At 31.8% G+C, this 53,969-nt stretch carries 49 protein-coding genes and 3 tRNA genes (1 of these 52 cut by a window edge); 28 read left to right on the top strand and 24 right to left on the bottom strand.

Going from position 1 to position 53,969, the window contains the following annotated elements; genetic code table 11:
• Window positions 1–169: 169 nt before the first annotated feature.
• Together P2G10_RS05240 and proS are read right to left on the bottom strand one after the other, a co-directional pair.
• Window positions 170–241: transfer RNA gene (locus P2G10_RS05240), tRNA-Glu, on the bottom strand.
• A gap of 342 nt (window positions 242–583) precedes the next feature.
• Window positions 584–2,062, bottom strand: a complete 1,479-nt coding sequence (gene proS, locus P2G10_RS05235; protein ID WP_275315511.1) for a proline--tRNA ligase — start codon at window positions 2,060–2,062, stop codon at window positions 584–586.
• 145 nt (window positions 2,063–2,207) lie between these two features.
• Here proS and P2G10_RS05230 point away from each other — a divergent pair, with 145 nt between their 5' ends.
• The 5 genes from P2G10_RS05230 (at window position 2,208) to porT (ending at window position 7,195) form a co-directional block, all read left to right on the top strand.
• Window positions 2,208–3,353, top strand: coding sequence for a hypothetical protein (locus P2G10_RS05230; RefSeq protein ID WP_218772212.1), 1,146 nt, complete (start codon window positions 2,208–2,210; stop codon window positions 3,351–3,353).
• Between the two features lie 48 nt (window positions 3,354–3,401).
• Window positions 3,402–4,754 (top strand): OmpP1/FadL family transporter, encoded by a 1,353-nt coding sequence (locus P2G10_RS05225; RefSeq protein WP_275315510.1) that lies wholly within the window; start codon window positions 3,402–3,404, stop codon window positions 4,752–4,754.
• 103 nt (window positions 4,755–4,857) lie between these two features.
• On the top strand, window positions 4,858–5,751 hold the full coding sequence (locus P2G10_RS05220; RefSeq protein ID WP_275315508.1) for a NifU family protein: 894 nt from the start codon (window positions 4,858–4,860) through the stop codon (window positions 5,749–5,751).
• A 12-nt stretch (window positions 5,752–5,763) separates the two neighbouring features.
• Window positions 5,764–6,492 carry a bifunctional demethylmenaquinone methyltransferase/2-methoxy-6-polyprenyl-1,4-benzoquinol methylase UbiE gene (gene ubiE / locus P2G10_RS05215; RefSeq protein WP_218772209.1) on the top strand — a complete coding sequence of 243 codons (729 nt, stop codon included), beginning with the start codon at window positions 5,764–5,766 and terminating at the stop codon, window positions 6,490–6,492.
• A 1-nt stretch (window position 6,493) separates the two neighbouring features.
• Entirely contained in the window at window positions 6,494–7,195 is a 702-nt protein-coding gene (porT, locus tag P2G10_RS05210) for a type IX secretion/gliding motility protein PorT/SprT (protein ID WP_275315507.1), read from the top strand.
• A gap of 307 nt (window positions 7,196–7,502) precedes the next feature.
• Here the strand turns inward: porT and P2G10_RS05205 are convergent, their stop codons facing one another.
• The 4 genes from P2G10_RS05205 to P2G10_RS05190 form a co-directional block, all read right to left on the bottom strand.
• A complete protein-coding gene (locus P2G10_RS05205; RefSeq protein ID WP_218772207.1) occupies window positions 7,503–8,321 on the bottom strand; it encodes a mechanosensitive ion channel family protein in 819 nt (272 codons plus the stop codon).
• A gap of 18 nt (window positions 8,322–8,339) precedes the next feature.
• Entirely contained in the window at window positions 8,340–8,534 is a 195-nt protein-coding gene (locus P2G10_RS05200; protein WP_218772206.1) for a hypothetical protein, read from the bottom strand.
• Between the two features lie 5 nt (window positions 8,535–8,539).
• On the bottom strand, window positions 8,540–9,109 hold the full coding sequence (locus tag P2G10_RS05195; RefSeq protein ID WP_218772205.1) for an RNA polymerase sigma factor: 570 nt from the start codon (window positions 9,107–9,109) through the stop codon (window positions 8,540–8,542).
• A 154-nt stretch (window positions 9,110–9,263) separates the two neighbouring features.
• Window positions 9,264–9,809, bottom strand: coding sequence for an RNA polymerase sigma factor (locus tag P2G10_RS05190; RefSeq protein ID WP_275315505.1), 546 nt, complete (start codon window positions 9,807–9,809; stop codon window positions 9,264–9,266).
• 241 nt (window positions 9,810–10,050) lie between these two features.
• On the opposite strand from P2G10_RS05190, the gene P2G10_RS05185 reads away from it, so the two are divergent.
• The 3 genes from P2G10_RS05185 to P2G10_RS05175 all read left to right on the top strand — a co-directional run bounded on the left by P2G10_RS05185 (window position 10,051) and on the right by P2G10_RS05175 (window position 12,791).
• Window positions 10,051–10,914, top strand: a complete 864-nt coding sequence (locus P2G10_RS05185) for a sigma-70 family RNA polymerase sigma factor (RefSeq protein ID WP_028890199.1) — start codon at window positions 10,051–10,053, stop codon at window positions 10,912–10,914.
• Between the two features lie 575 nt (window positions 10,915–11,489).
• The gene (gene rpe, locus P2G10_RS05180; RefSeq protein WP_275315503.1) at window positions 11,490–12,146 is read left to right on the top strand and encodes a ribulose-phosphate 3-epimerase; all 657 of its coding nucleotides are present in this window, start codon (window positions 11,490–11,492) and stop codon (window positions 12,144–12,146) included.
• A 12-nt stretch (window positions 12,147–12,158) separates the two neighbouring features.
• Window positions 12,159–12,791, top strand: coding sequence for a Crp/Fnr family transcriptional regulator (locus tag P2G10_RS05175; RefSeq protein WP_275315502.1), 633 nt, complete (start codon window positions 12,159–12,161; stop codon window positions 12,789–12,791).
• Between the two features lie 146 nt (window positions 12,792–12,937).
• Here the strand turns inward: P2G10_RS05175 and P2G10_RS05170 are convergent.
• From P2G10_RS05170 to mraZ, 15 genes are all read right to left on the bottom strand, one after another.
• Window positions 12,938–13,011, bottom strand: a tRNA-Arg gene (locus tag P2G10_RS05170).
• 7 nt (window positions 13,012–13,018) lie between these two features.
• Window positions 13,019–13,465: a GatB/YqeY domain-containing protein gene (locus tag P2G10_RS05165; RefSeq protein WP_275315501.1), complete on the bottom strand. Its 447-nt coding sequence runs from the start codon at window positions 13,463–13,465 to the stop codon at window positions 13,019–13,021.
• 68 nt (window positions 13,466–13,533) lie between these two features.
• Window positions 13,534–15,402 carry a cell division protein FtsZ gene (ftsZ, locus tag P2G10_RS05160; protein WP_275315500.1) on the bottom strand — a complete coding sequence of 623 codons (1,869 nt, stop codon included), beginning with the start codon at window positions 15,400–15,402 and terminating at the stop codon, window positions 13,534–13,536.
• A gap of 77 nt (window positions 15,403–15,479) precedes the next feature.
• Window positions 15,480–16,826, bottom strand: coding sequence for a cell division protein FtsA (gene ftsA / locus P2G10_RS05155; protein ID WP_275315499.1), 1,347 nt, complete (start codon window positions 16,824–16,826; stop codon window positions 15,480–15,482).
• Window positions 16,816–17,553, bottom strand: a complete 738-nt coding sequence (locus tag P2G10_RS05150; protein ID WP_275315497.1) for a cell division protein FtsQ/DivIB — start codon at window positions 17,551–17,553, stop codon at window positions 16,816–16,818. Before P2G10_RS05150 ends, ftsA begins: the two co-directional genes overlap by 11 nt.
• A gap of 2 nt (window positions 17,554–17,555) precedes the next feature.
• Window positions 17,556–18,902 (bottom strand): UDP-N-acetylmuramate--L-alanine ligase, encoded by a 1,347-nt coding sequence (gene murC / locus P2G10_RS05145; RefSeq protein WP_275315496.1) that lies wholly within the window; start codon window positions 18,900–18,902, stop codon window positions 17,556–17,558.
• Window positions 18,899–19,993 (bottom strand): undecaprenyldiphospho-muramoylpentapeptide beta-N-acetylglucosaminyltransferase, encoded by a 1,095-nt coding sequence (gene murG, locus P2G10_RS05140; RefSeq protein ID WP_275315494.1) that lies wholly within the window; start codon window positions 19,991–19,993, stop codon window positions 18,899–18,901. Before murG ends, murC begins: the two co-directional genes overlap by 4 nt.
• The gene (locus P2G10_RS05135; protein ID WP_275315493.1) at window positions 19,977–21,167 is read right to left on the bottom strand and encodes an FtsW/RodA/SpoVE family cell cycle protein; all 1,191 of its coding nucleotides are present in this window, start codon (window positions 21,165–21,167) and stop codon (window positions 19,977–19,979) included. Before P2G10_RS05135 ends, murG begins: the two co-directional genes overlap by 17 nt.
• A 14-nt stretch (window positions 21,168–21,181) precedes the next feature.
• Window positions 21,182–22,516: a UDP-N-acetylmuramoyl-L-alanine--D-glutamate ligase gene (gene murD, locus P2G10_RS05130; protein WP_275315492.1), complete on the bottom strand. Its 1,335-nt coding sequence runs from the start codon at window positions 22,514–22,516 to the stop codon at window positions 21,182–21,184.
• A 1-nt stretch (window position 22,517) separates the two neighbouring features.
• Window positions 22,518–23,744, bottom strand: coding sequence for a phospho-N-acetylmuramoyl-pentapeptide-transferase (gene mraY / locus P2G10_RS05125; RefSeq protein ID WP_218772193.1), 1,227 nt, complete (start codon window positions 23,742–23,744; stop codon window positions 22,518–22,520).
• A gap of 3 nt (window positions 23,745–23,747) precedes the next feature.
• Window positions 23,748–25,214, bottom strand: a complete 1,467-nt coding sequence (locus P2G10_RS05120; RefSeq protein ID WP_275315491.1) for a UDP-N-acetylmuramoyl-L-alanyl-D-glutamate--2,6-diaminopimelate ligase — start codon at window positions 25,212–25,214, stop codon at window positions 23,748–23,750.
• A complete protein-coding gene (locus P2G10_RS05115) occupies window positions 25,215–27,227 on the bottom strand; it encodes a penicillin-binding protein (RefSeq protein ID WP_275315490.1) in 2,013 nt (670 codons plus the stop codon).
• A 6-nt stretch (window positions 27,228–27,233) separates the two neighbouring features.
• Complete coding sequence (locus P2G10_RS05110) at window positions 27,234–27,563, bottom strand: FtsL-like putative cell division protein (RefSeq protein WP_218772191.1); 330 nt, start codon at window positions 27,561–27,563, stop codon at window positions 27,234–27,236.
• Window positions 27,563–28,459, bottom strand: coding sequence for a 16S rRNA (cytosine(1402)-N(4))-methyltransferase RsmH (rsmH, locus tag P2G10_RS05105; RefSeq protein ID WP_275315488.1), 897 nt, complete (start codon window positions 28,457–28,459; stop codon window positions 27,563–27,565). The genes P2G10_RS05110 and rsmH overlap by 1 nt, the downstream gene beginning before the upstream one ends.
• Entirely contained in the window at window positions 28,446–28,913 is a 468-nt protein-coding gene (gene mraZ, locus P2G10_RS05100) for a division/cell wall cluster transcriptional repressor MraZ (RefSeq protein ID WP_275315486.1), read from the bottom strand. Before mraZ ends, rsmH begins: the two co-directional genes overlap by 14 nt.
• A gap of 203 nt (window positions 28,914–29,116) precedes the next feature.
• Here mraZ and P2G10_RS05095 point away from each other — a divergent pair, with 203 nt between their 5' ends.
• From P2G10_RS05095 to P2G10_RS05065, 7 genes are read left to right on the top strand one after another with little or no spacing between them, the layout of a single operon-like run.
• Window positions 29,117–29,881, top strand: coding sequence for an alpha/beta fold hydrolase (locus P2G10_RS05095; protein WP_218772188.1), 765 nt, complete (start codon window positions 29,117–29,119; stop codon window positions 29,879–29,881).
• An 18-nt stretch (window positions 29,882–29,899) separates the two neighbouring features.
• Complete coding sequence (yihA, locus tag P2G10_RS05090; RefSeq protein ID WP_275315485.1) at window positions 29,900–30,511, top strand: ribosome biogenesis GTP-binding protein YihA/YsxC; 612 nt, start codon at window positions 29,900–29,902, stop codon at window positions 30,509–30,511.
• Window positions 30,512–30,544: 33 nt separating this feature from the next.
• Window positions 30,545–31,231, top strand: a complete 687-nt coding sequence (locus P2G10_RS05085) for an RluA family pseudouridine synthase (protein ID WP_275315484.1) — start codon at window positions 30,545–30,547, stop codon at window positions 31,229–31,231.
• 26 nt (window positions 31,232–31,257) lie between these two features.
• Complete coding sequence (locus tag P2G10_RS05080; RefSeq protein WP_275315483.1) at window positions 31,258–32,289, top strand: alkane 1-monooxygenase; 1,032 nt, start codon at window positions 31,258–31,260, stop codon at window positions 32,287–32,289.
• A 4-nt stretch (window positions 32,290–32,293) separates the two neighbouring features.
• Window positions 32,294–33,667, top strand: coding sequence for an aldehyde dehydrogenase (locus P2G10_RS05075; RefSeq protein WP_275315482.1), 1,374 nt, complete (start codon window positions 32,294–32,296; stop codon window positions 33,665–33,667).
• 35 nt (window positions 33,668–33,702) lie between these two features.
• On the top strand, window positions 33,703–34,437 hold the full coding sequence (locus P2G10_RS05070; protein WP_275315481.1) for a nitroreductase family protein: 735 nt from the start codon (window positions 33,703–33,705) through the stop codon (window positions 34,435–34,437).
• Between the two features lie 3 nt (window positions 34,438–34,440).
• Entirely contained in the window at window positions 34,441–34,734 is a 294-nt protein-coding gene (locus P2G10_RS05065; RefSeq protein WP_218775060.1) for a hypothetical protein, read from the top strand.
• Window positions 34,735–34,782: 48 nt separating this feature from the next.
• On the opposite strand, the gene P2G10_RS05060 is transcribed toward P2G10_RS05065, so the two are convergent.
• A complete protein-coding gene (locus P2G10_RS05060; protein ID WP_275315480.1) occupies window positions 34,783–37,164 on the bottom strand; it encodes a penicillin acylase family protein in 2,382 nt (793 codons plus the stop codon).
• Between the two features lie 70 nt (window positions 37,165–37,234).
• Here P2G10_RS05060 and P2G10_RS05055 point away from each other — a divergent pair, with 70 nt between their 5' ends.
• Both P2G10_RS05055 and P2G10_RS05050 read left to right on the top strand, forming a co-directional pair.
• On the top strand, window positions 37,235–38,386 hold the full coding sequence (locus tag P2G10_RS05055) for a DegT/DnrJ/EryC1/StrS family aminotransferase (RefSeq protein WP_275315479.1): 1,152 nt from the start codon (window positions 37,235–37,237) through the stop codon (window positions 38,384–38,386).
• 6 nt (window positions 38,387–38,392) lie between these two features.
• Complete coding sequence (locus P2G10_RS05050) at window positions 38,393–38,803, top strand: MFS transporter (RefSeq protein WP_218772179.1); 411 nt, start codon at window positions 38,393–38,395, stop codon at window positions 38,801–38,803.
• Window positions 38,804–38,863: 60 nt separating this feature from the next.
• On the opposite strand, the gene fabD is transcribed toward P2G10_RS05050, so the two are convergent.
• A complete protein-coding gene (gene fabD / locus P2G10_RS05045) occupies window positions 38,864–39,751 on the bottom strand; it encodes an ACP S-malonyltransferase (RefSeq protein ID WP_275315477.1) in 888 nt (295 codons plus the stop codon).
• Between the two features lie 130 nt (window positions 39,752–39,881).
• Between fabD and P2G10_RS05040 the strand changes: the two genes are divergently transcribed.
• The 5 genes from P2G10_RS05040 (at window position 39,882) to P2G10_RS05020 (ending at window position 44,361) form a co-directional block, all read left to right on the top strand.
• On the top strand, window positions 39,882–40,577 hold the full coding sequence (locus tag P2G10_RS05040) for a queuosine precursor transporter (protein ID WP_275315476.1): 696 nt from the start codon (window positions 39,882–39,884) through the stop codon (window positions 40,575–40,577).
• Between the two features lie 8 nt (window positions 40,578–40,585).
• Window positions 40,586–41,875, top strand: coding sequence for a mechanosensitive ion channel family protein (locus P2G10_RS05035; protein ID WP_275315475.1), 1,290 nt, complete (start codon window positions 40,586–40,588; stop codon window positions 41,873–41,875).
• The gene (locus P2G10_RS05030) at window positions 41,865–42,947 is read left to right on the top strand and encodes an ABC transporter permease (protein ID WP_275315473.1); all 1,083 of its coding nucleotides are present in this window, start codon (window positions 41,865–41,867) and stop codon (window positions 42,945–42,947) included. The genes P2G10_RS05035 and P2G10_RS05030 overlap by 11 nt, the downstream gene beginning before the upstream one ends.
• A gap of 170 nt (window positions 42,948–43,117) precedes the next feature.
• On the top strand, window positions 43,118–43,561 hold the full coding sequence (locus tag P2G10_RS05025; RefSeq protein ID WP_218772174.1) for an acyl-CoA thioesterase: 444 nt from the start codon (window positions 43,118–43,120) through the stop codon (window positions 43,559–43,561).
• Window positions 43,561–44,361, top strand: a complete 801-nt coding sequence (locus P2G10_RS05020) for a DNA/RNA non-specific endonuclease (RefSeq protein ID WP_218772173.1) — start codon at window positions 43,561–43,563, stop codon at window positions 44,359–44,361. The genes P2G10_RS05025 and P2G10_RS05020 overlap by 1 nt, the downstream gene beginning before the upstream one ends.
• Window positions 44,362–44,424: 63 nt before the next feature.
• Here the strand turns inward: P2G10_RS05020 and P2G10_RS05015 are convergent.
• Window positions 44,425–44,506, bottom strand: a tRNA-Leu gene (locus P2G10_RS05015).
• Between the two features lie 101 nt (window positions 44,507–44,607).
• On the opposite strand from P2G10_RS05015, the gene P2G10_RS05010 reads away from it, so the two are divergent.
• The 6 genes from P2G10_RS05010 to P2G10_RS04985 form a co-directional block, all read left to right on the top strand.
• A complete protein-coding gene (locus P2G10_RS05010; protein ID WP_275315470.1) occupies window positions 44,608–45,996 on the top strand; it encodes a dipeptidase in 1,389 nt (462 codons plus the stop codon).
• 461 nt (window positions 45,997–46,457) lie between these two features.
• Window positions 46,458–46,826, top strand: a complete 369-nt coding sequence (locus tag P2G10_RS05005) for a BlaI/MecI/CopY family transcriptional regulator (protein ID WP_218772171.1) — start codon at window positions 46,458–46,460, stop codon at window positions 46,824–46,826.
• Window positions 46,826–49,120, top strand: a complete 2,295-nt coding sequence (locus tag P2G10_RS05000; protein ID WP_275315468.1) for a M56 family metallopeptidase — start codon at window positions 46,826–46,828, stop codon at window positions 49,118–49,120. Before P2G10_RS05005 ends, P2G10_RS05000 begins: the two co-directional genes overlap by 1 nt.
• 85 nt (window positions 49,121–49,205) lie before the next feature.
• Window positions 49,206–50,306: a DUF4407 domain-containing protein gene (locus tag P2G10_RS04995; protein WP_275315467.1), complete on the top strand. Its 1,101-nt coding sequence runs from the start codon at window positions 49,206–49,208 to the stop codon at window positions 50,304–50,306.
• A gap of 47 nt (window positions 50,307–50,353) precedes the next feature.
• Window positions 50,354–52,267: a DUF3857 domain-containing protein gene (locus P2G10_RS04990; protein ID WP_275315465.1), complete on the top strand. Its 1,914-nt coding sequence runs from the start codon at window positions 50,354–50,356 to the stop codon at window positions 52,265–52,267.
• A 13-nt stretch (window positions 52,268–52,280) separates the two neighbouring features.
• Window positions 52,281–53,969, top strand: the 5' portion of a protein-coding gene (locus P2G10_RS04985; protein WP_218772167.1) for a DUF3857 domain-containing protein. 339 nt of this gene lie beyond the right edge of the window; 1,689 of the gene's 2,028 nt are visible here — the first part of the coding sequence; its start codon is at window positions 52,281–52,283; the stop codon falls past the right edge of the window.

Raw genomic sequence — 53,969 nt, 5'->3', positions numbered from 1 at the left:
TGTTACATGGATGAAAACCATGCGTCCTAACCCCTAGACGAACGGACCAAAACAATCATTCTGATTGCGGGTGCAAATATACAATACTTTTTGATATTTGCAATAATTTTATTTTTTTTAATTAACTAATAAAAGATTTAAACTCTTTTAAAAAACTAACTAAACTCTGTAGTCCGTACGGGAATCGAACCCGTGTTACATGGATGAAAACCATGCGTCCTAACCCCTAGACGAACGGACCAAAACAACCAATTTTTCCTGATTGCGGGTGCAAATATAGTAACAGTTTTTATTCCTACAAAGCTTTTTTATTTTTTTTTGCTGTTTTTTATATCACTTTAAAATACCCTATCTTAAAAACAAAACCTAATAAGATAGTTTTCAGTACTATTTCGATACAAAAAGGTAAAAATTACCCACAAAAAAACATGAAATAATTTCATTTGACTTCAATTAAATTACCTTACGAATCTATTTTAAGGTTAAAAAACATATGATAATCTAAAATAAGATTTGCCCTTATAAACTTTAGCGGAAAAAATAAGAATAAAAAACCCTGCGTTTGCAGGGTTTTTTATTCTTATTAATATGCTTTCGCAAAAAGAACCTTTTTAGAGGATGGGTTCCCTGTAAATATACACTTCCCTACTTCCTCTTTAGCATCGTTAGGAATACACCTAATGGTTGCTTTTGTTAATTCCTGAATCTTATCTTCTGTCTCAGTCGTTCCGTCCCAGTGAGCAGATACAAAACCTCCTTTATTTTCTATTACATCTTTAAATTCATCAAAAGTTGTAACCTCAGTAGTATGAGCTGCTCTATAATCTAAAGCTTTTTTAAATAAGCTTTCTTGAATCTCTTCTAATAGATTAGCAACAACATTTACTACTTCATCTATAGCAATCGTTTGCTTCTCGAAAGTATCACGACGTGCAACTTCAACAGTACCATTTTCTAAATCGCGGTTACCCATTGCAATTCTAACCGGCACACCTTTTAGTTCATATTCAGCAAACTTAGCTCCTGGTCTATAAGTATCTCTATCATCAAACTTAACAGAAACTCCTTTTTTACGTAATTCTTTAACGATTACGTCTACTTTCTCTGAAATAGCAGCTAATTGCTCTTCTCCTTTATATATAGGGACAATAACAACTTGAATTGGCGCTAATCTCGGAGGCAAAACTAATCCTGCATCATCTGAATGTGTCATAATTAAACCACCAATTAAACGTGTTGAAACTCCCCAAGATGTAGCCCAAACGTATTCTTTCTTTCCTTCTTTAGAGGTGTATTTAACATCAAAAGCTTTTGCGAAATTCTGACCTAAAAAGTGAGATGTTCCGGCTTGTAACGCTTTTCCATCTTGCATTAATGCTTCAATAGTTAAGGTATCATCGGCACCTGCAAAACGTTCACTTTCAGACTTAGCTCCTTTTACTACTGGCATTGCCATAAAATCTTCAGCAAATGTTGCATACACTTCTTGCATTTGTTTTGCTTCAGAAATAGCTTCTGCTTTTGTAGCGTGCGCGGTATGCCCTTCTTGCCATAAAAATTCGGCAGTACGTAAAAATAAACGTGTACGCATTTCCCAACGAACTACATTTGCCCATTGATTTATTAATAATGGTAAATCACGGTATGATTGTATCCAACCTTTATAGGTATTCCATATAATAGCCTCAGAAGTAGGACGAACCACTAATTCTTCCTCTAACTTAGCTTCAGGATCTACTCTTAATTTCCCTGGTTTATCAGGATCACTCTGCAAACGATAATGCGTTACAACAGCACATTCTTTTGCAAATCCTTCTGCATTTTTCTCTTCAGCCTCAAATAAACTTTTAGGTACAAAAAGCGGGAAATAAGCATTTTCGTGCCCAGTTTCCTTAAACATTCTGTCTAATTCTGCTTGCATTTTTTCCCAAATAGCAAATCCGTAAGGTTTTATAACCATACATCCTCTTACTGCCGAGTTCTCAGCTAAATCAGCTTTTACAACTAATTCGTTATACCATTTAGAGTAATCTTCTTCTCTTTTTGTCAAATGTTTGCCCATAATCAAAAGTTTGGCATAAATATTGTTATTTTTTATGCGTAAATTGTCTATGCAAAACTACATTAAAAAGGGTACAAGCCCAACAAAGAAATAATATTTTGCAACAGATTTTCGAATTAGTTTTTAATAACCTAAAAAATCAGCCATGAAGTTATATTACGCCAAAACCAAGCTCCCTATTTATATTCTATCTTTATTTATGATAATAACACTTGTTTCTTGCGGAACAATGCAAACGGTTGCTGACAGTGGTGATGGTATTTATGCTGACACTCCTCAAGAACAACCTCAGCGAAGAGTTATTATTGCTGATGAAAATGAATATCAGGAATATGAAGAAAATTATTTTACCAAAGAAATTGAACGTTTAGGTGCATTAAACGGAACCGATATTTTTACGGATATAGAAAACTATACTTCTGATGATGGTGATTACAATGAAGACGAAGATATTATATATGAAGAAGAAAATAATATTAACTATAACAACAATGAACCTTGGGGCTATAACGATAATAACAGTGATGTTGTAATAAACATAAACACTTCACCGAGATGGGGTTATTATACTGAGTGGGATAGCTTTAGTTTATATGGTTATCGTAACTTCAACAATCCATGGTGGGGACCGAGATTCTATGGTTATGGCTGGGGGTATCACAATTACTGGAACTCTCCTTACGACTACAGAAGGCTTAATAACCCATATTATAGAAATCACTACTATAACAATCGTTATTATAGACCTTATAGAGGAGCAAATTATTATAGAGGTTATAGAACTGTATCAAACTCAAGAAGAGGAACAACTAGCTATAATAGAGGTTATAAAAACAATAACCGAAATTACTCTACCTCTAGAAGATCATCAAAAACCTACAGAAGAAGTAACACTAAACTTACACGTTCTACAAAAGATGTAAAGTCACGAAAAAACAAACGAATTAAAAAACCAACAAGAGGGAGTTCTAATAAAAGATACACAAAAGGATATAACCCTAACGGAAACAGATCTGTAAAAGGAACAAGAGGTAACCGAAGTAGTCGTAGTAGTTCTACAAGAGGTACTAAAAACAACAGATCTTATTCTAAATCGAACAAAGGAAGCTCTTCTAGTTACAGAAAAAGTAAACAGCCTAAGAGCAATAGTAACTATTCTTCGCGAAGCAAAAGCTCAAGAAGTTACTCTGCTCCAACTAGAAGTTCACGTAGCTCTTCATCTAGAAGTAGTTCCAGTAGAAGTTCAAGAAGCTCTTCTAGTAGCAGAAGCTCTAGGGGCGGTAGGAGATAATTATAATCCATTTTTCTAAATAGATTTTAAAACTAATTAACAAAAAACATGAAAAGAATTTTAATTTTCGCGACTCTGATCGCTAGTACTTATAGTGCCTTTTCTCAATCATTAAGCTATAATGATTTAGGTATTCTTTTTTCTAAAGATGGCAATTACGGAACAGCTCGTTTTGAAAGTATGAGTGGCGCATTCGGTGCTTTAGGAGGTGATATTTCTGCTTTTAGCGTTAACCCTGCAGGTGCTGCCGTTGCGCAAAAAAGTGTATTTTCAGTAACTCTAGGCAACAGAAACACCGAGTATTCATCTATGTATTACGGTAACACCACAAACACACAAGACAATTATTTTGACGTTAGCCAAGCTGGTGGTATTTTAACTTTTGACACCGCTTATAACAGTGATTGGAATCGTTTTGCATTAAGTTTTAATTACAGAATTAAAAAAGATTTTAACGCATTTTATTCAGCTGAAGGTAATAGTAATCGCCTATTCTACAACGAACATGTTGCTGACACAAAACCCACAAAAACACAGTTTGATGCAAGTGTCGACCAATATAACTCTAGCAAAACAGAAGGTGAAGCAAGTGTATTTAATATAGGGTTCTCTGCCGTACACCAAAACAAATTATTTGTAGGAGCCTCTTTAAACTTTCATGATTTAGAGTTTTACAGAGAAGCTTATTTTAATGAAGTTAATGACGATGTTGACGGGAATATTTTAGATGTAGAAAGTTATACAGAAACTTACATACAAGGAAGCGGATTTTCTCTTGGCTTAGGTTTCATCTATAAAGTAAATCAAAACATAAGAATTGGTTTAGCTTATGAAACTCCAACTTGGTATCAAGAAGTTATTGAAGATTATTATGATGAATTGATAATGAATGAAGTTGATGCTTTAAATATTGATGAAGATTTTGATGTTATTGGTCCAGATTCTTATGCTTATAAATTTAAATCACCTGGAAGACTAACTGCCAGTGGTGCTTATATTTTTGGTAAACAAGGTTTAATTAGTGTTGATTACACCTATAAAGATTATAAAAATATTAAATTTAATGATGGTGATTTTAATCAAGAAAACGCAAACTTCTCAAATGACTATCGAAATACACACGCTTTAAACATTGGTACAGAATGGCGTTTCGACAAAATGAGTATTCGAGGTGGATATCATTATGAAAAGGACCCAAACTTACTTATAGGAGGCAATACCAATAAAGATAATATCAAAGGATATTCAGCTGGTTTAGGTTACAACTTCGAAAACATGAAGTTTGATTTATCTTACAGTAATTACGAAAACAGACAATATTATACAATCTATAATCCTGGTGATTTAAATATAGATAACAATACTAGTAGAATTTCAGGAACCATTACTTTTAGCCTATAATTCTATCCTAAACAATATATATAAAACATCCTGCTTTTGCAGGATGTTTTATATATACATATCTCACTTTTTTACCGTAATTTTGCACTTTACTTTACAACCTATGAGCACACTAAAAATAACATTACAAGAAACTAATAACGAAACCATTCTTAAATTTGTGAGTAACAAAATTTTAGTAAACGGTGGTAGTTACGAGTTTAACAATATAGACGAAGCTAAAAATTCACCTTTAGCACAACAACTTTTTTACCTTCCTTTTGTAAAAAAAATACTAATCACAGCTAACTTTATTGCTATTCAGCGTTTTGATATTGTTCAATGGGATGATGTTGAAGAAGAAGTTCGCCAACAAATAGAAAACTATTTACAAGAAGGTAATACGCTTGTACAAGAGGAAATAACTAAAAAAGATGCTGTTGAAGTGTATGCTGAAGTTACGCCAAACCCGGCTGTAATGAAGTTTGGTTCAAACAAAGCACTTACGCAAACAGATGTTGAGTTTAAAAACATTGAAGAAGCTAGTAAATCATCTCCTTTAGCAACAGAATTATTTGGATTCTCATTTGTTAAAGAAATTTTCATTTCTGAAAACTACGTATCTATTACAAAATACGATATGATAGAATGGAATGAAGTTCATCAAGAAATTCGTTCATTTATTAGAACCTATATTCAAGACGGAAAAACAATTATACAAGAACTTCCGAAACAGCAAACAACGCAAAATGTTGAAATTCCGAAAGAATATTTAACAGAGACAGAAGCTAAAATAGTTGACATTTTAGATGAATACATAAAACCTGCTGTAGCTTCAGACGGAGGAAACATTGCATTTCAATCCTACGATAAAGAAACAAAAAGAGTGAGTGTAATTCTTCAAGGCGCTTGTAGCGGATGCCCGTCATCAACTGTTACTTTAAAAAATGGTATTGAAACCATGCTTAAAGATATGCTACCAAATCAGATTAACGAAGTAGTTGCTATTAACGGATAATTTTAAAATCACATGTCTAAAACCATCAAACCATACAAAAATTCTGAATTAGGAAAAAAAGAACAAGTAGCAAAAATGTTCGATAATATTTCTGAAGATTACGATGGCTTAAACCGCGTTATCTCTTTAGGAATTGATGTAAGTTGGCGAAAAAAAGTGGTGAAATTAGTTGGCGAAAATAATCCGCAGCAAATATTAGATATTGCTACCGGAACAGGCGATTTAGCTTTAATGATGGCGAAATTAAATCCGCAAAGAATTGTAGGTTTAGATATATCTGCAGGAATGCTAGAAGTTGGAAAACAAAAAATAGCAAAAGCAGACTTAAGTGATAAGATTGAAATGATTGTTGGCGATAGCGAAGACATGCCTTTTGATGATAATACTTTCGATGCCATTACAGTTTCTTTTGGAGTTCGTAATTTCGAAAACCTAGACAAAGGTTTAACTGAAATATACCGTATTTTAAAACCCGGAGGTAAATTTGTGGTCTTAGAAACCTCTAACCCTACTAAGTTTCCTTTTAAACAAGGTTATAAGTTTTACACCAATTTTATCTTACCCATTATTGGTAAAATATTTTCAAAAGACAAAGTTGCTTACTCTTATTTATCAGAAAGTGCAAATTCTTTTCCTTTTGGAGAAGCCTTTAACAATATTTTACAAAAAAACGGGTTTAACAATGCAAAGAATTTACCTGTGACTTTTGGAGTCGCATCAATTTATACCGCTTTAAAATAGTATGTTAAAAAAACTTTTGTTCTTCGGATTTTTCGCATTTATCACAATTAGCTTTCAAGCGCAAAGTGAAAAGATATTAAACCTTCCTAGTTTTGATAAACCGATATTTCATTATGGTTTTTACCTAGGTTTAAATAATAATGGATATAAAGTTGCCTACAAACCTAGCTCTTTTAATAATGCTGAGATAGAAGTAAGTTCATCTATTGGGTTTAATGTTGGTTTAATTGCTGATTTAAGGTTACATAACAATATTAACCTACGTTTTGAGCCTGGTTTAATGTCTAACACTAAAACATTGCGTTTTAAACATATTGTTGGAACAGAAAATCAGAAAGAAAGAGAAGTCGGTGCCACATATTTACGTCTACCTTTTATCTTAAAACTTAGCACCAACAGGCTTAATAATATTAGACCTTATGTATTAGGAGGTATATCATATGATTATAATTTTTCTAGTAACGAAAGTAATAGTGATGATAATTTTGGTGGTGAATTTAGAACCACTTCTAGCAATATAATGTACGAAGTTGGTATTGGAATAGATATTTACTTAAGTTACTTTAAGTTCTCCCCTTCTATTAGAGGAGTATTTGCTGTTAATAACGAAGCTGCTTACGATAATACAAGCCCAAGTCAATGGACAGATCCTATTGACTTCTTAGGTACAAGAGGAGTGTTTTTACACTTATCTTTCGAATAACAAAAAGCCACTGTTAACAGTGGCTTTTTTATGCTCTTAATTTACTTAAAAGAAAAAATGACTTCCGTTACCGGAAGTCATTTTAGTTAACTACTAGATGATAGATCCCCCCGAATCTATCATCTAGCAGTTTGACACCTCTTTTTTAATTAAGTCACTTTTTTTACAAAAAAAATGACCATCTTTCGATGGTCATAACGACAAAGATAAATCTTTATCTATAAGATAGAAGTCCCCCGAAATCTATCATTTTCTTAATTTACTTTTCATTATTATCAACAAATATAAAATAAAAACCGACAAATCATTAATTTTTAACAACTATTTTACTGTCTACCACCTCCTTAATAGGAAAAACAACTTTTCCTTCAGCTGTTTTAATGGTTAAACAAATATTATCTATAGCTATTACAACACCTTCAACATCACCTATAATAACTTCTTTACCAATACTTACATTTTTCCTCGAATAATAACCATAAAGTAATCTTGCAACCACCTCTTTTGCTCCTAAACCAAAGGCTAAAGTGAATGCTAACAGAACAGAACCTATTAAAAGAGTTAGGTTGCTTTTAATTACTGATGTATCTACACCTGCTTGATCTAGTGCTGTTATTGACAGAAAAACTACTATTAAATAAAAAGCGATATTTCCTACAAGGTTTCCTCCTGATATTTCTAACGATTTAAACATTGTTTGTATTGCCTTCTTAACCATTGTACCTAAATAGGCCCCAGCTACAAAAATACCTAACGCTGTTAATAGTTTTGGTAGATATGCAAAAAAGCTTGTAATACCTTCTGAAACCACTATCAAACCAAAGATATTAGATCCAGCCATTACAAAGGTTAAAATTAAAAACCATTTTAAAACCGCGAGTATTGCATTTGTTAATACTATATTTATGGTAGAATTACCAAATATTTGAGTTTCACTTAATTTTTTAGACCATTCATCAATCTTTGTTTTTGTTAATGCTTTTCTAACAATAAACAAAAAGAGTTTGATGATTAACCAAGCTAATATAACAAAGCCAATAAAGCCAAGTACTGTTGGTAATGAATCAATAATATTCTGAAAAATATTTTTAAAAGGCTTAATAATATCAATTTGTAATATAATCATAGTTTCGTATTGGTTCTGTTATTCGTTGCTGTTAAATTCATTTTTAGATGCACCACCACCTAATAAATCAGCAATTGTACTTGGGTATTTAACCACAAATAAATCAGCGATATCTATCGATAGTTTAATCATTGCCACATCGTTTAGCACTTTTCCTTTAAGTGCCTCTGGCAATTCTTCGTTATGTAATATTTTCTTAAATGGGTTCTCCATAATTATTACAGTGCATTATATGCTTTTATAACTTTTTCTTTTGCTCTTTTTAAACGCATTTTTACTGCGCTTACTCCTAATTCTAATGCTTCTGAAATTTCCTTAATACTCATATCATCTTGATATTTCATTAATAAAATCATCTTTTCTGAAACCTGTATTTTCTCGAGTGCCTTTGCTAACTTATCAGCTTTTAACTCAAATAACGAAGCATCATCAATTTCATCGTCATTACTATCTTCTTTAATATTATCTGTTACAACAGTTACTTTTTCTTTTTTCTTCTCTTTATTTCTTTGTACATAATTTACACAAAAATTATAGGTGAAAGAATACAACCATGTAGAAAACTTAGACCTTCCTTTAAAAGTTCTTAATTTTATAAATAATTTAATGAACACATCATGTGTTAAATCTTGGGCCTCTTCTTTATTATTTGAAAAACCATAACATTTGTTATACACAATACCAGCGTATCGGTCATATAAAACAGCGAATAAATGAGTGTCATTTTTTTCTACTATTTTACTAACTAGCTCCTCATCGCTTAGTTTTGTATCATCAATGGGTTTCAATAGCTAATTTTGGTTCTAGATTTGTAATTCGGTATCTAAATAATTTAGACACTACTTTACAAAAAAGGTTACTATATATTTGTTCTATGTTACAAATTTAACACTTCAATATCAATAAAAAGTTTTTTTTAAAAGAAAATATAATATGCAGTTATTATAGTTCATTATAAATTTTTTTAACTTTTTCTTTTGTTCTTTTCAAACGCATTTTTACTGCGCTATCTCCTATATTTAATATTTTTGAAATTTCTTTAATACTCATTTCTTTTTGATACTTCATGAGTAATATTTTCTTTTCTGAAACATATAACATGTCTAAGCTTCTTTGTAATTTATCAATCTTTAGCTCAAAATAGAAAATACTGTCTATTTCATCTTGATTAGTTTTTTCCTTAATATCATCTGTTGCGATAGTTACTTTTTCTTTTTTTCTCTCTTTATTTCTTTGTACATAATTCACACAGAAGTTATAGGTAAAGGAATATAACCATGTAGAAAATTTAGACATACCTTTAAAATTTTTTATTTTTAAAAATAACATAACAAATACATCTTGTTTTAAGTCTTCTGCTTCTTGTTTGTTTTTAGAAAAACCATAACAATTAATATATACGAACTTTGAAAAGCGTTGATATAATTCTGCAAAAAGTATGTTATTATTAGTTCTAATTATTTCAAAAACTAAATCTTCATCTGTCATTTCTAATACTATATCATTCATTCTATCTATATATTTACTACACAAATTAAATAAACGATTAATCTCAAAAAATTTAAAAACGTTTAAACAGCATCTTATATCTTCAAAAGAGCATAATCTATCGATGAATTGTTTAAAACATATATTTAGAAAAAAACTTGTTTTTTTGTAACATTATTGAAGCATCATACGTATAACTTAATGTAGACGGATTGATGAATTAAAAATATTACTTAATTAGATGAGACAACTAAAGATTACCAAGCAGGTTACTAATAGAGAAACCGCATCATTAGATAAATATTTACAAGAAATAGGAAAGGTAGATTTAATTACTGCTGACGAAGAAGTTGAATTAGCGCAAAGAATTAAAGCTGGTGACCAAAGAGCATTAGAAAAATTAACAAAGGCTAACTTGCGTTTCGTTGTTTCGGTAGCAAAGCAATATCAAAATCAAGGTTTAACATTACCTGATTTAATTAATGAAGGTAACTTAGGTTTAATTAAAGCGGCAAAACGTTTTGATGAAACTCGTGGTTTTAAATTTATCTCTTATGCTGTATGGTGGATTCGTCAATCGATATTACAAGCATTAGCAGAACAATCTCGTATTGTACGTTTACCGTTAAACAAGATTGGTTCTATCAACAAGATTAATAAAATGTATGCTTTCTTAGAGCAAGAAAACGAAAGACCGCCAAGTCCTGAAGAAATTGCTAAGAAGTTAGATATGACAGTGAACGATGTAAAAGAGTCTATGAAAAACTCTGGTCGTCACGTATCAATGGATGCTCCTTTAATTGAGGGTGAAGACTCTAACCTGTACGATGTATTAAACTCAGGTGAATCTCCAAACCCAGATAAAACATTATTACATGAATCTTTACGTATCGAAATTAACCGTGCGTTAGAAACATTAACACCTCGTGAGGCTGATGTTGTAAAATTATACTTCGGTTTAGGAGAACACCAACCAATGACTTTAGAAGAAATCGGTGAAACGTTCGATTTAACTCGTGAACGTGTGCGTCAGATTAAAGAAAAAGCTATCAGAAGATTAAAACATACTTCTAGATCTAAAATATTAATGACCTACCTAGGCTAGCACAATCACAGATTACATTAAGTATCACACTCATGCGCTATCAAGCATGGAAGATATATAAAACTCTCGAATTCATTTTCGGGAGTTTTTTTATTTGAAGCTATTTCCCGCTTTCCTCTCTATCTTTTTATGCTGCTATTCCGAAGCTTGCATTTTACAAACTTTAGTAATCTTATAATTAAAAAGTAGATTGCTTCGTACCTCGCAATGACGCTTATTTATTTTAAGCATAAAAAGGATGTCACTTCAAATACAAAATATTCAACGACGCTATAAAATATAAAAGTGGAGTTAATCCGGACTAAACTTAAACCTTTTACAATGGCATACTTTTAATTTTTGCTAGAATTCAAATTGTATGAAACGGCAAGCATCCAAAGAACGTAGTGGTCTGGATACAATAGTGGAATACAATGCTAGAATTCAAAAAAATTAAAATAAGACTAGATTTTTGTTTCTTTTCAGCAATGGAAAAGAAAAAAAGAGAATTAAAATTACCATTCTTATATTTAAATTTCAAAAAGCAAAGCCTAATTAATTATCTTTACACTACATAACAACACAACAACAAACAAATGAGTAAATTAATTGCACCATCAATTTTAGCGGCAGATTTTGCAAATCTTCAAAGGGACATCGAAATGGTAAACAATAGTGATGCCGATTGGTTTCATATTGATATTATGGATGGTGTTTTTGTACCAAACATATCTTTCGGAATGCCTGTTTTAAAAGCGATAACGAAACACGCCAAGAAAACAATCGATGTACATTTGATGATTGTTAATCCTGATCAGTACATTCAAACATTTGCAGATTTAGGAGCCGATATTTTAACGGTACATTACGAAGCTTGTACACATTTACATAGAACAATTCAAGCTATAAAAGCTGCAGGAATGAAAGCCGGAATTGCCTTAAACCCACACACACCAATTGCTGTTATAGAAGACGTAATTGCCGATTTAGACTTGGTTTGTATTATGAGTGTAAATCCTGGTTTTGGCGGACAATCTTTCATAGAAAACACCTATAAAAAAGTAACTCAATTAAAACATTTAATCGAGTTTTCGAATTCTGAGTGTCAAATAGAAATAGACGGAGGAGTAACCGATCAAAACGCGAACAAACTTATTGAAGTTGGCGCTGATGTTTTAGTAGCTGGTAGCTATGTTTTTAAAAGTGATGCTCCTACCGAAACTATTAAAATACTAAAAGAATTGGCTAACTAAAACTAAAATAAATTGATAGAAAAAATTAAACAACATTACGGTTACTTATTTGAAGATGATTTAATTAACGAAATCGCTAATGTTGCCGTTTATAAAGAATTTGAAGAAGACACAATTATTATTGATGTTGATAGTAATATGGTTTCTATTCCTTTAATAATTAATGGAGCCATAAAAATTTTAAGAGAAGATAAAGAAGGTGATGACTTGGTTTTATATTATATAGAAAAGGGAGATACTTGTGCAATGACACTTTCTTGTTGTATGGGAGAAACAAAAAGTAAAATCAAAGCAATTGCCGAGACAGATGTTACATTATTAATGATACCTAAAAACAAAATGTCCGAGTGGTTAAGTAAATACAAAAGTTGGCAAGAGTATATTTTACTAAGCTATCATTCTAGACTTAATGAATTCATTGAAGCTGTAGATTCTATTGCTTTTTTAAATATGGATGAGCGTTTATATAAATACCTTAAAGACAAGGCTATGGTCGTTGGCAATGATGTCTTAAATGTTACTCATTTACAAGTAGCTAATGACTTACACACTTCTAGAGTTGTCATCTCTAGATTATTGAAAGCTTTAGAGAAACAATCGAAGATAGAATTACATAGAAATCAAATAAAAATACTAGCTCTTTAATTTTAAGAAAATTAATATGTTATGTAACTTAAGTTACATAACATATTAATTTTCTTATATACTTTAGCACTTTATTAAAAAAGTTCCCCTTTTTATATTCCCCTAAAAAAGCAGTAGATATTTCTACTGCTTTTTTGTTCTTTTTGTGACTGCGAAGGGATTCGAACCCCCAACCATCAGAGCCGAAATCTGATATTCTATCCAGTTGAACTACACAGCCATTATTATTAAGCTAAGCTTTTTTTAACAATCATTGAAATAGTTTTGCCATCAGCCTTTCCTGCTAATTGTTTTGAAACCATCCCCATTACTTTTCCCATATCTTTCATCCCTTCTGCTCCGACTTTAACAATAGTTTCGTTTACCACTTTTTCAATTTCATCTTCAGATAAAGCTTCAGGTAAAAACTGTTCTAAAACGGCTGCTTCTGCCAATTCAGGATCTGCCAAATCTGCCCTACCTTGTTCAGAAAAAACTACGGCACTATCTTTACGTTGTTTTACTTGTTTCTGAATAATTTTCAATTCATCTGCTTCAGAAACTTCACCTGATCCTGTCTCAGTATTTGCCAACATAAAAGCCGATTTTAATGCTCTAAGTGCTGTTAAAGCAACTGTATCTTTCGATTTCATTGCTTCTTTCATCTTATCCATCACTTGTTTTTGTAAACTCATCTTTCTTTTTTTATGATTAAAAAATTCCCGACAAGGCGGGAATTTTAAAAAAGTATATTCTTATTTTATTAATCTACATTATCATGTAAAAACGAATTATTAGAACGTAACAAATCGTTATTATCTGTATTTAATGCAGTATCTGATCTACTAATATCAGAACCTGTATTAATATCTACACCTAATCTTTTGTAGGCTGGTTGACGCTCAATTTCATCAATATTTTTACTAACTTGATCGTTGAACTTATAATTAAACCCTTTCATTTTATCACGTCTTTCTTGCGTTCTTTTTTGCAATTCCGATATGGTAATTTCTAAAGGTGAAACCTCTTCGCTTGTCGTTTCTATATTATTAATTTCTTCTTTAGTTTTAGTCTTCACTTTAAATTGTAAAGCTTCTTCAACTTCCTCTTTTATAACCGGAGTAGAACTTTTACCAATGGTTGGCTGCGCATTAAAATCATCTAAAACATAACGCTTTTCTATTTGATGAACCTGAGGTTTTACTTCATGAGCTACAACTTTTATGTTTTTAATTTCATTTGTTGTTGTTACAATTGGCGCTACTGGTGTAATTTCTTCATATGAATTTACCGGTAAGTCAAACAATAAGTCTTGTTGAACAGGCTGTTGTTGTACTTCTTGCTTAACAACTTCTTGCTCAGCAATATTTGTAATAATAAAATCGTCTTCAGAAATTGTTTCTATAGCAACCTCTTCATAAACAACATTAATGTTTTTTATAGCCTCTGTTGTAGGAATTAAATTTGATTTTGGCGCTTCTTTTTCTTCCTCTAAAACATGAACAACTTTACTAGGTGTTGCTGAAGCAAAAGGTTGATTAAGACCCGGTGCTACTTGTACTTTTTTTTCTCCAAAATTATAGGTAGCTTTTTGTTCATCTTCTAAAGTGTGAACAATTTTTTTTACCTCAGTATCTGTAATTGTTCCTTGTTGATCTGCTGTAAAACCCGTTGCAACAATAGTAACAGCAATACCATCTTCTAAAGATGCATCTTCACCAACTCCCATAATGATGTTTGCGTCATAACCTGCTTCATCTTGAATATAGTCATTAATTTCTCCGATTTCATCTAAAGTAACTTCATTAGCTCCTGAAACAATTAATAATAAAACGTTCTTAGCTCCTGTAATTTTGTTGTCATTTAACAACGGAGAATCTAATGCTTTTACTATGGCGTTTTTAGCTCTGTTATCTCCTGTTTCTTTAGCAGACCCCATAATTGCAGTTCCACTATTAGAAAGTACAGTTTTAGCATCGTGTAAATCAATATTTTGTTTATAGTGATGCGTTATTACTTCAGCAATACCTTTAGCTGCTGTTGCTAAAACTTCATCAGCTTTAGAAAAACCTGCTTTAAAACCTAAGTTTCCGTATACCTCACGTAACTTATTATTATTTATAACAATAAGTGAATCTACATTTTTACGTAGTTCATCTATACCTTTTTGAGCTTGTTTGGTACGCATTCTACCTTCAAACTGAAATGGCATTGTAACGATACCTACCGTTAAAACATCCATATCTTTTGCAATCTTTGCTATAATAGGCGCGGCTCCTGTACCTGTACCACCACCCATACCGGCAGTAATAAATACCATTTTAGTATGCGTGCTTAACATTTGCTGAATCTCTTGAATACTTTCTGCTGCTGCTTGTGCACCAACATCAGGATTCGCTCCTGCCCCTAAACCAGAAGTTAGATGTGCTCCTAACTGAATTTTATTCGGAATAGGACTACTTTCTAACGCTTGCGCATCGGTATTACAAATTACGAAATCTACTCCGTGAATTTGTTTACTAAACATGTGGTCTACAGCATTGCTTCCACCCCCACCAACACCAATCACTTTAATAGCATTCGATTGTGTTTTTGGCATGTCGAATGAAATGTTATTGAATTCTGTACTCATAATAACTTTTCTTTTAATTTTTATTCATTTATATTCTTTTTCTAGGGGATAAAAAAGAACACTTAATTTATATATACTTACTCTGCGTTGTCTAGAAACTCTGAGAATCTTTCTCTGAATTTATCAAAAATAGATTTTGTTTTTCCTCTAACTGCTTGTTTTTTGTCATTCAATTGTTCCGAAACATCCTCTGTATGCACTACATCTTCTGTTTCTGCAACTACTGGTTCCTGAACAACTTCCTCTTCTACAGCCTCATAAGAATCTTTACGCAAACCTTCCATTAACAAACCTACTGCGGTTGCATATGACGGGCTAGATAAAACCTCGTCTGAATCACCTGCTAAGTGCTCATTTGGGTACCCAATACGAACGTCCATTCCTGTAATATATTCTACTAATTGACGTAAATGTTTTAATTCAGATCCTCCTCCTGTTAATACGATTCCTGCAATTAATTTTCCTTTCTGAGTTTCGTGCCCGTAATTTTTTATTTCTAAATACACATGCTCTATAATTTCCTGAACTCGTGCATGAATTATTTTTGATAAATTTTTAAGCGTAATCTCTTTCGGGTCTCTACCTCTTAATCCTGGAATAGAAACAATTTCTGTTTCTTTATTTTCTCCTGGCCATGCAGAACCAAACTTTACTTTTAATAATTCAGCTTGCTTTTCAATTATCGAACAGCCTTCTTTTATATCTTCAGTAATTACATTTCCTCCAAAAGGAATCACTGCTGTATGACGAATAATTCCGTCTTTAAATATTGCTAAATCGGTAGAACCTCCACCTATATCAATCAAAGCAACTCCTGCTTCTTTTTCTTCTTGACTTAAAACTGCTGATGCTGATGCCAATGGCTCTAATGTTATATCTGACAAACTTAAACCAGCACTTTTAACACATCTCCCTATATTTCTGATAGAAGAAACCTGACCAACAACTACGTGAAAGTTAGCTTCTAACCTACCTCCATACATACCAATAGGCTCTTTAATTTCCGCCTGGCTATCTACTTTAAAGTCTTGTGGCAAAACATGAATAATCTCTTCACCAGGAAGCATTACCAATTTATGCACCTGGCTAACCAAGCTTTCAATATCTCCTTCATTAATTACCTCGTCTGATTTTTCACGAGTAATATAATCACTATGATGTAAGCTTCTAATATGTTGCCCAGCAATACCTACAACTACACTTCCTATTTTCTGACCAGAAACACTTTCGGCTTCATCAACTGCCTGCTGAATAGAGTGAATAGTTTGAGTAATATTATTTACCACTCCTCGTTTTACACCTAAACTCTTAGCTTTACCAATACCTAAAACCTCTAATTTGTCGTACTCGTTCTTACGACCAATCATAGCAACAATTTTGGTGGTACCAATATCTAAACCAACTGCAATTTTATTATTTTCCATCTTGCTTTTGTTTTGTGCACACAACTTGGTTGTGGTATTTTACATTTATTGTCTTATAATTTTTAATTGTTTTATCAACCAATGCTTTGTTATAAAAAGCTATTAACTTTTTAAATTTTACATTTATATTTTCTAGCGCTCCAAAAATTATTTGGTAGTCACCACTTCTAACTGTAAAAACATATTCATTAAGCCTATTTTTCTGAATTGCAATAATTTCTTTACTTAAAAAATCATTGTTTTCAATTGCTTTTAGTAAGCTAATTAACTCACTTATATCTTTAACAGTCTCTACTCCTGAAACTAACGGTACTCTTGCTGAAAAATTTACTGATAATGGAATATTAACTCCAAACTTATCCACATAATAAGACTCATTTTTATTAATAATACGAGCTATTGGTGTACGTTGTTTTATCAGCGTTTTTAAGACGCCATTAATTGTTAAAAAAACAGCTGCTTTTTCAACATAAGGATTCTCAGAAACCTTGGTTTCTAAAAGGTGTAAATTTACCACTCTTTTTGGTTGATTTTTAACAAATTTTTTATTTTGTATTAACAATTTATCAACCATACTGTGTGTCAAAAAGTTATTGTCACCTGCCTCAAATTCAACCACAGTATTTTCTACCTTTTTAACCCCATTTTTACCAGTTGTAAAGCCGTATAAAAAGCCTAGAAACACTAGTAACACGAAAAAAGAAAGATATGTTGCTACTTTTTTCATTCTTAAATATTATATTTTTTCTCTAAACTATTCTTTACTTCATCAACCAATAAACCAATATCTCCCGCTCCTAACATTACTATAATTTTCGATTCAGATTTTAAGATTTCTCTCTCTAAGTTTCCTTTAGATACCAACGCCTTATTAACTGAATTTATTTTATCTAATAACCAAGCAGCAGTAACTCCTTTTATAGGCAACTCTCTTGCCGGATAAATATCTAACAACAACACTTCATCAAACTTAGAAAGTGCTACTGCAAAATCTTCTACAAAATCTTTTGTTCTCGTATATAAATGCGGTTGAAAAACAGCCAACACTTTTTCTTTCGGATACATTTCTCGCACAGAATGTTCTACGGCATTAATCTCTGTTGGATGATGTGCATAATCATCAATCAATACTATATTTTCTGTTTTTATTTTATATGAAAACCTACGTTGAACTCCTTTAAAAGTTCTTAATTGTTCTTTAATATTCTCTAAAGAAACGCCATATACATCAGCCATTGCTAAAGCAGCCAAAGCATTCATCATATTGTGTTTTCCTGGCAAATGGAATTCTATATTTTTTATTTCTGATGCTGGTGTTTGCACATCAAAAACATACTTTCCTGTTTCAACTTTTACATTATATGCTTTATAATCTGCAACTTCATCCACAGCATATGTTAATCCTTTTAAAGGCAATCCTTTTGCTACAATTAAAGTATCAGAAACTTTATTTGCAAATTCTCTAAACGACTGTTGCAACATTTCATTTTCTCCATAAATATCTAAATGATCCGCATCCATAGAGGTAACGCACGCAATATTTGGAGATAACTTTAAAAATGAACGATCAAACTCATCTGCCTCTACAACTGATATTTTATCTTCCCCTAAAATTAAATTCGAGTTATAGTTTTCTGCAATTCCACCTAAAAAAGACGTTGCCTTTTCAGGCTGCATTATATGACCTAAGATTGAAGACGTTGTGGTTTTACCATGCGTACCTGCAACACCTAAACAAAAAGTATTTTTTGTTATTTCTCCTAAAATCTCAGCTCTTTTTAAAATCTCAAATCCGCTATTAATAAAATAATTTAATTCTTGATGCATACTCGGAATCGCAGGTGTATAAACCACCAACGTTTGTTTTTTATCTAAACAAGAAATATCGATATTTTTAACAGCATCTTCAAAATGGATTTTCACACCAATTTCCTCCAACTTCTTAGTAATCGAACTTGGTGTTTTATCGTATCCAAACACTTGCTTTCCGTTCACAGCAAAATAACGAGCAATAGCACTCATACCGATTCCTCCGATACCTATAAAATAAACGTTATGTATTGTTTTTAAATTCACCTATTTATTAATTTTTCTACCTCGTTAACAATATCACTCGTTGCATTAGGTAATGCTAACTCATTTATATTTTCGCTTAAACTTTGCTGTTTTCCTTTATCTTTTAATAATGTTTCTATTACAATCGGGAAAGTATCTAGTTCGCTTTCTTTAACTAAAATAGCACCATGTTTATCTACAATAGATTTCGCGTTTTTTGTTTGATGATCTTCTGCCACATTAGGTGACGGAATAAAAACAGTTGGTTTACCTACAATACACAATTCAGAAACCGAACTTGCTCCTGCCCTTGAAACCACAAAATCTGCCGCCGCATAGGCTAAATCCATTCTATTTAAAAACTGATGTACTTGCACATTTTCAACTTCATTATATTTTTTATAATCATCAAAATACAACTTACCACATTGCCAGATTAATTGAATATTTTGATTTTTAAAAAAGGTTAAATTCGACGCTATTAATTCATTTATTTTTCTTGCCCCTAAACTTCCTCCTAAAATTAGCATTGTTTTTTTAGAAGTATCTAATTCAAAAAACTCCTTTCCTTCTGCAGTTTTTGTATGAATACTTAACAAATCTTGACGAACAGGATTTCCTGTTTTTACAATTTTATCCTTCGGAAAAAAACGCTCTAAATTATCATAAGCAACACATATTTTACCTGCTTTTTTACTTAGTAACTTATTTGTAATTCCTGGATATGAATTTTGCTCCTGTACAACTGTAGGAATTCCTTTTTTATTAGCAACCATTAACGTTGGTCCGCTTGCAAAACCACCAGTGCCAATCACTATGTTTGGTTTAAATTTTTTGATAATTCTATGCGCTTTCCATAAGCTGCTCAGCAACTTAAAAGGAAACATTAAATTAGCAACTGTCAACTTTCTTTGAATACCTGAGATCCACAATCCTTTTATATTATAACCAGCTTGTGGAACTTTTTCCATCTCCATTTTATCCTTCGCTCCAACAAACAAAATATTAGCCGCTGGATAACGGACTTTTATTTCGTTTGCAATTGCTATTGCCGGATAAATATGCCCGCCTGTACCACCACCACTTATAATAACGTTAATCGATTGTTTCATGTAAGACACTTAAAGGATTATCATCTAGAATTGTTTCTTCTGTTTCATTTTTATGAGCACTAACACTCAATATCATTCCCAAAGCAAAACAAGTCATCCAAATAGAGGTACCTCCACTACTAATTAGTGGTAATGTTTGCCCTGTTACTGGCAATATGTTTACAGCTACAGCCATATTAATCATTGCCTGAAAAACAATTGGTATCCCTACTCCCAACACCATCAATGTCGCAAAGATTGTAGTTGCTTTTTTAGCTGTTATTAAAATTCTAAATAGCAATAAAAAATAAATGAATACAACAATAACAGCTCCTACCAAACCATATTCTTCAACAATAATCGCATATATAAAATCGGAAGATGACTGCGGTAAAAAGTTTTTCTGAACACTTTTTCCTGGTCCATTTCCTAACATACCGCCAGTGGCTATTGCTATTTTTGCTTTTTCTACTTGGTAATTCTCTTTTCCGCCTGAATCAGAAAACCCTTCTAACCTACTCTGCCAAGTACTTACTCTGTTTGGCATTGCATCTGGAAAAGCCTTTGCTACAAGTATGAAAAAAAGCAACGAGAAAAGGCCTAACCCTAATATATACCCTATATACTTTAATGGATATCCTCCTATAAAAGCTAATAATAAAATCATAAAAAAAACAATAGCTGTTGTAGAGAAGTTCGCAGGAAGCACCAACAATAGTATTAAAGCTACAGGCAACCACAGTTGAACTAAACTATCTCTAAACGATATTAATTTCTCTTTATTTTTTGCTAAATATCTAGATACATATACCATTAACACTAAGCCTGCCAACGTAGAAGTCTGAAAACCAATACCTACAAACGGTATACGAATCCACCTACTTGCGTTCGCCCCTCCAATTGTTGTTCCTTGAGCCAATGTAAAACCCAATAACAGCACCACTATCGGTAACATTATAACTGAACCTCCACTGAAATACCTATACGGAACTTTATGTACCCCATAAATTACCGCAAAACCAGTAATTAATAAGACAACATGCTTTACTAAATGCCCTAATGTAGAACCATTACCAACCACATAAACTAAATTGGTACTAGCACTGTAAATAGGCATAAATGAAAATATTGCCAACACAGCAACAATAGCCCAAATAGCCCTGTCTCCTTTTATATGTTGAAAAATGGTTTTCATTAATCTACTTATTTTTATAAATTTTTAATAGCTTCTTTAAACTTATTACCTCTGTCCTCGTAGTTTTCAAACAAATCAAAACTAGCGCATGCTGGAGATAACAAAACAACATCTCCTGCTTTTGCTACTTTATTTGCAACCTTAACAGCTTCTTCCGCTCCAGCTGTCTCAACCATAACGTCTACAACACTACCAAAGGTTTCTATAATCTTTTCATTATCTAAACCTAAACAAACAATTGCTTTTACCTTCTCTCTTACCAATGGTAATAAATCGGTATAATCGTTTCCTTTATCAACTCCTCCAACTATCCAAACTGTAGGGCTATCCATACATTCTAATGCATAAAAAACAGCATTTATATTTGTAGCTTTACTATCGTTGATAAATTGTACACCATTAATTTTTTGCACATATTCTAAACGATGCGCTACACCCTCAAAATCCAATAAACTTTCAGCTATTGTTTCTTTTCTTACCTGTAACAATCTTGCAGCCATAGATGCAGCCATTGCATTTTTAGTGTTGTGTTTTCCTTTTAATGCTAATTCAGAAACGTTCATCAATATTTCTTCTGTTGTTAATTTCATTATTATTTTATCTTGTCTTAAAAAAGCACCATATTCTAATTCTTTTTCAACCGAAAAAGGCACTTTTTTTGCGTTAACTTTATTTTTACTTAACCAATTTTGTATCGCTTCATCATCTGCATCATATATTAAAAAATCGTCTTTCGTTTGATTTTTTGTTATTTGAAACTTTGATGCTATATACTTATCAAAACTATACTCGTATCTATCTAAATGATCTGCTGATATATTTGTTATAATTGCAATATGTGGTTTAAACTCTATAATTCCATCTAACTGAAAACTACTTAATTCTAACACATATTCACTGTAATCTCTCTGTGCAACCTGCTGCGCAAAACTATCACCTATATTTCCTCCTACACCAACGTTTAATCCCGCTCTTTTAAGTACATGACCTGCTAACAGAGTGGTCGTTGTTTTTCCGTTTGAACCCGTAATTCCGATTATTTTTGCCTTTGTAAATTCAGCCGCAAATTCAATTTCAGAAATTACTTTTATTCCTTTTGAAATCAATTCTTGAACTAACTTTACGCCATCAGGAATACCAGGACTTTTCATTACTACATCGGCATTAAAAATTTCACTTTCTGTATGCTTATTTTCTTCAAAATCGATTGAATTATGTAAAAGAACTTTTTTGTACCTCTCTGCAATACAACCTTTATCAGAAACAAAAACTTCAAATCCTTTTTCTTTTCCTAATAATGCTGTACCAACACCACTTTCTCCTCCGCCAAGAGCTACCAACCTTTTCATTTTATCTTAATTTCAAGGTTATAATAGTTAACACAGCTAATAAGATTCCCACAATCCAAAAACGGGTAACTATTTTACTTTCGTGGTAATTTAATTTTTGATAATGATGATGTAATGGTGCCATTTTAAAAATTCTCTTTCCTACTCCAAATCGTTTTTTGGTGTATTTAAAATAAAACACCTGAAGAATTACTGATAAATTCTCAACGACAAAAATTCCTGCTAAAATTGGCAACAATAATTCTTTACGAATTGCAATAGCAATAACCGCTATAATTCCTCCGATTGTTAAACTACCTGTATCTCCCATAAAAACCTGTGCAGGATATGTATTGTACCAAAGAAACCCAATTAAAGCGCCTGCAAATGCGAATATAAATACTGTCATTTCTCCAGAATTTGGGATATACATTACATCGAGATAATCTGCAAAAATTATATTTCCTGATACCCATGCAAATATTGCCAATGCGATCACCATAATTGCGGATGTACCAGCCGCTAACCCGTCGATTCCATCTGTTAGGTTTGCGCCATTTGATATTCCGGTTACAATAAAAACAACTACGAAGATGAAAACAACCCATCCGTATTTTTCATAACCATCACCTAAAAAGTTAAACGCTTTTGCATAATCTAATTCATTGTTCTTTAAAAACGGAACGGTTGTTTTTGTTGATTTATGTGCCTCACCAAAAACCTTTACTTTTCCGTTTACTTGCTCTACTTGTTGTAAAATAGGAAGCTGCTCTTTAATTGTTACATCTGGATGAAAATAAAGCATAGAACCTACAATTATTCCTAAGCCGACTTGGCCTAACACTTTAAATTTACCCTTTAAGCCTGCCTTATCTTTTTTAAATACTTTTATATAATCATCCGTAAAACCTATCACCCCCATCCAAACGGTAGTAATTAACAAGATGACGATGTAAATGTTTTCTAATTTTGCCAATAACAAAACCGGTACTAAAGTGGCAAGAATTATAATAAGTCCGCCCATCGTTGGCGTTCCTGCTTTTTGCACCTGCCCCATTAAACCTAAATCCCTTACTGTTTCACCAATTTGTTGTTTTCTTAAAAAATTAATTATTTTTTTCCCGAATATAGTTGATATCAACAAAGACAAAATAAATGCGATTGCAGCACGAAACGTAATAAACTGAAACACACTTGCTCCTGTTAAATTAAATTCACTCTCTAAATATTGAAATATATAATACAGCATGCTCTATGTGTTTTTTAGTTGATTGAAACAATTCTCTACTTCCTCTAAATCATCAAAATGATGTTTTACACCATTTATATCTTGATAATTTTCATGTCCTTTTCCTGCAATCAATATTATATCTCCTTTTACTGCCAATTTGCATGCTGTTTTAATTGCTTGCTTTCTATTTACAATCGACAATGTTTTTTTATAGTTTTCTGGAGACACTCCTGCTTCCATTTCATCAATAATCACCTGAGCATCTTCTGTCCTTGGATTATCTGAGGTAAAAATCGCCTGACCACTTAGTTGAGAAGCAATCAACGCCATTTTTGGTCGCTTTGTTTTATCCCTGTCACCTCCACAACCTATGACAGTAATTACCTTTTCGTTACCTGTACGGATATCATTTATAGTTTGTAACACATTTTTAAGTGCATCTGGTGTGTGCGCATAATCAACAACAGCAGTTACTCCGCCATCTGATACCGTATACTGAAAACGCCCATCTACACTTTCTAACTCACTTATAAGTCTTAAGATTTCTAATTTCTCTAAGCCTAATAAATCTGCAACTCCAAAAATTGCCAATAAATTAGAAGCGTTAAATTCACCGATTAACTTAGTCCAAACCTCAATATTATTGATCGTTAATAAACTTCCCGAAAAACTTTTTTCTAACACTTTAGCTTTAAAATCACCCAATGTTTTTAAAGCATATGTTTGCTTGTTTGCTTTGGTATTTTGTAGCATTATTTGCCCGTTCTTATCATCAATATTCACCAATGCAAATGCTGATTTTGGTAACGAATCAAAAAATGATTTTTTTACATCTCTATACTCTGCAAATGTTTCGTGATAATCTAAATGATCGTGCGATAAATTCGTAAAAACACCGCCTGCAAAAACGAGTCCTTCTGTTCTTTTTTGATGAATACCATGAGAACTAACTTCCATAAAGCAATACTCAACACCTGCATCAATCATTAACGATAAGTATTTATTTATCGCTAGAGAATTTGGTGTTGTATGTGTTGACTTATGCGTTTCATCAGCAACCATTATTTTAACTGTTGATAATAAACCAACTTTATAACCTGCTTTTTTAAATAACTGATATAATAAGGTAGCTATTGTTGTTTTTCCGTTTGTACCTGTAACACCTACCAATTGTAATTTACTTGACGGATTCTCATAAAAATTGGCAGCCATAATTGCTAATGCAATATTAGAATCATTAACCTCAACATAAGTTACCCCCTCTTTTTTATCCGCAGGAATACTTTCACAAACAACAACAGTGGCACCTAAGTTCAATGTTTTTTCTATAAACTGATGCCCATCAACAGTAACTCCTTTTTGCGCAACAAACAAGTCGTTTTTTTGCACCAATCGGCTATCAAACTGAATATTGTTGATTGCAACATCAGTATCTCCATAAATTTTATTTACAGCTACTTTATATAATATATCTTTTAACTTTCTCAATTATGATAACTTTAAATAAACAGTTGCTCCTTTTGACACTTTTAGCCCATTATCTATAGATTGCTCTGTTACTTTTCCCATTCCTGAGAACCTAACCTTTAATCCCATATTTTCTAATAAAGCAACCGCATCCATTCCACTCATACCTAAAACCCTAGGCATAATTGTTTTATATTTTCTTAATTTCTTATAATAATCCTGGTATTCATTATCAATACTTGCTGATGAAATCTCATCAGATACTAATTGATTATTTACAGGAGTTGTTGTATATATTTTCTGTGCGATATCCTTAAAAACAGGAGCAGCAACTATAGCTCCGTAATATCCTTTTTCCTTCTTCGGACTATGAACAACTACGATACATGAGTATTTAGGCACATCTGCAGGAAAAAAACCAGCAAAAGATGCTACGTATTTTTTACTAGAATAATGACCATAAACAGTTTTACCATTTTCATCCTTGTACTTAGGAATCCATTTTTTTGCCGTCCCTGTTTTACCTGCCATAGAAAAATTTGAAGAATACACATTCATTGCCGTACCTTTTTCTACAACATTTTCCATAACTTTTCTCACCTTATTCAGGGTCGTTTGAGAGGCTATTTTTTCTTTTAAAACCTGAGTACCAAAACTTTTCTCCGTTTTCCCACCAACTCTTAACTCTTTAACAAAGTAAGGTTTTACCAGTTTTCCGTTATTAGCAACAGCGTTATAAAAAGCCAATGTTTGTAATGGTGTAAGAGAAACTCCATACCCCCAAGCCATCCATTCTAATGAAATCGGACTCCAACTTTTTTCTGAAGAATTCGGAATGTACGGTTTACCTTCTCCTTTTATTTTAACACCAGTTAACTGGTCTAAACCAAAAGACTTAATCCGTTTTGTAAATTTCTCAGGGTTTTTATCGTAATGTTTTTTAATTGTTTTTACAATACCAACATTAGAAGAAACCTCAAAAACACGCGCTAATGATATTTTACCATATCCACCTCTTTTACTATCCTCTACCTTTCTGTTGTTAATATAAATTCTACCTTTTTCGCAATCAACTACATCCGAAGTATCAGCAACTTTATCTTCTAAGGCAGCCATTAAACTTGCTAGTTTAAATGTAGAACCAGGCTCGTGGCTTTCCCAAACTGCGTAATTTCTTTTTTCGTAGTATTTTCCTTTAGACGTTCTTCCTAAATTCGAAATTGCTTTTATCTCACCCGTTGCTACTTCCATCACCACTGCACAACCATGATCTGCTTCAAAATACTCTAATTGACTAAGCAATGCATGATGCGTTATATCTTGAATATTTACATCGATTGTTGTTATTACATCACTACCATCTATTGGTTCTTTTTCATTTACATCATTAATAGGTCTCCATTGCCCTTTTGCAATCTTTTGTTTCAAACGCCAACCATTTTCTCCCTGCATATAATCAGCAAAAGCACCCTCTATTCCTGCTCCACCTCTTTTATTATCATAACCAATAGTTCTTTCTGCAATTTTACCTATCGGATGTACTCTTACCGTGCTTTGCTCTGCAATAAAACCACCTCTATAAATTCCCTCTTTAAAAATCGGGAACTTTCTCATTCTTACATAATCGTTGTACCCCACATTACGAGCGATTAATAAATATCGGTTCTGTTGTTTTTTTGCTTGTCTTATTTTTTTCTGATAGTAACTTGTAGATTTACCTAACATCGCCGACAATGATTCCGACAACCCTCGAATGTTCTTCTCAAACACTTCTGATTTTACAGCAACAACATCCATACGAATTGTATATTTTGACATTGAAGTCGCCAATAAATTTCCATCCGCAGCATATACATTACCTCGGTTTGCAAATATAGTGTCGTTTTTTACTGTTTTTTCTTGAGATAGCTTTCTATACTTATCACCATCTACATACTGAAGATTAAATACTCTAAAAACAATAACCACAAAGAAAAGCGTCATTAAAACAACTACCACATAGAGTTTGTTTAATATCCCTTTCTTTTCTACCATGCTTATTTATTCTTTTTTAGTTGTTACTTTTATTTTCTGAGGAGGTTTCTCAGCCGGAAACAATCCTTTTTCTTTTACTCTTTTCCGAATACTACTTTCTAACTTCATCCTTGTTAACTCGGTACTCGTATCAAAATCTTCTGCTCGCAATTCTCTTTTCAGCTTATTTAGCTCCGCAATCTTCACCACTTTCGCATCTAAACTATGAGAACTCGATATCATGATTAATAATAACACTACTACAAAAATTAATATCCGCCAATTATTAAAAGAACTATCATCCGTTAAAAAGCGCCCTCGCAAAACATCGTAAATACCCTCTCTTACCTTAGACATTATTTAAGTGTTGCTGCTCTTAATTTTGCACTCCTGGCCCTATTATTCACTTTCACTTCCTCTCTAGCTGGTATAATCATTTTACCAACCTTCTTTAAAGGAACACTAATGTTTCCGTAAAAATCTTTTTCTGGCTCACCACTAAACAACCCTGTTCTTATAAATCGCTTTACCAACCTATCTTCTAACGAATGATAAGAAATAACACTTAATCGCCCATCTTCCTTTAACAAATCTGGCATTTGCTGTAAGAATTCTTTTAAAACCTCTAGTTCCTGATTCACCTCTATTCTTACTGCCTGAAAAATTTGCGCTAATATCTTATGCTCTTTAGCCTGCGGCAAAAACTCTTTTAAAACTTCTTTTAACTGAAAACTTGTAGCAATTTCTTCTTCTTGTCTTGCCTCCACAATCTTCTTAGCCAGTGTTCGTGCATTTCTTAACTCTCCATACAAAAACAACACATCCGCTAATCTTTCTTCACTGTATTTATTGATAATTTTTTTTGCTGATAAATCCGATTTCTGATCCATCCTCATATCTAAATCAGCATCAAATCTTGTAGAAAAACCTCTTTCTGCCTCATCAAATTGATGAGAAGAAACTCCTAAATCAGCCAAAACACCATCTACCTTACGAATTCCGTAAAAACGAAGAAATCTCGATATAAATCGAAAATTCTCCCCAATCAACACAAAACGCTCGTCATCAATTGTATTTTGCTGCGCATCAGGATCCTGATCAAAAGCAAACAACTTTCCGCTCTTACCCAATCTACTTAATATCTCTCTTGAATGACCTCCGCCACCAAAAGTAACATCAACATACACCCCATCCTCTTTAATATTAAGCGCATCTACACTTTCCTTCAGTAAAACTGGACTATGATAATTCATCTACATCTGTATTTCCCATTACCTCTTCCGCTAAATCAGCAAAATCAACAACAGCATCATCTATTACTTTCTCGTACTTATCTTTATCCCAGATCTCAATAATATTTACAGCAGAAGAAAGCACAACTTGCTTTCCTATACCCGCAAACTGACAGAGATCTTTTGGTACCAAAATTCTACCCGAAGCATCTACATCAACAGTTTTCACACCCGCCGTAAACCTTCTAATAAAATCATTATTCTTCTTTACAAATCGATTTAATTTATTAATCTTTTGCATCATTAAATCCCACTCCTTCATCGGATACAACTCCAAACAAGGCTGAAAAACAGAACGCTTAACCACAAAACCATCTTGCAACACAGCAGACAATTGCTTCTTGAAAGCCGATGACATCATCAACCTCCCTTTAGCATCCACCTTACACTCGTATGTTCCAATTAAATTCACCACGTTACACGCTCATAGTTTGCATCAAAAATAAAGAATTTTTACCACTTTTTACCACTTTTTACCACTTTGTTGATAAGTTTTGAGTTTTAAGCTAAAAAACTGACAGTAAGAGTAGTTAACTTCGCTAATGAGTATGAAATAATAAAAGTGAAATTTTAACAAAAAAGGACTACATTTGTGGTTAAGTCAAACCTATAATATCAATGACTGATTTTTTAAAAAAAGAAGGCGATTTTACATATGCAGAGGCAGGTGAAGGAAGAGCATTAATCGTATTACACGGATTAATGGGGGCTCTTAGTAACTTTGACGAGACTTTTAAACATTTCTCTAAAAAAGGATATCGAGTTTTAATTCCCGAATTACCTTTATACACCTTACCATTACTTAAAACAAATGTAAAACAACTAGCTAGTTACTTACATGATTTTATTGAGTACAAAGAACTTAAAGACGTTGTTCTTTTAGGAAATTCTTTAGGTGGTCATATTGCTTTATATTACACTAAGCATTACCCAAAAGATGTTGGCGCACTGGTTTTAACCGGTAGTTCTGGCTTGTATGAAAAATCTATGGGAGATAGTTATCCTAAAAGAGGTAATTATGAATATATCGAAACAAAAGCTCAAGAAGTTTTTTACGACCCAAAAATAGCTACAAAAGAATTAGTTGATGACATATACAGTATTGTAAATGATAGAGTTAAAGCTTTAAAAACACTTTCTATCGCCAAAAGTGCCATCCGTCATAACATGGCAAATGACTTGCCAAACATGCAACAACCAACATGTCTTATCTGGGGAAAACAAGATGGCGTAACTCCGCCAGAAGTAGCCAATGATTTCCATAAATTATTACCAGATTCTGATTTGTTTTGGATAGACAAATGCGGGCATGCAGCAATGATGGAAACGCCAACAGAATTTAATGAAATTTTAGAAAGCTGGCTTTCTAAACGAAATATATAATAGTATAACTTAGTATTTATGAAAATAAAATCTGCCGATTTTGTGATGAGTAACAGTAATGTTATGAAAGCTCCTAAAGACAGAATACCTGAGTATGCTTTTATAGGACGCTCTAATGTTGGTAAATCTTCATTAATCAACATGTTGATGGAACGTAAAAGTTTAGCTAAAACATCTGGTAAACCCGGTAAAACACAACTTATCAATCACTTTAAAATAAATGAAGAGTGGTTTTTAGTCGATTTACCTGGTTACGGTTACGCTCAAATTTCTAAAAAGAAAAGAACTATTTTTCAGTTTTTCATTGAAAACTATTTCAAAGAAAGAGAACAACTAGTTTTTACATTTGTTTTGATAGATTCTCGTCATGATCCTCAAAAAATAGATTTAGAGTTTATGCAGTTTCTAGGAGAAAACCAAATTCCGTTTGGAATCGTTTTTACAAAAGCTGATAAATTAGGGAGTTCTAAAATAAATCAACAAATTGCTTCTTATAAAAAGAAACTATTAAAACATTGGGAAATTCTTCCAACCTCATTTATTACCTCATCTGAAACAGGTGTAGGACGTGATGAATTCTTAAAATTCATTGACGATACTAATGAAGCTATAGCTAAAGACTTTAAATAATTTCTCGACCAAGCTCGAAGTGATACTTTAAAAATGCATTCTAACAAAGACAATCTACAAGTTTTACATGAAGATAATCACCTAGTGGTTATTAACAAAAGAGCCGGTGACATTGTTCAGGGTGATAAAACAGGAGACAAACCACTTTCAGACGTTGTTAAAGAATACATTAAAGATAAATACAATAAGCCTGGCGCTGTTTATTTAGGAACCGTTCATCGTTTAGACAGGCCAACATCAGGCGTTGTAATTTATGCACGTACCTCAAAAGCTTTAGAGCGTTTAAATAAAATGCTTCGCGAAAAAACCATCAAAAAAACATATTGGGCTGTTGTAAAAAACGAACCTAAGAAAAGCGAAGGCACTCTTATTAATTTTTTAAAGAAAAACCCTAAAAACAATAAGTCTACTGCCTATCCTAAAGAAATTGACGGTAGTAAAAAAGCGATTCTTCATTATAAAATTCTTAAAAAACTAGACAATTATTCTTTACTTGAAATTGACTTAGAAACCGGTCGTCATCATCAAATTCGTGTACAATTATCAAATATCGGTGCTACTATTAAAGGCGATTTAAAGTACGGTGCAAAAAGAAGCAATAAAGATGGTAGTATTCATTTACATGCTCGTAAAATTGAGTTTATTCATCCTGTAAGTAAAGAGCTAATAAGAATTACCGCTCCAACCCCAAAAGAAGCTATTTGGGATGCTTGTTTGTAAGTTGTATCTTTAGGGAAATTTCAAGTATGAAACCCCTTAAATATTTATCAATAGTTATTTTACCAATTACGGTATTTTTAGCTTTTACCAATAAAGGATGGATTACATTCTTACCTATACTAACTTTTTTTGTTGCAGTTCCTTTTGCCGAACTTTTTTTTAAAACAGATAAAAAAAACCTAAACAAAGAAGAAGCGCTAATTGAAAAAGAGAATAAATTATATACACTAATTTTATACGCTACAATACCTATTCAACTACTATTTGTTGGATGGTTTTTTTATGTTATTCAAGAAGTTAACCTAACAACTACAGAAATTACAGGTCGTATTCTTGCCTTAGGAGTTATGTGCGGAGTTATAGGTATAAATGTTGGTCATGAATTAGGCCATCGCAATAATCGCTTTGATGAATTTTTAGGAGAACTCTTATTATTAACGTCTTTAAATACACATTTTTTACCTTATCATAATGCTGGGCATCACTTAAATGTAGCTACACCTAAAGACGCTGCAACTGCCAGAAAAAATGAAGTTTTATATTTATTTTGGATACGCTCACACATTACAAGTTATTACCAAGCTTGGCAAAGCGAAAATAAACGTTTAAAAAGCACAGGTAGAAATTGGTTTCATTACCAAAACAGAATGGTTATTTATACTGTTTGCAACCTATTATTTCTCGGATTAATCTATTTTTCCTTTACTCCGTTTGTACTATTCGCTTTTATAGGAGCTGCTGTTTTCGGAATAATATTACTAGAAACAATAAATTATATTGAACATTATGGTTTATTAAGAAAGCAACTTGAAAACGGAAGATATGAGCGCGTAAAAAGAATACATTCTTGGAACTCTGATCATGTAATCGGGCAAGTATTATTATTTAATTTATCACGTCATTCAGACCATCATTATAACGGATCTAAACATTATCAATTATTAAAAACAGTTCCTGAAAGTCCGCAAATGCCAACCGGTTATCCTGGTATGATGCTACTTTCTTTGATTCCGCCTTTATGGCTTTTAGTAATGAATAAAAAACTACAAGAAATTTAATTTTATGGATATATCACAATTGGTTAAATCCCAAAAAAACTTTTTTAAAACGCAACAAACTAAAGACATTTCCTTTAGAAAAAATGCCTTAAAAAAACTACAGAAAGAACTTATCAGAAGAGAAAAAGACATCGTTGAGGCACTTTATAATGATTTTAAAAAATCGGAATATGAAGCGTTGATGACAGAAACATCTATTGTTTTAGCCGAGCTAAAAATGACTATAAAAAATATTCATTCTTGGAGCAAGCCAAAACGTGTTTTACCGTCTTTATTAAACTTTCCTTCTTCTGCAAAAATTCATAGCGAACCTTACGGAACAGTATTAATTATTGCACCTTGGAATTATCCTTATCAATTAGCTTTCGCACCTCTTTTAGGAGCAATTGCTGCAGGAAATAATGTGGTCTTAAAACCATCTGAATTAACACCTCACACAAGCAAAGTAACCAAAGAAATTATTGAAGCTGTTTTTAATAAAAATCATGTTGCAGTAGTAGAAGGCGGTGTTGCTGTTTCTCAAGAATTATTAGCACAACGTTGGGATTATATATTTTTTACAGGAAGTGTACCCGTAGGTAAAATTGTAGCTAAAGCTGCCGCAGAATATCTTACGCCTGTTACATTAGAGTTAGGAGGAAAAAGCCCTTGTATTGTAGATGAAACCGCTAATATAAAATTGGCCGCTAAACGTTTAGTTTGGGGTAAATTTATTAACGGTGGACAAACTTGTATTGCTCCTGATTATTTATTGATTCATACTTCAGTAAAAGAAGAATTTATAAATCATTTTAAAAAGGAAATCATAAACGCTTATGGTGAAAACCCCGAAGCTTCTAAAGATTATCCGCGTATTGTAAATACCCGTAATTTCGACAGACTTGCCGCACTTTTACAAGGTGAAAAAATTGCTATTGGAGGACAAATAAATAGAGATGATAACTATATCGCTCCTACTGTTATTGATGAACCTAGCTTAGACAGTGAAGTTATGAAAGGTGAAATATTCGGACCAATATTTCCTTTAATTTCATACGAAACAGAAGAAGAATTCGACGCTATTATTGCTAAATACGACAAACCTTTAGCTTTATATGTTTTTACAACCCGAAACCGTTTCGCTAAAAAAATAATTACTAAATATTCTTTCGGTGGTGGAACAATTAACGATACCACTGTTCACTTTGCAAACCATCGCTTACCTTTCGGAGGTGTTGGTGAAAGTGGAATTGGAGGCTATCATGGTAAAAAAACATTTGATACTTTCTCTCATAAAAAGGGTGTAGTTACAAGAGGTAACTGGTTGGATGTTCCTACGCGTTATGCACCTTACAAAGGAAAGTTAAAACAACTAAAATTCTTGATGAAGATAAGTTAATTACCCGCTATTAAAAATAAGAAATAACATAAAAGATGACAGAAAAAACAGTTTCAGCGGCAATTAATTATCGTCGCTCTGTAAGAATATTTGATGCAGAAAGAGCTATTGACACCGATGTCGTAAAAAAATGTATTGAGCAAGCAAGTTTAGCTCCAACAAGTAGTAATATGCAATTGTGGGAATTTTATCATATTACGTCTAAAGAAACTATTGCTAAAATCGCACCGTTGTGTTTTAACCAAAACGCTGCAAAAACCGCGCAACAATTAGTTGTTTTTGTTACTCGAAAAGATTTATGGCGTAAACGCGCAAAAGCAAATTTAGCCTTTATGGATAAAACTTTTGGAAAAGATAATCCGAAGGAAGCACAAAGCAGTAGAGAAAAAGTAGCTAGAAATTATTACGGAAAAGTGATTCCGTTTATCTATTTCGATTTTTTAGGGATTTTTGGTTGGTTAAAATACTTGGTAACATTAATTACGGGCTTGTTTAGACCAACATATCGTGAGGTTCGTAATAGTGATATGCGAATAGTAGCACAAAAAACTACAGGATTAGCAGCACAAAATTTTATGATATCTATGGCTGCTGAAGGTTATGACACTTGCCCGATGGAAGGCTCTGATACTTGGCGTGTAAAGCGGTTATTAAAATTACCTAGAGGCGCGAAAATTAACATGATTGTTAGCTGTGGTATTAGAACAGATAAAGGAGTATATGGTGAGCGTTTTAGAATTCCTTTTAATGATGTTTATAAAGAAATTTAATAAATGACTCGCAAAAAAATCACTCTCATTTTCATAGGAATCAGTATTGTAATGGTTGTAATCCTTATCACATCATATAAAGTTGTGACCAAGTTTAATAATATAAATCAAAATAAAGGTGAAGATATTATTGAGAAACACCAAGAGTGGATGCATCAAATAATTACGCTATCAGATACAATCCCTATTAAAACAAAAAACCATAGAGATTCTATAATAAAAGCTGAGTTAAAGTTTTTAAAAACAAACGACAGCTTACTTAAATTAAATAAAAAAAGAGAAACTGTAAAAAATTAGCAGTTTCTCTTTTGTATGTATTTTGTTTAGTTTTAATTGAAACAATTGTTAATCCTTCGGAGAAAAAATCAATTTATTTTCACTCTCTTTAATGCTCGACTGATTCAATTTCATCTTCACAAACTCACCGTTTAAATATTTTTTAGCTTGATCTTTATAGTGCGTACTAAATACATTACCCGATTGCCCTGTTGGTAAAATAGCAATACTGTTTTCTACATCAGAAAAATCTACAATTCTTCGTGTAGAAGGTCCTGCTTTTATGTTATAAACACCTGTGCTATCAATTGTATAAATCTGATTGTTAATTACCTGATCGCCTCCATTTGTTTCAAAAGGACCTACATTAAAAAACCTACGCAATAACCCACCTGCTTTTCCTATTGGGTGCTCATACTCTACCGAAGTTACTCTTTTCCAATGCCAACCTTCAACGTTTTCACCTAATTGTTTTTGTAAAAAAGCAACCGTATTCTGAAAAGACTTTGTTACTATGGCTTCTTTATCTTCTATCTTTTTGGTAGTAATATCGTCCCACCAAACAGATTGCTCTTTCTTTACCTGACTCGCTACTGCTTTTTCCTCTAAAGGTGTATTTGCAAACTGCTTAAAAGCCGCCCCCATTTCATCTTTATAAGTATTTTTAACAAACTCATACCACAAACGAGTGTAAATAACAGGAGCTATTTCTTCTTTTCCATAATAGCCTTTCCAATTTTTTAGAATATGAAATGCCTTTTTCTCACTTGGCGTAAGCTGAGATCTATTTACACTTCTACTTAAATACATAATAATTTCTGGCACTACTGGCGAGGTAACATCATAAATCATTTCACCAACATCTTCTTTTGTCCAATCGTTTTTAGGAGCTAACAAATCAACAATTCTTTTTGCTCTATCTTCTGATAAATAATAACCTGGATATAGCATTCCTGCAATAGAATCTGGCTGATTATTTGCTGAATACACATAATTTAAGCTCGGGTTTATCGCTTGCGGATTCTCTTTAAAATCTAACCACTCTTTAATTTCGTCTTTTCCTGAAGCTCCGTTTAAAATCAGTTTTGTGTTTAGGCTATCTCTGTACTTATATAATTTACCAGAAGCAAACCAAGCGATATTGTCTTTGGCATCTCCGTACATTATATTTAATCCGGGAGCATGTAATTTACTCGCTCCGTTTTTAAACTCTTGCAACGATTTAGCGTGCGACATTTCGTAAGAAACGTTTAATAATTGATTGTTTAATTTAGTATAAATCCACTGCATTGCAATTGGTCGCTCATCATCAATAAAATCAATTAAACCATTCATTACAGGTCCGTGCTTACTTACTTTTACTTGAAAAGTGGTATCAACATCACCTTTAACCTTTATTTTTTTATCAATTAATTTATATTTCTCATATCCTAACGGAGTTTTATATTCCATCGGATTATTGGGATTGTTTTCCTCGTAATAAAAATCAACATCATCGTTTTCAAACATTGTTAATCCATAAGCATAATCACGATTATGACCTAACAAAGGAAACGGTGTTAACGCTAAATTGAATCCGTATATCTCATAATCTGGAGTTTTAATATGTGATTGATACCAAACCGAAGGTTGTGAAAACCCTATGTGTGGATCATTTGCAAAAATTACTTTTCCGCTTTTCGTTTTCTCAGGTCCTAAAACCCAAGAATTACTTCCTATAAAAGGTGAAATTGGTAACTTGTCTAATAATGTATTCATTGCTTGTGCAAAACTGGCATTCATCTCAGGTTTTTTCTCACTTTTGATAAATGTAAGATTTTCATAATTTGCCCCGTTTAATTCTTTAAAATAAGCATCGCCTAATTTTTCTTTTACTTCTGTTAGTAACGGATCTGTTTTATGAGCAACAGCAAAACTAAAGGCCATATAACCAAATACATTATACACATCTTTAATCGTATATTTTTCTTTTTCGAGACCTACTAAGTAAAATTCTAACGGAGTGGCTCCTTCTTCTATAAACTGATTTATTCCGTTTAAATAAGCTTCTGTTAATTTATATGCTTCAGAATTTCTATCTAAATTATGAATCGTTTTATTTGCCGCTTCTTCAATTCCTAATCCAGAGAAAAAAGTATCTGTTTTAAGTAATTCTTTTCCAAAAACCTCAGCTAATCTTCCTGCTGCAATTCTTCTTATCAACTCCATTTGCCAAAGTCTATCCTGCGCATGCACATAACCTAAAGCTGTATAAGCATCTTGTTGATTTTTAGCTTCTATATGCGGCACACCAACCTCATCATAATGCACGGTAACTTTATCTGAAATGGCCGATAATTCTAACTCCCCGCTATAAGTAGGATATAAAGTTCTAGAAAACAACCAAACAGCAGTAATTACTACAATTAGTAATATTAATATAATTTTAAAAAGCTTTTTAAATAACTTCATTTACTAAGGTTTTTCTTCAAAGATAACAGAAATTTAATTCGTATTTTTGAATTCTATAAAATCATGTTAAATGAAAAAAATTCAGATGGTTGACCTGCAAGGTCAATACGCAAAAATAAAACCACAAGTAAATAAGGCTTTCGAAAGTGTTTTAGACACCGCTTATTATATTGGTGGTCCTGAAGTTAAAGGCTTCGGAACTGATTTAGAAAAACACTTAGATGTAAAACATGTAATACCATGTGCTAACGGAACTGATGCATTGCAAATTGCAATGATGGGATTAGGTTTAGAGCAAGGTGATGAAGTTATTACTGCCGATTTTACTTTTGCCGCTACCGTAGAGGTAATTGCGTTGTTAAAATTAACGCCGGTTTTAGTAGATGTTGATGCTGATACTTTTAACATTAATATTGATGCTTTAAAAAAGGCTATTACTCCAAAGACCAAAGCTATCGTTCCTGTTCATTTATTCGGACAGTGTGCAAATATGGAAGCGGTTATGGAAATTGCCAAAGAGCATAACCTATTTGTTATTGAAGATAATGCTCAAGCAATTGGTGCTGATTATACATTTTCTGACGGAACAAAAAAGAAATCTGGAACTATTGGTAATGTAGGTACAACATCATTTTTTCCTTCTAAAAACTTAGGTTGTTATGGTGATGGTGGTGCAATTTTTACCAACGATGATGATTTAGCACATACTATTAGAGGAATTGTAAACCACGGAATGTACAAGCGTTATTACCACGATGTTGTTGGTGTAAATTCTCGTTTAGATAGTTTACAAGCTGCCGTTTTACAAATAAAACTACCTTTATTAGATAGTTTTTGTGATGCCCGTAGAAAAGCTGCTAGATATTATAATAATGCCTTTACTAATAATCCAAATATAATAACACCTTCTACAAGTTCTTGTGGTAACAATATATGCGACACTTGTAATTGCCATGTTTTTCATCAATATACTTTAAGAATTACGAATGGAAAACGTGATGAATTACACCAGTATTTATTAGATAATAATATTCCGAATGCAATTTATTATCCTGTTCCTTTACATGCTCAAAAAGCGTATAAAGATGAACGTTATAATGAAGATGATTTTACGGTTACCAATCAGTTAATTGATGAAGTAATTTCATTACCAATGCATACTGAGTTAGATGAAGAACAATTAGCTTTTATTACAGAAAAAATTAATGCTTTTGTTCAATAAACAACTATGAATCAAAAAATAAAAACACTTAAAATAATTCACCTCGCGTTAATAGCTGGAGTTACTTTAGCTTATTTTTTAATTGGTGATTTTAAAAATATCTTAAATTTAGAAATAGACAATGCTTCATTAATCTATTCTTTTATTCCTGCTGTTGCATACGTGCTTAGCAACTTTATATTTAAAAACACTTTAAATAAAATAAAAGAAGGTGATAGTGATGATGAAAAGTTTGCAATTTATCAAAGTGCCTCTATTTTTAAATGGGCCATTATAGAAGCTGCGTGTTTTATAATTCTATTACTAAAACCAGATTTTATTCTTTTTGGAGTTATTCTTTTATTTTATATGATTCTTTTAGCGCCTAAAGAAGATAAAATATATCAGCTTTTAAAAATTAAAAATCCTGAATTATAGATATTAAAAAAGCGAACTCAAAATTGAGTTCGCTTTTTTAATACTTTATAAATAATTTATCTAAGCGTCAATACTAGCTCCGCTAGCCGCTACATTTCTATCTATTTTACGCATAAGACCCTGTAATACTTTACCAGGACCTACCTCTACAAACTCAGTTCCTCCATCAGCAATCATTGCTTGGATACACTGTGTCCATTTTACCGGAGCTGTTAATTGCGCCATTAAATTTTCTTTTATTTCTGCAGGATTTGTAACTGCTTTTGCAACTACATTTTGATATACTGGACATGTTGGCTCACTAAAAACAGTTTCTTCAATTGCTTTTGCTAACTCTTCACGAGCAGGCTCCATCATTGGTGAATGAAATGCGCCTCCAACAGGTAAAACCAAAGCTCTACGTGCTCCTTTTTCAGTTAAAACCTCACAAGCTTTTTCTATAGCTTCTACTTCTCCTGAAATTACCAACTGACCAGGACAATTATAATTTGCAGCAACTACAACTCCGTCAATCTCTGCACAAGTATCTTCAACTATTTTATCCTCTAAACCTAAAACAGCTGCCATAGTAGATGGCTTAATTTCACACGCTTTTTGCATAGCTAAAGCACGTTTAGAAACTAATGTTAATCCGTCTTCAAAAGATAACACTCCGTTTGCTACCAAAGCTGATAATTCTCCTAACGAATGACCCGCAACCATTTCTGGCTTAAAATCATCTCCTAGTACTTTTGCTAAAATTACCGAGTGTAAAAATATTGCAGGTTGTGTTACTTTTGTTTCTTTTAATGCTTCTGGTGTACCCTCAAACATTACATCTGTAATACTAAAACCTAGTATATCGTTTGCCTTTTCAAAAAGTTCTTGAGCTAATGGAGATTTTTCATATAAATCTAATCCCATTCCCGTAAATTGCGCTCCTTGACCCGGAAAAATATATGCTTTCATCTGTTTTTCTCTAATTTGTTATTATTTTTTGATATAATCGATAAAAAAAATTATGTCTTTTAATTATCGTAAAATATAAGTTGCAAACATACACAATTTTAAAATCATTATTAATTAGTAATTTCGCTCTATGACTGAACATTTAAAAAATAAAGCGCAACTTATCTATTTAATTTTAGCTGCATTATTTATTGCTTCTTTGGTTACTTCTAATTTAATTTTTCAGAAATTTTTTTATTGGGAACCATTTAATTTGTATCGCTTTGAAATTTCTGCAGGAATTTTACCGTACCCTATTACCTTTTTAATTACAGATATTTTATCTGAGATTTACGGAAAAAAGAAAGCCAATCAGGTTGTAATCGCCGGTATTTTTGCGTCGTTCTTTTCTATGTTAATTATTTTAGTTGCAGATAATGTTCCTGCAATTAACAGTTCTCCTATTAACAATAAAACCTTTTCTACTGTATTTGGTTTATCTCCACTTGCTGTATTAGCATCTATGCTTGCCTATTTATTTGCTCAGTTTATAGATATTCGTATTTTTCATTTTTGGAAAAAATTAACCAACGGAAAACATTTGTGGTTACGTAATAACTTCTCTACTTTTCTTTCTCAATTTATAGATACTTTTACCGTTGTTTTTTTATTATGCTCTTTTAAAATTCTTCCTTGGGATATTTTTACAAGTTTATTAATTAGCGGATTTTTATTTAAAGTTATTATAGCTGCTTTAGATACACCTATTTTATATCTAATTGTTTTTTGGTTTCGAAAAAAATTCAACTTAAAAGTTGGCCAAGAAATACCTACTTTTGATTCTTAAACTAAATTATGCCAGATAAATTTTTTTATAATCTTTTTAAAGAACAGTTATCACTTTCTGAAACATTAGCAACCTATTTAAACCTTATAGCAAACCTTATTGTTTTTCTTTTTTTAGGTTTTATTCTTTTTAGAGTAATTAGGTATGTTGGTAGAAAAGCTATTCATAAAATAGCTGATAAAACAGGCACTCAGTTAGATGATATGCTTATTAAAAACAGGGTGTTTTTAAATTTTTCTAGAAGTGTAATCTTAGTTGTTATCTTTAATTTCATAAAAGAACTTTTAGCAGATTTCCCCAATGTATTATCCGCTTCCGAGCGCATTCTTAGTATTGCTATTATATTTTCTGTTGTTTGGTTTTTAAAAAGTGTGCTTAACAGTATTAAAGACTTTTTAAGAACTATGGATGCTTTTAAAGACAAACCTTTAGATAGTTATGTGCAAATTTTTATGATTGCATTATGGCTTATAAGTATCATCTTATCTTTCTCTGTATTAACAGGAAAACCTCTTATTAAATTCTTAACTGCATTAGGAGCATTTTCTGCCGTATTATTACTTATTTTTAAAGACACTATTCTTGGTTTTGTTGCCAGTATTCAGGTTGCCGTAAATGACACTGTTAGGATTGGGGATTGGATTACTATGGATAAATACGGTGCCGATGGTGATGTTGTAGAGATTAACCTAACATCGGTTATTATTAGAAATTTTGACAATACCATTTCTAGTATCCCAACCTACTATTTAACTTCAGATTCTTTTAAAAACTGGAGAACAATGAGCAATTCTGGTGGAAGAAGAATTAAACGTGCTATATTGATTAAAATCAATAGTATTCGCTTTTTAACGGAATCGGACATTGAAAATTTCAAGAAAATTGCTTTAATTACTGATTATATCAATGAAGCAAGTGGTAAGGTAAATAATTACAACACCGAACATAACATTGATAAGACAGTTTTATTAAACGGTAGAAACTTAACCAATTTTGGTTCTTTTAGGGTATATTTAGATCATTACATTCAAAATCACCCACAAATAAATCAAGATATGTTATTAATGTCTCGTCAATTAGAACCAACTCCTAACGGAATTCCTTTAGAAATTTATGCTTTTAGTAAAGAAAAAGTATGGGAAGATTACGAACGTGTTATGGCTAATATTTTTGATCATATTTTAGCTTCTGTTAAATATTTCGATTTAGAAATTTTTCAAAATCCATCAAGTATTGATATACAAAATCTAAGAGACCTTTCGGTTACTAAACAAGAAAATACTGTACGTGAAAAATAATCTAAGCCACTCTTTATGGCAATTAGCAATCAAAAAATTTAAGCAAAGTAAAATTGGTGTTTTTAGCTTTTTGTTTATTGTTTTTTGTGGATTAACAGCTGTTTTTTGTTATGTGATTGTGCCAGATAATAGTAACGCTGCAAATCAAATGCATTTAGAAATTCACTCTAAGTCTCCAGGTTTTTCAGTATTGATGCTTAGCATTCCGTCTAAATCTAAACAAGAACAATCGTGGTTTTCTGTTTTTATGGATGGAAAGCAGCATTCACCTACCGAAATACCTATAAAATCATACGAGTTAACAGAGAATCAATTAGAAGTCTTAAAATATTCCGACGGTTTAGCTAAAACTTATCCGTTATCTTTATTTGATAATCAACCTACAACATATATTCAGCAAAAAACCTTTTGGTTTGGTACCGATAAATACGGACGCGATTTATTAAGCAGGTTATTAATCGGAGCAAGAATTTCTTTTTTTATCGGATTTATAGCCGTGTTTATTTCGTTGTTAATCGGAATTCCGGTTGGAGCAATCGCGGGTTATTTTGGTGGAAAGGTTGATGCTTTTATTATGTGGATTATTAATATCACCTGGTCTATACCTACCTTATTATTAGTAATTGCAATCACTTTAGCATTAGGAAAAGGTTTTTGGCAAGTGTTTATTGCCGTTGGTTTAACCATGTGGGTAGAAGTTGCTCGTGTGGTACGCGGACAAGTAATTACCACCAAACAACAACAATATGTTGAAGCTGCAAAAGCATTAGGTTTTTCTGATTTCAGAATTATTTTTAAACATATATTACCAAATATTTTAGCGCCTATAATTGTAATATCGGCGGCTAATTTCGCTGCGGCTATTTTAATAGAAAGTGGCTTGAGTTTTTTAGGAATCGGTGCGCAACCTCCTACTCCGTCTTGGGGAGCCATGATTAAAAATCATTATAACTATATTATTTTAGGAAAACCATTTTTAGCGTTAATTCCGGGATTGGCAATTATGAGTTTAGTAATGGCTTTTATGTTGATAGGAAACACGCTGCGTGATGCTTTAGATGTAAAATCTTAATTTTAACACTTCATTAAAAGTTAATAACTGTATTTGCGTTAGGGATTGTAGCATTTGTTTGAGCTCTTTTGTGAGGCACGAACAAAAAGCGAGTGCGAAAAGCCCGACCCTCGTGGTAACGCTAAAAAAATGAAAATTTGTATCTTCGCTTTTCAAAAAAAAATACAAAAATGAGTTTTAGTGTAGATTTTAAAACAAGATGGTCAGATTTCGATGCCAATATACATATGCGCCACACGGCATACAATGATTATGCTGCAGAGGTAAGATTGCGTTTTTTTAAAGAACATAATATTACAATACAAGATTTTACAAAGGAAAAAACAGGTCCGATTTTATTTGAGGAGAACACCAAGTTTTTACGTGAAGTTCATATGGGAACCGATATTTCTGTGAATCTTAAAGTGATTGGGTTATCGAGTAAAGGAGAACGTTGGAAAATTCAACATGAAGTTTTTAATGAAGCAGGGAAATTATCGGCAGTAATTACCGTGTACGGAGCTTGGTTAGATTTGGTAAAGAGAAAACTATCGGTGCCTCCAACAAAATTTCAAACAATATTTGATCAGGTAGAAAAAACGGATGATTTTAAAGAGATTCTGCTAAAAAGTTAATGAGTACTTCTAAAAAAATAAAATTAGTAGTTGCTATTATCGTTTTAATCGTTGGTTATTATTTAAAACCTCAAGAAAATACTATTGATTTTCCTGCGGATATAGTAATTGAAGATGTAAATGGTTTTAATTATTTACCAAGCTCAACAACAGGTGCTATTATAAAACACGATGGATATCAGTTATCTTATAATGAGGAACACGAACAAGCGGAATGGGTTGCGTATTCTTTAAGTAAAAACGATATTGTTTATAATGATTTTAAGCGTCCTTACTTTATTAACGACCCGAAAGTAAAGACAAAATCTGCCAATTGGAGGAGTTATAAAAAATCGGGGTACGACAGGGGGCATTTATGTCCTGCTGCCGATAAACGTTATTCTAAAGAAGCTCATGACGAAACTTTTTACACCTCTAATATTACGCCACAGAAACACGATTTTAATGCTGGTATTTGGAACAGATTAGAGCAAAAAACACGGTACTGGGCTAAAAAGAATCAACATTTATATGTTATAACCGGTGGTGTTTTAAAACCGGGTTTAAAAACTATTGGAAAAAATAAAGTAAGTGTTCCTACTGAATTTTATAAGATACTCTTAGATTATTCACAGCCAGAAATAAAGGCTATTGCTTTTTTATTTCCTCATGAAGAAAGTAAAAAACCTTTATATGATTTTGTAGTTTCTATTGATACCTTAGAAGAAAAAACTGGAATCGATTTTTTTCCTGAATTACCAGATGCTATCGAAATAAAACTAGAAGCTTCTAGTAATTATAAAAACTGGAGTTTTAGGTAATTGAATGTAACTTTTTTAAACAATAAAAAAGCTTCTCGTAAATGAGAAGCTTTTTTTAATCTGTACGGGCAAAGAGACTCGAACTCTCACACCTTGCGGCACTAGATCCTAAGTCTAGCGTGTCTACCAATTCCACCACACCCGCATACAAATTTAATTGTGGCTGCAAATATAAACAATACTTGTAAACTACAAAGGAGAAGCACAAAATTTTTATTATTTTTGATGCTTACTAAATTACAACACATGAAAAACGTACAAGATTATATTGTTCAACATAAAGATAGATTTATAAACGAGCTTATCGATTTATTAAAAATTCCTTCTGTAAGTGCGGATCCTGCCTTTAGCAAAGATGTATTAAACACTGCTGATGTTGTTAAAAACAGTTTAGAAAAAGCGGGATGTGATAAAGTAGAAATTTGCGAAACTCCTGGATATCCTATTATTTATGGTGAAAAAATAATTGACCCAAATTTACCAACCGTTTTGGTGTATGGTCATTATGATGTACAACCTGCGGATCCTATTGATTTATGGACTTCACCTCCTTTTGAGCCTGTTATTAAAAAAACAGACATTCACCCTGAAGGTGCAATTTTTGCGCGTGGTGCTTGTGATGATAAAGGGCAAATGTATATGCACGTAAAAGCAATGGAATACATGACAAGTACAGGAAACTTACCTTGTAATGTTAAATTCATGATTGAAGGTGAAGAAGAAGTAGGTTCTGAAAGTTTAGCTTGGTTTGTTCCAAGAAATAAAGAAAAATTAGCCAACGATGTTATCTTAATCTCTGATACAGGAATGATCGCTAACGATATTCCATCAATCACTACAGGTTTACGTGGTTTAAGTTATGTAGAAGTTGAAGTTACCGGTCCAAACAGAGATTTACACTCAGGTTTATATGGTGGTGCCGTAGCAAACCCTATCAATATTTTAACAAAAATGATTGCTTCATTACATGATGAAAATAACCATATTACGATTCCTGGTTTTTACGACAATGTAGAAGAATTATCTTGTGAAGAGCGTGCTGAAATGGCAAAAGCGCCTTTTTCTTTAGACAACTATAAAGATGCTTTAAAAATTGAAGATGTACATGGGGAAGCTGGTTACACAACCAACGAACGCAATTCTATTCGCCCTACTTTAGATGTAAACGGAATTTGGGGTGGTTATACCGGTGAAGGTGCAAAAACAGTAATTGCAAGTAAAGCGTACGCTAAAATATCAATGCGTTTAGTACCAAATCAAGAATGGAGAGCAATTACCGAATTGTTTAAAAATTATTTCGAAAGCATTGCACCGAAATCTGTAACCGTAAAAGTTACGCCGCATCACGGTGGCCAAGGTTATGTTACACCTATCGATAATATCGCTTATAAAGCAGCAAGCAAAGCGTATACCGAAACTTTTGGAAAAACACCTATTCCGCAACGTAGCGGAGGAAGTATTCCTATCGTAGCTTTATTTGAGCAAGAATTAAAAAGTAAAACTATTTTAATGGGATTCGGATTAGATTCGGATGCAATTCACTCACCAAACGAGCATTTTGGTATTTGGAATTACCTTAAAGGAATTGAAACAATTCCTTATTTTTATAAGTATTTTACTGAATTATCTAAGTAAATATCTCTTTGAGTGTAGTTGTAAAGTTTTAAAAGTTCTCGACTGCGCTCGAACAGACATTATCATCATAAATAAAATCCGTTCAGCAATGAGCGGATTTTTTTATGCTTGTCATTTCGAGTGATTTTATTGAAGTATGAAATAAAATTGTATCGAAAAATTGGGCGTTCCGTAATTATTTTAAGAGTAATTACGGCAGGCTTTCAACTATATCTTTTTTCCTAGTAAATCTTAATGCCATTGCAAACAACATAAAGTAATTTCTAACCCCAATGAGATTACTTCGTCGTACCTCCTCGTAATGACGAATATTTAATAATCATAAAAAAGGATGCCGTTTCAATCCTTAACACAAACAGATTTATCAACTTTAAAACCAAAATCAATAAAAATATTTAAACTCTACATTTGTAGAATTAAATTATTTACTCTATGTTTGTAGAGCAATAAAACAAATTACCATGCAATTATCAAAAACCGAAGAACAAGTAATGCAATTATTATGGAAGTTAGAAAAGGCTTTTATGAAAGATTTATTAGCGGAGTTTCCAGAACCTAAGCCAGCAACAACAACGGTAGCAACTTTGTTAAAACGAATGAATGATAAGGGTTTTATTGCCTATAATTTATTCGGAAAATCTAGAGAATATTATCCGTTAGTTAAAAAAACAGATTATTTCTCGAAACACGTAAACGGATTGATAAAAAATTTCTTTAACGATTCTGCTAGTCAGTTTGCTTCTTTCTTTACCAAAGAAACTGATTTATCTGTTTCTGAATTAGAAAGCTTAAAAAAAATTATCGATAGTCAAATTAAAAAGCAACAATAATGATTAGTTATTTCATAAAATCTGCAATTTGTTTAACGCTACTACTACTTTTTTATCATTTGGTGTTAGAGCGAGAAAAAATGCACAAATTCAATCGTTTTTATTTGTTAGGTAGTGTATTATTTTCATTTTTAGCGCCATTATTTATAATTTACACAGAAGCTTCTCCTTTACAAATTATAGAGACTATGAAAGCAACAACAGAACAACCTATTGTTTTTGAAACTGCAGAAGTCATTGAAACACCTATTAATTATTTTAATTACTTCATATACTTCTCCATTTTTATATCGACAATTTTATTAATTCGGTTTATAAAAAATGTAGTTGCTATTTATCAAAAAACTAGAGAAAACTGCACGATAAAACATCAAAAAGCAACGTTGGTTTTAGTTGATGATGAAATAAGTCCGCACACATTTTGGAATTATATTTTCATCAATAAAACTGCATATGATTCACAGAAAATTGAAGAAGAATTATTTACGCACGAACTTACACATGCTACACAAAAACACACTTTTGATGTATTGCTTATTGAAGTTTTAAAAATTGTTTTTTGGTTTAACCCTATTTTTTACTTCTTAAAAAAAAGAATACAATTAAATCACGAGTTTTTAGCAGACACAAAAGTGATTTCTAATCATAAAAATATTTCTGAGTATCAACATTTATTATTGAATAAAACTGCTTGGAACAACGATTATTACTTGGCCAGTAATTTGAATTATTTATTAACGAAAAAAAGATTACTAATGATGACAAAACAAAGTTCACGAACCAAAGTCTTATTAAAAAAACTGGCTGTAATACCAGTTACAGTAGGATTCGTATTCTTGTTTGCTGAAAGAGTTGAAGCACAAGAAACAATTACTGAAGTTGTAAAAAATCTACCTAAAAATAATTATCAGAAAAAAGGAAACTTAAAAACAACATTACCTAACGGAAAAGCAATTGAAGTTTGGGAAGAATTAATTGATAAAGGCTCTAATGAATATCAATACACAAGACAAACTTTTTGGGTAAAAGACAAAAACGACAAAGATATTCCTAGTAAATATTCTAATTTATCAGAAGATGGTAAAAAGAAGTGGCTTCTTTTTCCTCCAATCATGTATAATAAGAAACAAATTTCTAATGAAGAATTTAACCGTATAAAAGATTCAGAAAATTATGTTGTAAGAATTAATGGACACGTTGTAAAGAACTCTAAACTTAATGAGTTTTCTCCAAAAGACTTTGCCTCTTATTCTTCAAAAAAGATTTCAAGATTAGCAATGTTGTCTCAAAAACAACACTATAATTTAATAGATGAAGAAGGTTTAGATTTAAATATTCACTTGAAAGGTTTAGGAACTAAAAGGCATAAATACCGAAGAACAAAATCTTCAAAACAAAGTATTGCTTCTGAATCAGTTGTAGATGATGTTAAGCTGAAATTAGAAAACGCTGATGCTCTTAAGTTGAGTATTGAAGAAAATCAAGAAGTTTTAGTGAAAAAACTTCACAATAGTGATGTTAAAAAATATATTCTATTAAACAGTACTTATGAAAAGTTAAGAAAAAAGAATCCTCATTTTATACAAAGCTCAGAAAAAAGGCAAAGTGAAATAAAGGATTTATTTTCTGAACTAAGTGGTATGTATTTTAAACTTTCAAGCTTAGATAAAAAGAAAGTTAAAAGGCCTATTTTTCCTCAACACCCTTATATTAGGTTAAAGAAAAACAATAAAGTTTTTTATAAATTAAAAAATGAATTAACAACAGAAGATAAATTATTACTTCCACCTCCGCCTCCTATCCCTAATGCGAGTAAAGAAGAAATTTTAAAAGTAAAAAAAGCCTATAATGAATGGAAGATAAGAACAGGAAACATTCCACCGCCACCACCAAAACCTTCAACCGCAAAAATCGTTAAAAAAGGTGAAGTTTCTAATATCCTTCCTCCACCTCCGTCTAAAAAGAAAACAAAAAACAACTGGGTAGTCGAAGACGAGGTACATATAGTAGAAGATGTAAATACTGAAACCGGCGACGTTTATAAGAGAAAAGACACAAAAGAAAAACCCACTTCTAACGAGTCTACTGAATTTGTAAAACTAGATAAAAAGGTTAAAAAAACCTATTTCATAGAGGGTAAAAAAACATCTAAAAAAGAATTCTATAACCATCTTAAAAACATAAAAGATTATCATTATGGTTCCGCTTATACTGATAAAGAAAAAACTGCTATAAATTTGTATATTTCTAAAAGCCAGGACAAAATTATAAAGTTAATGCAAAAAGGGTACTAAAAAAATTGTTAAAAAGCCTCTTAATTGAGGCTTTTTTTGTAACATTTTTCTAAAAGTATCGTTCTTATAGTATACACTTATTTTTATGTTAAAACAGTTTTTCCTTATTTGTTCGGGAGTAGATTTACAGTTAATTAAAGATTGCGCTAACGGAGAGCAAAACAAATACGCAGGTATTGGTGCTACTGTTTTTTTTACAGCGCTAATGGCAACCATTGCTTGTAGCTATGCTTTATTTACAGTTTTCGACAACTTATACTCCGCTATCTTTTTTGGATTCATTTGGGGGTTGCTAATCTTTAATTTAGATCGTTTTATTGTTTCAACCCTCAAAAAAAAGGGTTCTAAACGTCAAGAAATAGCGCAAGTAACTCCGCGGTTGCTTTTAGCATTTATTATTGCCGTGGTAATTTCAAAACCTCTGGAATTAAAGATTTTCGAAAAAGAAATAAATCAAGTTTTGCTTACCGAGAAAAATCAAATGACGTTAGCTAATAAATCGCAAATTGCGCAACAGTTTACAACCGAAATAAACAATATTAATTTAGAAATTGAAGTTTTAAAAAATGAAATTCTTGCAAAAGAAGGCGAAACAAATTCTCTTTACGAAACATATATTGCAGAAGCTGAAGGCACAAAAGGAACGAAGCTTTTAGGAAAAGGCCCTGTATACAAAGAAAAACGAGCCAAACACGATGCTGCTTTAGCTGAGCTACAATTATTAAAGGAAAGTAATAACGAAAAAATTAAAGCAAAAGAATTAGCGATTGTAAACTTACAAGAAAATCAGAAATTAACAGAAACGAAAACCCAACCCATAATTTCTAATTTCGACGGATTAATGGCACGTATAGAGGCCTTAAATAAACTTCCTTTGTTGCCATCTTTCTTTATTTTCTTGTTATTCTTAGCTATTGAAACGGCGCCTATTTTCTCGAAACTCATCAGCTCTAAAGGAGAATATGATTATAAACTCGAAAACCAGGAATCAATTATAAAAACGTGGATTCAGCAACAAGTACAGCAACGAGAAGCTATTTTAAAAACAGACATTGATATCAACAATAAAGTATATTCCGGTTTAAAAACGGAAGAAGAATTATACAATTATAAGCAAAAAATGGCTCGTAATCTCATGAAACTTCAGGCTGATACTTTTTACAAAAACGAACAAAAAATTTTATAATCAACTTTTTTTTGCTTCTTTTGTTAAAAAAGAAAAAAGTTGCTTCTATGAAAAAATTACCCCAAGCTATTTTATTAATAGCTTTCCTTTTGTGTGTGAATATATTTGCTCAGAAAAATGACAATCTATCTTCCCTTTTTATATCTAAAGAATTAACAGAAAATGCAAACGCAGTAATTAGACTTAATGATATTCTTGTTGATATTGTAGCCGTAGATGAAATGGTTATTACACAAAAAAGAATAGTTACTGTGTTAAATAAACTTGGTAAAACCCATATAGATGCTTACAAGTATTATAATGATGATACAAGGATAATAAAACTATCTGCAATTATATATGATGCTTTTGGTGATAAAATTAAAAAATATTCTAAAAATGATTTTAAAGATGTAAGTGCTATTAATGGTGGCACTTTGTATTCTGATTCTAGATTAAAATATCTAGAATACACCCCAACTTCTTATCCCTATACTGTTGTTTTAGAATCTAAATATAAAAATTCATCAACTGCATTTATTCCTCGTTGGTTCCCTATTGAGAATTATAATTTAAGTATTGAAAAAAGTATTTACACACTAAATAATCATGAAAAAATTCCTTTAAGAAAAAGAGAAAAAAAATTTAAAAATCTACCTATCAAAAGCTCTTTAAATGAAAGTAACTTAGTTTATTCCTTAACAAATCAAAAAGCAATAAAATACGAAGCGCATACCATTAACTTCGAACATTTTTCGCCTAATCTTTCTATTTCTCTAAACAAATTTAGTTTAAAAGGAGTTAAAGGAGAGGCTAAAGACTGGAAAGAATTTGGAAGTTGGATGCATAATAAATTGATTGCAAATCGAAATCATTTATCACCAGTTACGGTCGCTAAAGCAAAAAACTTAGTGAAAAATGCAAAAACACCTATTGAAAAAGCTAAAATCATTTATCAATATGTTCAAAACAAAACACGTTACATTAGTGTACAGGTTGACATAGGTGGTTGGCAACCAATAGCTGCAAATAAAGTTGATGCTGTGGGTTATGGCGATTGTAAAGGACTAACTAATTATACTAAAGCTCTTTTAGATGCTGTAGGTATTACCTCTTACCACACAATTGTTCATGCTGGTAACAAAAAAAATATAGATAAAGACTTTACCATTATTCAGGGTAACCACATGATATTAAACATTCCGAATGAAGGCAATGATATCTGGTTAGAATGCACGAGTCAAACCATTCCTTTTGGTTTTTTAGGCGATTTTACTGATGATAGAGATGTTTTAGTTATAACCCCTGAAGGAGGTATTATAAAAAGAACTCCTGCTTATACAAATACCGATAACCTTCAAAAAACTGAAGCTACTATTAATTTATTAGCCAACGGTAATATAACTGCAGCTTTGACCAGGGAAGCATATGGAACAGAGTATTATAATAAATATCAAATTGAAAATTATACACAAAAAGAACTCTATAAACATTATAAATCGAATGTTTGGGGCTACAATAACAACTTAACAATTGAAAATATCGTTCATAAAAATGATAAAGAAAAAATAGTATTTACAGAAAAATTAGCTCTAAAAATTGAAAAGTATGCATCACTAAGAGATAGTAGTTATTTACTAAAACTAAATGTGTTTAATAAATCTACTTTTATTCCTAAAAGATATCGAAAAAGACAACGAGAATTGTATATCGTAAGAGGATTTACAGATAAAGATGAATTTATATTTAAGACACCTGAAGAATATTCGATCGCGAATTTACCTTTAGATAAAAGTATTGAAAATAAATTTGGAACCTATAAAGTAACCTTTGAAAAAATTAGTGATACCTCTTTTAAATACAACAGAGAGTTTTCTTTAAAAGAAGGAAAACATCCTAAAGAGGATTATAAATTTTATCGAAAATTCAGAAAAACAGTTGCTAAATATGATAATATTAGAACTGAACTTACTAAACTATAATTATTATAAAAAAATGAAGAAACTATTACTATTTATTGCCGTAACATTTTCATTATTAACTACAGCCCAAGAAATAAAATTTGGAGAAGTTTTTAAAGAAGAATTAAAAGAAAAATTTCATCCTTTAGATTCTACTGCAGATGCAGCTTATTTATTAAAGAAAAGGAAAACTCACTTTATTTACGATAAATCCAGAGGTTTTTTGGTAGTAACTGAATATCACGAAAGAATAAAAATATATTCGACTAAAGGTTATGAATATGCTACAAAAAAAATGACGTATTACAAGCCTAAGTCTGGTGATCATGAAAAAATAAATTCAATTAAAGCTTATACTTTTAATCTTGAAAACGGAAAAATTCTTAAGCAAAAATTATCGAAAAAAAATATTTTCGATGATGAATTAAGTAAATATAGGTCTCAAAAAAAAATAACATTACCTAATATAAATAAAGGAAGTGTTTTGGATATAAAATATACTTTAACTTCACCGTATTGGGGTATAGAAAAAATAAATTTTCAATATGAAATCCCTGTGAAAAAGCTTGATTACCAAATAGAAATACCTGAATATTTCACTTTTAACTCTAAAGCAAAGGGGTATTATAATGTTCCTGTAAAACAAACGAATAAGCCTGGTCGAGCTAGTTGGACAACTCGAACGAGAACATCTTCAAATACTGGTCGCAAATTTGGATCTACAATCCAAAGTAATGTGAATAATAATCAAGTAAATTATACAATACATAGCTCTACATTTATTGATCAAAACATACCTGCTTTAAAAGGTAATGAGTCACATATTTACAATATAGCAAATTACAGAGGAGGAATTCAATATGAACTTTCAGGCACAAAATTCCCTCAATCGTTACATAAAAACTACTCAACTAACTGGGAAACTGTTTGTAAAACAATATATAAATCACCTTCTTTTGGTGGTGAACTTGAAAAAAACAATTATTATAATGATGAATTAACTAATTTAATTAGTATTGCAAAAAACGATTTAGACAAAACTTTTAAAATATTACAGTTCGTAAAAGCTAAGGTAAAATGGAATGGTTATTATGGTAAATACACGGATTTAGGTGTAAAAAAAGCATTTAAAGAAGGCGTAGGAAATACAGCAGATATAAACCTAATGCTAACCGCAATGCTACGTAGTGCAAATCTAAATGCAAACCCTGTATTGATAAGTAGTAAAAACAACGGAATTCCATTATTCCCAACAATAGAAGGCTTAAACTATGTCATTTCTAAAGTTAATTTCAATGACGGAAAGTTTATTTTACTAGATGCAACAGAAACATACTCTATGCCAAATACATTACCACATAGAGCTCTAAATTGGCTTGGTAGAGAAGTTTTTAAAGATGGAAGTTCAAAGGAAGTTAGTCTAACACCTCGTTATTTTTCGAAAGAAAATAATATATTACACATAAAAATCAATAATTTAGGAGAGGTTAATGGAATGATGAGAAAAACATTATCAGGTCATTCAGCAATGTATTTTAGGAAAAAAAATAGTCAGAAAAAAGAATCTGAAGTTAAAGCTTCTCTTGAAGAAAAGTACTCTATTGAAATTAACGATTATAAGTTGTTAAATGAAAAAAAATTACTTAAACCTGTAATTAGAAGTTTTAAGTTTACCAGTGAAGATTTTATTGAAAATATAAACGGTAAATTATATTTTCACCCG

The sequence above is a fragment of the Tenacibaculum bernardetii genome (assembly GCF_029125915.1).
In the GTDB taxonomy this organism is placed as follows: domain Bacteria; phylum Bacteroidota; class Bacteroidia; order Flavobacteriales; family Flavobacteriaceae; genus Polaribacter; species Polaribacter bernardetii.
The sequence above is the reverse complement of the archived record's forward strand: the minus strand, read 5'-3'. Positions and strand labels throughout refer to the sequence as shown.

Bases quoted from the DNA above. Each gene is read 5' to 3' on its own strand.
- proS (WP_275315511.1), bottom strand. From the start codon at position 2,062: ATGGGCAAACATTTGACAAAAAGAGAAGAAGATTACTCTAAATGGTAT.
- P2G10_RS05230 (WP_218772212.1), top strand. From the start codon at position 2,208: ATGAAGTTATATTACGCCAAAACCAAGCTCCCTATTTATATTCTATCT.
- P2G10_RS05225 (WP_275315510.1), top strand. From the start codon at position 3,402: ATGAAAAGAATTTTAATTTTCGCGACTCTGATCGCTAGTACTTATAGT.
- P2G10_RS05220 (WP_275315508.1), top strand. From the start codon at position 4,858: ATGAGCACACTAAAAATAACATTACAAGAAACTAATAACGAAACCATT.
- ubiE (WP_218772209.1), top strand. From the start codon at position 5,764: ATGTCTAAAACCATCAAACCATACAAAAATTCTGAATTAGGAAAAAAA.
- porT (WP_275315507.1), top strand. From the start codon at position 6,494: ATGTTAAAAAAACTTTTGTTCTTCGGATTTTTCGCATTTATCACAATT.
- P2G10_RS05205 (WP_218772207.1), bottom strand. From the start codon at position 8,321: ATGATTATATTACAAATTGATATTATTAAGCCTTTTAAAAATATTTTT.
- P2G10_RS05200 (WP_218772206.1), bottom strand. From the start codon at position 8,534: ATGGAGAACCCATTTAAGAAAATATTACATAACGAAGAATTGCCAGAG.
- P2G10_RS05190 (WP_275315505.1), bottom strand. From the start codon at position 9,809: ATGACAGATGAAGATTTAGTTTTTGAAATAATTAGAACTAATAATAAC.
- P2G10_RS05185 (WP_028890199.1), top strand. From the start codon at position 10,051: ATGAGACAACTAAAGATTACCAAGCAGGTTACTAATAGAGAAACCGCA.
- rpe (WP_275315503.1), top strand. From the start codon at position 11,490: ATGAGTAAATTAATTGCACCATCAATTTTAGCGGCAGATTTTGCAAAT.
- P2G10_RS05165 (WP_275315501.1), bottom strand. From the start codon at position 13,465: ATGAGTTTACAAAAACAAGTGATGGATAAGATGAAAGAAGCAATGAAA.
- ftsZ (WP_275315500.1), bottom strand. From the start codon at position 15,402: ATGAGTACAGAATTCAATAACATTTCATTCGACATGCCAAAAACACAA.
- ftsA (WP_275315499.1), bottom strand. From the start codon at position 16,826: ATGGAAAATAATAAAATTGCAGTTGGTTTAGATATTGGTACCACCAAA.
- P2G10_RS05150 (WP_275315497.1), bottom strand. From the start codon at position 17,553: ATGAAAAAAGTAGCAACATATCTTTCTTTTTTCGTGTTACTAGTGTTT.
- murG (WP_275315494.1), bottom strand. From the start codon at position 19,993: ATGAAACAATCGATTAACGTTATTATAAGTGGTGGTGGTACAGGCGGG.
- P2G10_RS05135 (WP_275315493.1), bottom strand. From the start codon at position 21,167: ATGAAAACCATTTTTCAACATATAAAAGGAGACAGGGCTATTTGGGCT.
- murD (WP_275315492.1), bottom strand. From the start codon at position 22,516: ATGAAAAGGTTGGTAGCTCTTGGCGGAGGAGAAAGTGGTGTTGGTACA.
- mraY (WP_218772193.1), bottom strand. From the start codon at position 23,744: ATGCTGTATTATATATTTCAATATTTAGAGAGTGAATTTAATTTAACA.
- P2G10_RS05115 (WP_275315490.1), bottom strand. From the start codon at position 27,227: ATGGTAGAAAAGAAAGGGATATTAAACAAACTCTATGTGGTAGTTGTT.
- P2G10_RS05110 (WP_218772191.1), bottom strand. From the start codon at position 27,563: ATGTCTAAGGTAAGAGAGGGTATTTACGATGTTTTGCGAGGGCGCTTT.
- rsmH (WP_275315488.1), bottom strand. From the start codon at position 28,459: ATGAATTATCATAGTCCAGTTTTACTGAAGGAAAGTGTAGATGCGCTT.
- P2G10_RS05095 (WP_218772188.1), top strand. From the start codon at position 29,117: ATGACTGATTTTTTAAAAAAAGAAGGCGATTTTACATATGCAGAGGCA.
- yihA (WP_275315485.1), top strand. From the start codon at position 29,900: ATGAAAATAAAATCTGCCGATTTTGTGATGAGTAACAGTAATGTTATG.
- P2G10_RS05085 (WP_275315484.1), top strand. From the start codon at position 30,545: ATGCATTCTAACAAAGACAATCTACAAGTTTTACATGAAGATAATCAC.
- P2G10_RS05080 (WP_275315483.1), top strand. From the start codon at position 31,258: ATGAAACCCCTTAAATATTTATCAATAGTTATTTTACCAATTACGGTA.
- P2G10_RS05075 (WP_275315482.1), top strand. From the start codon at position 32,294: ATGGATATATCACAATTGGTTAAATCCCAAAAAAACTTTTTTAAAACG.
- P2G10_RS05070 (WP_275315481.1), top strand. From the start codon at position 33,703: ATGACAGAAAAAACAGTTTCAGCGGCAATTAATTATCGTCGCTCTGTA.
- P2G10_RS05065 (WP_218775060.1), top strand. From the start codon at position 34,441: ATGACTCGCAAAAAAATCACTCTCATTTTCATAGGAATCAGTATTGTA.
- P2G10_RS05060 (WP_275315480.1), bottom strand. From the start codon at position 37,164: ATGAAGTTATTTAAAAAGCTTTTTAAAATTATATTAATATTACTAATT.
- P2G10_RS05055 (WP_275315479.1), top strand. From the start codon at position 37,235: ATGAAAAAAATTCAGATGGTTGACCTGCAAGGTCAATACGCAAAAATA.
- P2G10_RS05050 (WP_218772179.1), top strand. From the start codon at position 38,393: ATGAATCAAAAAATAAAAACACTTAAAATAATTCACCTCGCGTTAATA.
- fabD (WP_275315477.1), bottom strand. From the start codon at position 39,751: ATGAAAGCATATATTTTTCCGGGTCAAGGAGCGCAATTTACGGGAATG.
- P2G10_RS05040 (WP_275315476.1), top strand. From the start codon at position 39,882: ATGACTGAACATTTAAAAAATAAAGCGCAACTTATCTATTTAATTTTA.
- P2G10_RS05035 (WP_275315475.1), top strand. From the start codon at position 40,586: ATGCCAGATAAATTTTTTTATAATCTTTTTAAAGAACAGTTATCACTT.
- P2G10_RS05025 (WP_218772174.1), top strand. From the start codon at position 43,118: ATGAGTTTTAGTGTAGATTTTAAAACAAGATGGTCAGATTTCGATGCC.
- P2G10_RS05020 (WP_218772173.1), top strand. From the start codon at position 43,561: ATGAGTACTTCTAAAAAAATAAAATTAGTAGTTGCTATTATCGTTTTA.
- P2G10_RS05010 (WP_275315470.1), top strand. From the start codon at position 44,608: ATGAAAAACGTACAAGATTATATTGTTCAACATAAAGATAGATTTATA.
- P2G10_RS05005 (WP_218772171.1), top strand. From the start codon at position 46,458: ATGCAATTATCAAAAACCGAAGAACAAGTAATGCAATTATTATGGAAG.
- P2G10_RS05000 (WP_275315468.1), top strand. From the start codon at position 46,826: ATGATTAGTTATTTCATAAAATCTGCAATTTGTTTAACGCTACTACTA.
- P2G10_RS04995 (WP_275315467.1), top strand. From the start codon at position 49,206: ATGTTAAAACAGTTTTTCCTTATTTGTTCGGGAGTAGATTTACAGTTA.
- P2G10_RS04990 (WP_275315465.1), top strand. From the start codon at position 50,354: ATGAAAAAATTACCCCAAGCTATTTTATTAATAGCTTTCCTTTTGTGT.